62 protein-coding genes and 2 pseudogenes (1 of these 64 only partly in view) are annotated in these 55,081 nt (G+C 72.4%); 26 read left to right on the top strand and 38 right to left on the bottom strand.

Annotated features, from left to right (window positions below):
• Together TOK_RS30430 and TOK_RS30435 are read right to left on the bottom strand one after the other, a co-directional pair.
• Positions 1-365: hypothetical protein (locus TOK_RS30430; RefSeq protein WP_098961591.1), on the bottom strand; the 365-nt coding region annotated here is incomplete at its 3' end.
• 496 nt (positions 366-861) lie between these two features.
• Entirely contained in the window at positions 862-1,503 is a 642-nt protein-coding gene (locus tag TOK_RS30435; RefSeq protein WP_098961440.1) for a TetR/AcrR family transcriptional regulator, read from the bottom strand.
• Positions 1,504-1,714: 211 nt separating this feature from the next.
• Between TOK_RS30435 and TOK_RS30440 the strand changes: the two genes are divergently transcribed.
• Positions 1,715-2,350: an NADPH-dependent F420 reductase gene (locus tag TOK_RS30440; RefSeq protein WP_098961441.1), complete on the top strand. Its 636-nt coding sequence runs from the start codon at positions 1,715-1,717 to the stop codon at positions 2,348-2,350.
• Positions 2,351-2,375: 25 nt separating this feature from the next.
• Here TOK_RS30440 and TOK_RS30445 read toward each other — a convergent pair whose 3' ends face one another.
• Positions 2,376-2,744: a VOC family protein gene (locus tag TOK_RS30445; protein ID WP_098961442.1), complete on the bottom strand. Its 369-nt coding sequence runs from the start codon at positions 2,742-2,744 to the stop codon at positions 2,376-2,378.
• A gap of 69 nt (positions 2,745-2,813) precedes the next feature.
• Between TOK_RS30445 and TOK_RS30450 the strand changes: the two genes are divergently transcribed.
• Positions 2,814-3,302 carry a MarR family winged helix-turn-helix transcriptional regulator gene (locus TOK_RS30450; protein ID WP_098961443.1) on the top strand — a complete coding sequence of 163 codons (489 nt, stop codon included), beginning with the start codon at positions 2,814-2,816 and terminating at the stop codon, positions 3,300-3,302.
• Position 3,303: 1 nt separating this feature from the next.
• Here TOK_RS30450 and TOK_RS30455 read toward each other — a convergent pair whose 3' ends face one another.
• From TOK_RS30455 to TOK_RS30470, 4 genes are all read right to left on the bottom strand, one after another.
• Positions 3,304-3,942: a maleylpyruvate isomerase family mycothiol-dependent enzyme gene (locus TOK_RS30455; RefSeq protein ID WP_253258757.1), complete on the bottom strand. Its 639-nt coding sequence runs from the start codon at positions 3,940-3,942 to the stop codon at positions 3,304-3,306.
• The gene (locus tag TOK_RS30460; protein WP_098961444.1) at positions 3,939-4,415 is read right to left on the bottom strand and encodes an SRPBCC family protein; all 477 of its coding nucleotides are present in this window, start codon (positions 4,413-4,415) and stop codon (positions 3,939-3,941) included. Before TOK_RS30460 ends, TOK_RS30455 begins: the two co-directional genes overlap by 4 nt.
• Positions 4,412-4,753, bottom strand: coding sequence for a helix-turn-helix transcriptional regulator (locus tag TOK_RS30465; RefSeq protein WP_098961593.1), 342 nt, complete (start codon positions 4,751-4,753; stop codon positions 4,412-4,414). The genes TOK_RS30460 and TOK_RS30465 overlap by 4 nt, the downstream gene beginning before the upstream one ends.
• 109 nt (positions 4,754-4,862) lie before the next feature.
• On the bottom strand, positions 4,863-5,111 hold the full coding sequence (locus TOK_RS30470; protein ID WP_098961445.1) for a hypothetical protein: 249 nt from the start codon (positions 5,109-5,111) through the stop codon (positions 4,863-4,865).
• 328 nt (positions 5,112-5,439) lie between these two features.
• On the opposite strand from TOK_RS30470, the gene TOK_RS35625 reads away from it, so the two are divergent.
• Positions 5,440-5,598, top strand: coding sequence for a DUF1905 domain-containing protein (locus tag TOK_RS35625; RefSeq protein WP_374754951.1), 159 nt, complete (start codon positions 5,440-5,442; stop codon positions 5,596-5,598).
• Positions 5,599-5,627: 29 nt separating this feature from the next.
• On the opposite strand, the gene TOK_RS30480 is transcribed toward TOK_RS35625, so the two are convergent.
• From TOK_RS30480 to TOK_RS35630, 3 genes and pseudogenes are all read right to left on the bottom strand, one after another.
• A complete protein-coding gene (locus TOK_RS30480; RefSeq protein ID WP_141566632.1) occupies positions 5,628-6,326 on the bottom strand; it encodes a hypothetical protein in 699 nt (232 codons plus the stop codon).
• Positions 6,327-6,572: 246 nt separating this feature from the next.
• Positions 6,573-6,731, bottom strand: coding sequence for a hypothetical protein (locus TOK_RS33665; protein WP_216362162.1), 159 nt, complete (start codon positions 6,729-6,731; stop codon positions 6,573-6,575).
• Between the two features lie 295 nt (positions 6,732-7,026).
• Positions 7,027-7,368, bottom strand: a pseudogene (locus tag TOK_RS35630) (ArsR/SmtB family transcription factor).
• On the opposite strand from TOK_RS35630, the pseudogene TOK_RS30495 reads away from it, so the two are divergent.
• Positions 7,325-7,793 (top strand): annotated as a pseudogene (locus tag TOK_RS30495) (ArsI/CadI family heavy metal resistance metalloenzyme). The pseudogenes TOK_RS35630 and TOK_RS30495 overlap by 44 nt on opposite strands.
• A gap of 22 nt (positions 7,794-7,815) precedes the next feature.
• On the opposite strand, the gene TOK_RS30500 reads toward TOK_RS30495, so the two are convergent.
• The 7 genes from TOK_RS30500 to TOK_RS34630 all read right to left on the bottom strand — a co-directional run bounded on the left by TOK_RS30500 (position 7,816) and on the right by TOK_RS34630 (position 13,485).
• The gene (locus TOK_RS30500; protein ID WP_098961447.1) at positions 7,816-8,358 is read right to left on the bottom strand and encodes a dihydrofolate reductase family protein; all 543 of its coding nucleotides are present in this window, start codon (positions 8,356-8,358) and stop codon (positions 7,816-7,818) included.
• 424 nt (positions 8,359-8,782) lie between these two features.
• Positions 8,783-9,460, bottom strand: coding sequence for a class I SAM-dependent methyltransferase (locus tag TOK_RS30505; RefSeq protein ID WP_253258758.1), 678 nt, complete (start codon positions 9,458-9,460; stop codon positions 8,783-8,785).
• A 79-nt stretch (positions 9,461-9,539) separates the two neighbouring features.
• Entirely contained in the window at positions 9,540-10,556 is a 1,017-nt protein-coding gene (locus TOK_RS30510; protein ID WP_098961595.1) for an alpha/beta fold hydrolase, read from the bottom strand.
• A gap of 96 nt (positions 10,557-10,652) precedes the next feature.
• On the bottom strand, positions 10,653-11,642 hold the full coding sequence (locus tag TOK_RS30515; protein WP_098961448.1) for an LLM class flavin-dependent oxidoreductase: 990 nt from the start codon (positions 11,640-11,642) through the stop codon (positions 10,653-10,655).
• 329 nt (positions 11,643-11,971) lie between these two features.
• A complete protein-coding gene (locus TOK_RS30520) occupies positions 11,972-12,166 on the bottom strand; it encodes a hypothetical protein (RefSeq protein WP_098961449.1) in 195 nt (64 codons plus the stop codon).
• Between the two features lie 229 nt (positions 12,167-12,395).
• Positions 12,396-13,148 (bottom strand): alpha/beta hydrolase, encoded by a 753-nt coding sequence (locus TOK_RS30525; RefSeq protein WP_098961450.1) that lies wholly within the window; start codon positions 13,146-13,148, stop codon positions 12,396-12,398.
• 178 nt (positions 13,149-13,326) lie between these two features.
• Positions 13,327-13,485 (bottom strand): hypothetical protein, encoded by a 159-nt coding sequence (locus tag TOK_RS34630; RefSeq protein ID WP_253258759.1) that lies wholly within the window; start codon positions 13,483-13,485, stop codon positions 13,327-13,329.
• Between the two features lie 367 nt (positions 13,486-13,852).
• On the opposite strand from TOK_RS34630, the gene TOK_RS30535 reads away from it, so the two are divergent.
• Positions 13,853-14,203 (top strand): MmcQ/YjbR family DNA-binding protein, encoded by a 351-nt coding sequence (locus tag TOK_RS30535; RefSeq protein WP_098961451.1) that lies wholly within the window; start codon positions 13,853-13,855, stop codon positions 14,201-14,203.
• A gap of 283 nt (positions 14,204-14,486) precedes the next feature.
• Here TOK_RS30535 and TOK_RS30540 read toward each other — a convergent pair whose 3' ends face one another.
• From TOK_RS30540 to TOK_RS30555, 4 genes are all read right to left on the bottom strand, one after another.
• Positions 14,487-15,095, bottom strand: a complete 609-nt coding sequence (locus tag TOK_RS30540) for a GNAT family N-acetyltransferase (RefSeq protein ID WP_172457880.1) — start codon at positions 15,093-15,095, stop codon at positions 14,487-14,489.
• A 72-nt stretch (positions 15,096-15,167) separates the two neighbouring features.
• Positions 15,168-16,220, bottom strand: a complete 1,053-nt coding sequence (locus tag TOK_RS30545; protein ID WP_098961453.1) for a helix-turn-helix domain-containing protein — start codon at positions 16,218-16,220, stop codon at positions 15,168-15,170.
• A gap of 40 nt (positions 16,221-16,260) precedes the next feature.
• Positions 16,261-17,220, bottom strand: a complete 960-nt coding sequence (locus TOK_RS30550) for an alpha/beta hydrolase (RefSeq protein WP_172457881.1) — start codon at positions 17,218-17,220, stop codon at positions 16,261-16,263.
• An 11-nt stretch (positions 17,221-17,231) separates the two neighbouring features.
• The gene (locus TOK_RS30555) at positions 17,232-18,407 is read right to left on the bottom strand and encodes a serine hydrolase (RefSeq protein ID WP_098961454.1); all 1,176 of its coding nucleotides are present in this window, start codon (positions 18,405-18,407) and stop codon (positions 17,232-17,234) included.
• Positions 18,408-18,603: 196 nt separating this feature from the next.
• Between TOK_RS30555 and TOK_RS30560 the strand changes: the two genes are divergently transcribed.
• The gene (locus TOK_RS30560; RefSeq protein WP_216362163.1) at positions 18,604-19,098 is read left to right on the top strand and encodes a GNAT family N-acetyltransferase; all 495 of its coding nucleotides are present in this window, start codon (positions 18,604-18,606) and stop codon (positions 19,096-19,098) included.
• A gap of 75 nt (positions 19,099-19,173) precedes the next feature.
• Here the strand turns inward: TOK_RS30560 and TOK_RS30565 are convergent, their stop codons facing one another.
• The gene (locus tag TOK_RS30565) at positions 19,174-20,184 is read right to left on the bottom strand and encodes an NAD(P)-dependent alcohol dehydrogenase (protein WP_253258760.1); all 1,011 of its coding nucleotides are present in this window, start codon (positions 20,182-20,184) and stop codon (positions 19,174-19,176) included.
• 87 nt (positions 20,185-20,271) lie between these two features.
• Between TOK_RS30565 and TOK_RS30570 the strand changes: the two genes are divergently transcribed.
• The 6 genes from TOK_RS30570 to TOK_RS30595 all read left to right on the top strand — a co-directional run bounded on the left by TOK_RS30570 (position 20,272) and on the right by TOK_RS30595 (position 25,285).
• On the top strand, positions 20,272-20,922 hold the full coding sequence (locus tag TOK_RS30570) for a TetR/AcrR family transcriptional regulator C-terminal domain-containing protein (protein ID WP_098961456.1): 651 nt from the start codon (positions 20,272-20,274) through the stop codon (positions 20,920-20,922).
• A 217-nt stretch (positions 20,923-21,139) separates the two neighbouring features.
• Positions 21,140-21,769, top strand: coding sequence for a TetR/AcrR family transcriptional regulator (locus tag TOK_RS30575; protein ID WP_098961457.1), 630 nt, complete (start codon positions 21,140-21,142; stop codon positions 21,767-21,769).
• 53 nt (positions 21,770-21,822) lie between these two features.
• Positions 21,823-22,647 carry an SDR family oxidoreductase gene (locus TOK_RS30580; protein WP_098961458.1) on the top strand — a complete coding sequence of 275 codons (825 nt, stop codon included), beginning with the start codon at positions 21,823-21,825 and terminating at the stop codon, positions 22,645-22,647.
• A 17-nt stretch (positions 22,648-22,664) separates the two neighbouring features.
• Entirely contained in the window at positions 22,665-23,888 is a 1,224-nt protein-coding gene (locus tag TOK_RS30585) for an acyl-CoA dehydrogenase family protein (protein ID WP_216362170.1), read from the top strand.
• A gap of 55 nt (positions 23,889-23,943) precedes the next feature.
• On the top strand, positions 23,944-24,363 hold the full coding sequence (locus TOK_RS30590; protein WP_141566633.1) for a hypothetical protein: 420 nt from the start codon (positions 23,944-23,946) through the stop codon (positions 24,361-24,363).
• Between the two features lie 109 nt (positions 24,364-24,472).
• A complete protein-coding gene (locus TOK_RS30595; RefSeq protein ID WP_098961461.1) occupies positions 24,473-25,285 on the top strand; it encodes a Bax inhibitor-1/YccA family protein in 813 nt (270 codons plus the stop codon).
• 154 nt (positions 25,286-25,439) lie between these two features.
• Here TOK_RS30595 and TOK_RS30600 read toward each other — a convergent pair whose 3' ends face one another.
• Positions 25,440-26,669: an acetyl-CoA C-acetyltransferase gene (locus tag TOK_RS30600; protein WP_098961462.1), complete on the bottom strand. Its 1,230-nt coding sequence runs from the start codon at positions 26,667-26,669 to the stop codon at positions 25,440-25,442.
• A gap of 135 nt (positions 26,670-26,804) precedes the next feature.
• On the opposite strand from TOK_RS30600, the gene TOK_RS30605 reads away from it, so the two are divergent.
• The 3 genes from TOK_RS30605 to TOK_RS30615 all read left to right on the top strand — a co-directional run bounded on the left by TOK_RS30605 (position 26,805) and on the right by TOK_RS30615 (position 28,972).
• A complete protein-coding gene (locus TOK_RS30605; RefSeq protein ID WP_098961463.1) occupies positions 26,805-27,260 on the top strand; it encodes a pyridoxamine 5'-phosphate oxidase family protein in 456 nt (151 codons plus the stop codon).
• Positions 27,261-27,348: 88 nt separating this feature from the next.
• A complete protein-coding gene (locus TOK_RS30610; protein WP_253258761.1) occupies positions 27,349-27,708 on the top strand; it encodes a YciI family protein in 360 nt (119 codons plus the stop codon).
• Positions 27,709-27,712: 4 nt separating this feature from the next.
• The gene (locus TOK_RS30615) at positions 27,713-28,972 is read left to right on the top strand and encodes an RNA polymerase sigma factor (RefSeq protein ID WP_098961464.1); all 1,260 of its coding nucleotides are present in this window, start codon (positions 27,713-27,715) and stop codon (positions 28,970-28,972) included.
• Between the two features lie 87 nt (positions 28,973-29,059).
• Here the strand turns inward: TOK_RS30615 and shbA are convergent, their stop codons facing one another.
• Entirely contained in the window at positions 29,060-29,911 is an 852-nt protein-coding gene (shbA, locus tag TOK_RS30620; RefSeq protein WP_253258762.1) for an RNA polymerase sigma factor ShbA, read from the bottom strand.
• Positions 29,912-30,612: 701 nt separating this feature from the next.
• Between shbA and TOK_RS30625 the strand changes: the two genes are divergently transcribed.
• Both TOK_RS30625 and TOK_RS30630 read left to right on the top strand, forming a co-directional pair.
• Positions 30,613-31,983: a cystathionine beta-synthase gene (locus TOK_RS30625; protein WP_098961466.1), complete on the top strand. Its 1,371-nt coding sequence runs from the start codon at positions 30,613-30,615 to the stop codon at positions 31,981-31,983.
• Positions 31,984-32,050: 67 nt separating this feature from the next.
• Positions 32,051-33,193 carry a cystathionine gamma-synthase gene (locus TOK_RS30630; RefSeq protein ID WP_098961467.1) on the top strand — a complete coding sequence of 381 codons (1,143 nt, stop codon included), beginning with the start codon at positions 32,051-32,053 and terminating at the stop codon, positions 33,191-33,193.
• 34 nt (positions 33,194-33,227) lie between these two features.
• Here the strand turns inward: TOK_RS30630 and TOK_RS30635 are convergent, their stop codons facing one another.
• A complete protein-coding gene (locus tag TOK_RS30635) occupies positions 33,228-33,449 on the bottom strand; it encodes a hypothetical protein (protein WP_098961468.1) in 222 nt (73 codons plus the stop codon).
• An 89-nt stretch (positions 33,450-33,538) separates the two neighbouring features.
• Here TOK_RS30635 and ilvA point away from each other — a divergent pair, with 89 nt between their 5' ends.
• The gene (ilvA, locus tag TOK_RS30640; RefSeq protein ID WP_098961469.1) at positions 33,539-34,798 is read left to right on the top strand and encodes a threonine ammonia-lyase; all 1,260 of its coding nucleotides are present in this window, start codon (positions 33,539-33,541) and stop codon (positions 34,796-34,798) included.
• Between the two features lie 57 nt (positions 34,799-34,855).
• Here ilvA and greA read toward each other — a convergent pair whose 3' ends face one another.
• Positions 34,856-35,341: a transcription elongation factor GreA gene (gene greA / locus TOK_RS30645; protein WP_172457882.1), complete on the bottom strand. Its 486-nt coding sequence runs from the start codon at positions 35,339-35,341 to the stop codon at positions 34,856-34,858.
• A gap of 482 nt (positions 35,342-35,823) precedes the next feature.
• On the opposite strand from greA, the gene mca reads away from it, so the two are divergent.
• Positions 35,824-36,750, top strand: a complete 927-nt coding sequence (gene mca, locus TOK_RS30650; protein ID WP_172457883.1) for a mycothiol conjugate amidase Mca — start codon at positions 35,824-35,826, stop codon at positions 36,748-36,750.
• Positions 36,751-36,760: 10 nt separating this feature from the next.
• On the opposite strand, the gene TOK_RS30655 is transcribed toward mca, so the two are convergent.
• Positions 36,761-37,384 (bottom strand): hypothetical protein, encoded by a 624-nt coding sequence (locus TOK_RS30655; protein ID WP_098961471.1) that lies wholly within the window; start codon positions 37,382-37,384, stop codon positions 36,761-36,763.
• Between the two features lie 191 nt (positions 37,385-37,575).
• On the opposite strand from TOK_RS30655, the gene TOK_RS30660 reads away from it, so the two are divergent.
• Positions 37,576-37,863, top strand: a complete 288-nt coding sequence (locus TOK_RS30660) for a hypothetical protein (protein ID WP_216362164.1) — start codon at positions 37,576-37,578, stop codon at positions 37,861-37,863.
• A 6-nt stretch (positions 37,864-37,869) separates the two neighbouring features.
• Here TOK_RS30660 and TOK_RS30665 read toward each other — a convergent pair whose 3' ends face one another.
• A complete protein-coding gene (locus TOK_RS30665) occupies positions 37,870-38,094 on the bottom strand; it encodes a hypothetical protein (RefSeq protein WP_098961472.1) in 225 nt (74 codons plus the stop codon).
• A 71-nt stretch (positions 38,095-38,165) separates the two neighbouring features.
• Between TOK_RS30665 and TOK_RS30670 the strand changes: the two genes are divergently transcribed.
• Both TOK_RS30670 and TOK_RS30675 read left to right on the top strand, forming a co-directional pair.
• Entirely contained in the window at positions 38,166-40,187 is a 2,022-nt protein-coding gene (locus TOK_RS30670) for a thioredoxin domain-containing protein (RefSeq protein ID WP_098961473.1), read from the top strand.
• Positions 40,188-40,307: 120 nt separating this feature from the next.
• Complete coding sequence (locus TOK_RS30675; protein ID WP_374754952.1) at positions 40,308-40,913, top strand: hypothetical protein; 606 nt, start codon at positions 40,308-40,310, stop codon at positions 40,911-40,913.
• Positions 40,914-40,947: 34 nt separating this feature from the next.
• On the opposite strand, the gene TOK_RS30680 is transcribed toward TOK_RS30675, so the two are convergent.
• The gene (locus TOK_RS30680) at positions 40,948-41,616 is read right to left on the bottom strand and encodes a hemolysin III family protein (protein WP_098961474.1); all 669 of its coding nucleotides are present in this window, start codon (positions 41,614-41,616) and stop codon (positions 40,948-40,950) included.
• 125 nt (positions 41,617-41,741) lie between these two features.
• Here TOK_RS30680 and TOK_RS30685 point away from each other — a divergent pair, with 125 nt between their 5' ends.
• The gene (locus TOK_RS30685; RefSeq protein ID WP_172457890.1) at positions 41,742-42,503 is read left to right on the top strand and encodes an isoprenyl transferase; all 762 of its coding nucleotides are present in this window, start codon (positions 41,742-41,744) and stop codon (positions 42,501-42,503) included.
• 139 nt (positions 42,504-42,642) lie between these two features.
• On the opposite strand, the gene TOK_RS30690 is transcribed toward TOK_RS30685, so the two are convergent.
• From TOK_RS30690 to TOK_RS30700, 3 genes are all read right to left on the bottom strand, one after another.
• Complete coding sequence (locus tag TOK_RS30690) at positions 42,643-42,984, bottom strand: hypothetical protein (RefSeq protein WP_098961476.1); 342 nt, start codon at positions 42,982-42,984, stop codon at positions 42,643-42,645.
• Positions 42,985-43,293: 309 nt separating this feature from the next.
• Positions 43,294-43,665 (bottom strand): hypothetical protein, encoded by a 372-nt coding sequence (locus TOK_RS30695; RefSeq protein WP_098961477.1) that lies wholly within the window; start codon positions 43,663-43,665, stop codon positions 43,294-43,296.
• Positions 43,666-43,949: 284 nt separating this feature from the next.
• Positions 43,950-44,336 carry a hypothetical protein gene (locus tag TOK_RS30700; RefSeq protein WP_098961478.1) on the bottom strand — a complete coding sequence of 129 codons (387 nt, stop codon included), beginning with the start codon at positions 44,334-44,336 and terminating at the stop codon, positions 43,950-43,952.
• Between the two features lie 343 nt (positions 44,337-44,679).
• On the opposite strand from TOK_RS30700, the gene TOK_RS30705 reads away from it, so the two are divergent.
• Together TOK_RS30705 and TOK_RS30710 are read left to right on the top strand one after the other, a co-directional pair.
• Positions 44,680-46,014 (top strand): DUF885 domain-containing protein, encoded by a 1,335-nt coding sequence (locus TOK_RS30705; RefSeq protein ID WP_141566634.1) that lies wholly within the window; start codon positions 44,680-44,682, stop codon positions 46,012-46,014.
• 295 nt (positions 46,015-46,309) lie between these two features.
• The gene (locus TOK_RS30710; RefSeq protein WP_216362171.1) at positions 46,310-47,629 is read left to right on the top strand and encodes a PhoH family protein; all 1,320 of its coding nucleotides are present in this window, start codon (positions 46,310-46,312) and stop codon (positions 47,627-47,629) included.
• Positions 47,630-47,770: 141 nt separating this feature from the next.
• On the opposite strand, the gene TOK_RS30715 is transcribed toward TOK_RS30710, so the two are convergent.
• Positions 47,771-49,222, bottom strand: coding sequence for a GuaB1 family IMP dehydrogenase-related protein (locus tag TOK_RS30715; RefSeq protein ID WP_098961480.1), 1,452 nt, complete (start codon positions 49,220-49,222; stop codon positions 47,771-47,773).
• Positions 49,223-49,414: 192 nt separating this feature from the next.
• Between TOK_RS30715 and TOK_RS30720 the strand changes: the two genes are divergently transcribed.
• Positions 49,415-50,446, top strand: a complete 1,032-nt coding sequence (locus tag TOK_RS30720; protein ID WP_098961481.1) for a ketopantoate reductase family protein — start codon at positions 49,415-49,417, stop codon at positions 50,444-50,446.
• 24 nt (positions 50,447-50,470) lie between these two features.
• On the opposite strand, the gene TOK_RS30725 is transcribed toward TOK_RS30720, so the two are convergent.
• The 5 genes in view from TOK_RS30725 to TOK_RS30745 are tightly spaced (at most 53 nt apart) and all read right to left on the bottom strand, a layout consistent with a single transcriptional unit that may run on beyond the window.
• Positions 50,471-52,000 (bottom strand): ATP-dependent DNA ligase, encoded by a 1,530-nt coding sequence (locus tag TOK_RS30725; RefSeq protein ID WP_098961482.1) that lies wholly within the window; start codon positions 51,998-52,000, stop codon positions 50,471-50,473.
• Between the two features lie 53 nt (positions 52,001-52,053).
• Complete coding sequence (locus TOK_RS33670; RefSeq protein ID WP_098961483.1) at positions 52,054-53,127, bottom strand: ABC transporter ATP-binding protein; 1,074 nt, start codon at positions 53,125-53,127, stop codon at positions 52,054-52,056.
• The gene (locus TOK_RS33675) at positions 53,124-53,912 is read right to left on the bottom strand and encodes an ABC transporter permease (protein WP_098961602.1); all 789 of its coding nucleotides are present in this window, start codon (positions 53,910-53,912) and stop codon (positions 53,124-53,126) included. Before TOK_RS33675 ends, TOK_RS33670 begins: the two co-directional genes overlap by 4 nt.
• Before the next feature lie 10 nt (positions 53,913-53,922).
• Positions 53,923-54,786: an ABC transporter permease subunit gene (locus TOK_RS30740; protein WP_253258763.1), complete on the bottom strand. Its 864-nt coding sequence runs from the start codon at positions 54,784-54,786 to the stop codon at positions 53,923-53,925.
• A 47-nt stretch (positions 54,787-54,833) separates the two neighbouring features.
• A protein-coding gene (locus TOK_RS30745; RefSeq protein WP_098961484.1) for an ABC transporter substrate-binding protein crosses the window boundary here: on the bottom strand, positions 54,834-55,081 show its 3' end. Its footprint extends 901 nt past the window's final position; 248 of the gene's 1,149 nt are visible here — the last part of the coding sequence; its start codon lies beyond the right edge, outside the window; the stop codon is at positions 54,834-54,836.

Here is a 55,081-nt window from a genome sequence, read left to right on the forward strand (position 1 = left end):
GGCACGACCACAACCTGGTGCTCGTCCTCATAGACGACGCGACCGGGATCGTCAGACCAGCGCTCCACGCAGGCGACTGAATGCCGCGCCAGCAGCGCGAGATACCCCGGGACCGGCGCCAGGAACTCAGCCGCGGACGCCTTGAACCACGACGCAGCCAGAGGATTCGTCGCCCGGTCGTAGACAGCTGCCGGCGGGTACGTCAGCGACTTGTCGAACCATGTGTTGTTGGCCTCCCAGAAGGCCTGATCCGTCTCCGACAGGACGCCAGCCCGAGCCAAGCCATTCGCTAGCCCAAAGATGCCGGTGTGCCGCCCGTGCTCGTTGACTAGCGGACTCTCATATCGAACGAAGCGGGACCGCACGACGACAGAGTAGGACCCGGGCTCCGCCCGAACCCGGCACCGCTCAGAGATCAGGGTAGGTGCGGCGGGGGTGCTGACCTCCCCACGGCGCGCCGAGACGGCTACCGGCCCGCCGGCCGGGGCACAAGGCGGGACAGCATGCCTTGCACCCCGGCCGGCGGGCCGGAAGGGTGGAACCCGCGCCGCGAGGAGATCACCACCAGGAACCAGCGTTGGAAGGGCGACGAGTGGTCCGGTCGGGTGGTCCGCGCCGAATACGTGCCAATGTTCGGGCGGTGAGCGCGGAGGGAACGACTCAGCCGCAGGTCAGAGACGCTTTCGCACGTTGATCATGGTTCCCCTTAAAAGGGTCACAGTGTGGGTTCGAATCCCACCGGGGGCACCTGCGTCCCGCGCCAGGAGATCAGGCTCTGACCAGCGGTCTCATGCCCGACTCGTGATCGTCCCGGGTCCGGCCGGCCTGCTTTCGCCCCGCCCTTGAGGCCCGCCCGGGCTGTCATCGGTCTCCGGCTGGAACCGGAGCCGGCCCGGTGGTCACGCGGTCGCCGCCGGGCTGCGGTGGAGCCGGTGAGGGGATCGCGTTGTCGATGAGGGCGGCGGCGATGGCGGCGGCGGTGGAGAAGCACTCGCTCCCGAGGACCCGGGTGCGGGCCGAGGCGCCGTCGATGAGCAGCGCCAGCTGCTCACCGAGCTGTTCGGGATCGGTGGCGCCGGCTTCGCGGGCGGTGACGGTGAGCCGCGCGGCGATGGCGATCTTGTACTCGCGTGCGTACTCGGCGGCGGGATGCCGGGGGTCGTGGAGCTCGACCGCCGCCGCGATGTAGGGGCACAGGGGCGTGGACGCCGGCATCTCGAAGGCGGCGAGGAGCCGTTCGCGGGGCGTGAGGTCGGTGCGGTCGAACACCCCGGACATGACGTCGGGATCGAACCGGCGCAGGTATTCGGCGACGAGCTCGTCCTTGTTGGCGAAGTGCTGGTAGGCCGTCCGCTTGGACACCTGGGCCACCGCGCAGAGCTGGTCCATGCCGGTGCGGTTGATGCCTTGGTCGCGGAACAGCTGCTGGGACGCGCCGAGGATGCGCTCGCGTGCACCCCTGCCGCGACGCTGGCCCTGGGGGCCTTTCTCCAACTCCGGCATGGCGCCAGTCTAGCCCGGCGGGTACTTATCGGTGTACATAGCTTGCGCGCTGGCCGGACAGGTCGCTACGTTGTGGAAACAGCTCGGTGTACATAACGTCGCCCCTGCTGCTCGCCTTCGACGACTCCAGCTGCGTCAACGGTCTGGAACTGGTCGCCGACGGCGGCACCACTGCGATCTGACTTACCCCTCGCGCACACGAGGAGACCTCATGAGCAGCATCACCATCATCGGCACGGGCAACATGGCCCGGGCCATCGGCACGCTGGCGATAGCGGGCGGCAACGCGGTCGAGGTCATGGGTCGCGATCAGGCCAAGGCCGACGGCCTGGCCGAGGCTCTCGGCGCCACGGCGGGGGAGTGGGGTGCCGTCCCGGCCGGGGACATCGTGATCACGGCCCTGCTGCACGACGCTGTCGTCCCGGCCGTCATCGCCTACGGCGACGCGCTCGCGGGCAAGGTCGTCGTCGACATCAGCAACCCCTTCAACGCCACGTTCGACGGCCTGGCCCACAGTGAGGAGACCTCCGTCGCGCAGAAGGTGGCCGAGGTGGCGCCGGGCGGCGCCGACGTCGTGAAGGCGTTCAACACGATCTTCCGAAACGTCCTGGAGAACGGCCGACCCGATGTGTTCATCGCCGCCGACAGTGCGCAGGCGAAGGCGAGCGTGAAGGAGTTCGTCGAGGGCATCGGGCTGCGCCCACTGGACGTCGGCGGCCTGGCGATGGCGCACTGGCTGGAGGGAATGGGCCTGGTCACGGTCGGACTCGCTGGTAACGGGGTGGGCCACTGGGACTTCGCCCTCGGCGTCGACGAGTTCGAGCGGTCCGGAGGGGAGCAGGTGTGACCGTCGACGGAGACGGCCGAGGGTGTCAGGCGCGGTCGTGGAGGGTGATCCGGTAGCCGTCGGGGTCGGCGAAGGTGAACGTCCGGCCGAAGGGGCCGTCGATCGGTGCGGCGACGATGACGTGCCCGTCGGTGACGAGTGCGTCGTGGATGGCCTGGACGTCGGTGGCGTGGAGCCAGATCGCCGCACCGATGCCGGGATGGGCGGCGGATGCGAGATCGGTGCCGGGGACGACGTCGCGGAGCGCGAACGCGATCGGCTTCGTCTCGAAGACGACGGCGTGCGGAGGTCCGGCCGGTGAGCGGACGAGGCCGAGGTACTGCTCGTAGAAGGCCTGTGAGGCAGCGAGGTCGCTCGCCTGGAGCGAGATGAAGTCGGGGCCGGTGACGGGCATGGGTGATGCTCCTTCGTGTTCGTCTCGTGTCAGCTTTCTGACATGGGCAATGTATGTCAGAATCCTGACATGCGTCAAGACGGTGTCGACCTGGAGACGTCGCTGGGTTACCTGCTGAAGGAGGCCTCGAGCGCGCTGCGCGCAGCGATGGAGGACGTGCTTCGGCCGCTCGGGATGAACGTGACGCGCTACTCCTGCCTCGAGCTGCTGGCCCAGCGCCCGGGCCTGTCGAACTCGGAGCTGGCGCGGGGCGCGTTCGTGACGCGGCAGTCGATGAACGTCCTGCTCCAGGCCCTGGAGCAGGAGGGCTGGGTGACCAGGCCCGCGGAGGCGGCCGTCGGGAAGGTTCTTCCCGCACGGCTCACGCCTCGCGGTCGGCGGAACCTGGAGAAGGCGACCGTGGCGGTCCGGTCCGTCGAGGTCGGAATGCTGCGAGGAATGACGGAGACCGAGCAGTCGGACGCGCTCCGGATCCTGCGGAGCATGATCCGGTCCCTGCGCGACGACCGTGCGCAGCCGGATCCCGGGCACCCGGTTCAGAGGCGCCCGGGCGGCTGACTCAGACGATGCGCTGCACGAGGATCGGCAGTCCGGGGCCGGAGAGCTCGTCGGTGATGCCGTGTCGTCCGGCGAGGGCCATGAGGAGTGACTCGGCCGGTCCCTCGACGAGCGGCCCGTCCCCGGTTCGCCAGTCCAGGTCGGTGGCGGCCACCGTCAGCCCCGCGATGCGCTTCTTGGAGTGGATCAACGGCGCCGTCTTGGCGAACTCCAGGACGGCGTGCATCCGGTTGCCGGGGATGTCCCGCGGGAGCCCGAGGGGACGGCGGATGTCCTGGTGGTGGATGGTCCCGTCGCACAGGGCGATCCGGCCGCCGAACCCCGCCGTGAGCCCGCGCGGGCGGAGGTGGTCCTTGACCAGGGCGACGAGCTGGTCCGGGGTCCGGTCGGCGTAGGCGGCTGTGCCCAGCGCGTTCGGACCGCCGGACACCATCCGGCCCTTGACCATCCGTCCGACCGTCCCCAGCGGGGACAGCACGTCGTAGCTGAACATGTGCGCGACCACGTCGCGGACCCGCCAGTCCGCGCAGAGGGTCGGTGCGTCCCACTGATCGGTGGTGAGGGAGATGAGGAGGTCGGCGAGCTCGGCGCGTTCCGCGGTCGCCATCGCCATGTAGTCGGGCCGACCGGCCGGGCTCATTGTTCGGCCACCGCCTTGGCGTAGCCGTCGAGCAGCAGCGCCCATCCGCCGCCACCGTTGATCGCGTCGTTGATGGCCTGGCCGCCGGCGAGGCGCTCGAAGAGCCGGTGCTCGACCTCGACGACGGTCCCGGAGCCGTCCGGGCGGAACGACGCCTCGATCTCACTGGCGTGGTCGGGATCGGGGTCGAACTGCCAGGACCCGTTGATCTGCCAGGTGAACAGCAGCCGGTGCGGGGGCTCCCAGGCCAGGACCCGACCCCAGTCGCATTCGCTGCCGTCGACACCGCGCTCGTACCAGCGCCCGCCGACCCGGGACTCCAGTACGACCTCGTCGACATCGGCGGTGCCGATGTGGAACTGGTGCGGCCACCACGAGTTGATCGACTGCGTGAAGACCTCGAACGCACGCTCGACCGGGATCGTGAGCGAGACGGTGCCGGTGATGGGTGGGATCGGAGCGACGTCGGTCATGAGTTCCCCTCCAGCGGTTCGTCCGAGACGTCCGGGGGCGTCTCGGCGAGCTTGTGAAAGCCGGTCAGGGCATCACTCCACACCCCGTCCAGCCACGCCCGCAGCGCGGTCACGCCATCGGGATCGAGACGATGGATGCGTCGAGTGCCGTCGGCTTCGCTGACGACCAGGCCTCCCTCACGCAGCACTCGAAGGTGTTGGGACACGGCGGGCCGACTGATCGGGAGCGCGTCGGCGAGTTCCTGAACCGAGCACGGCCGGCGCGCGAGCAGCTCGAAGATCGCACGGCGACTCGGGTCCCCGAGCAGGCCCAGCGTCGATTCTCCGTAAGCCGCCACGAACGGTAAGTGTAGACGCACCAAGTTGCAGGCGCCACCCGCGACGCGTTCGGACGTCGTCGTGCTGCCGAGTGCCGGCTGCCCACGGCGCGCCGCGAGGGCCACCGGCTCAGCCGCTGACGTCGCCGCCCGGACGGAGCAGCGGCGTCGGCGTGAACTCAACCGGGACAGCTGTGAGGGGCTCGTCTAGCACAGTGTCGGTGGGGCGCCGTCCGACTGCCCGGACATGACCCAGGTGGCGGCCGGCGTCGGTCCCGGCCGCGTCGATCTCCGGGGTGCTGTGCGGGGCGACGACGTGTTGCCGGTCCAGCCAGCGGCGCCGGCCGTCGGGCATCGTGTCGTCGAGCGCAGAGGTCATGTCGGGATCCTTGGGGCCGTCGGCCCGACCACGTCTGCAGTGGAAACGGAGCATCGTCACTGCTCCGGACTGCCGGCCGATCGCTGGTTCCGGCGGATGAGGGCCGTGTTCGTCGCGCATCCGCCCACGAACGGCGATCACGGGGCGGTCTCATCGGTGGCAGTGCAACATTCGACGGAGGAGACCACTGTGAGCGACAGCGACACCCGCGCCCTCGACCACACGTTCACCGGGACCCTGGAGAAGAGCGACGCCCCGGGCGGCTGGATCCACCTGTGCACCGGCTGGTCGGTGGAGTTCTTCGGCACTCACGGGCTGGTCAAGGTGCGTGGCACCATCGACGGGCACCCGTTCCGGGAGCTCGTTCACGGCCCTCGGCGACGGTACGCACGAACTGCCGGTGTCGGCCGCGATCCGGAAGGCGATCGGCAAGGGTGTCGGCGACACCGTCACGGTCCACCTCGACGAGTGGCTCGCCGGCCGCTGACGCCGGGCCCACGCTGCCGACGACCCGGGTCAGGACTGCGCGGCGTCGACGATCCTGCCGTCGTGGACGAGCAGCGTGATGCGGCGGGGGTCGAGCTTCGTCTCGAGCCCGAACGGATCCTCGAGGTGGACGATGACCACGTCGAAGCCCTCGCTGCGGTAGAGCGTGGCCACCTCCTCGGCCGGCCGGCCGGCCGCGTCGTCGGGGTCGAGCGTCGGCACCGGCCAGCCGTCGCGGGAGCCGCTGAAGCGTCGTAGCCGCGTCGACAGGTCGGCAGGGCCGTTCCCGACGACGGTCAGCGCCGCGCCGTGCTGGGCGAACCGGCGCCGGATCGTCTCCACGGCCGAGTCGGCCACCCGGACGTACACGGTCTCCTCTGATGGGTCGATCCACAGCTCGAGCCCGCGGAGGCCGCTCTCCTGCAACGGGTTCTGGTGAACGACGTCGTCACGGATCGCGGTCAGTTCTCGGAGCGACCGGCGGCTGTCGACGAACGTGACCTCGACGTCGACGTGCGGGGCACGGGCGACCAGCCCCGCGACGCGCTCGTCGTAGCGCACCGTCGGATCGACGGCGTGGACCGTGATGCGCATCGTCTCCCCGGAGCCGTCGCCGACCAGACCGGTGAAGCGGTCGGGCTCGCCCTCGACGATCCGCAGCAGCTCGTTGTACACCTCTAGCTGCGCGTGCTGACGTCGCCAGTACTCGGGCCCGGGGTCGGCGGTCATGCCGACACCATCCCAGCCGGGTAGCGGGAAGGGCGAGACCTCGCCGGTGGACGGCCCGGTCTGCCGGATCGGCGTCCGGGGCGCCCTCCACGAGGACGACCGGGTCGCAGCAGTCCGTCGATCGCAGGTCAGGGTGCGGGCTGTCGGCTGCTCACGGCACCGCGCGCCGCGTGTGCGACGGTGAGCCAAGTGCCGGAGTCGATGCGGGCGGCGTAGTCGGTGTGGCCGGGGGAGCCGGGCGGCCAGTCACTCCTGGCGGGCGGCGGACAGGTTCGAGGGCGGGACGGAGCGCGAGGGGTAGAGGGCGGCGACCAGGCCGGCGCCGACGAGGGCGCCGTCGAGCTGTGCGACGACGAAGCCGAGGACCGAGGTCGGGGCGATCTCGGCGAAGGTGTTGCTGAACATCCGTCCGACCGTGACGGCGGGTTGGCGAAGGAGGCCGAGGAGGCGAACCGGTAGGCCGCCCCGATGTAGGCGTCGACCGCGCCGGCGGACAGCAAGGCGCCTCCTGAACGGGTGAGGGCGAACACGGGCGCGACGAGGCCGGTGGTGGCGACGAGCTCGCCGAGCCGGACGCCCGGACTGGGCACGTTCCCGGGGGACGGCCGCGTCGCGGCGATTCCGGGGCCGACGACGACGGGAACGCGCAGGGCTGTCCCGACGGCCTCGGCGAGGTGCCGGCGCGGCAGCGGAACCGTCGTCACGACACCGGGTCCCTGTCGAGCAGGGCGGACACCTGCTGCAGGCGCTCGCGCCGCACGCGGTAATGGACCCGCGTCCCGCGGCGGTCGCGGCTGAAGCCCCGCCTCGCGCAGCACCGTCAGGCGGTGGAGATCGTCGGGCCGCTGAGGTCGAAGACGCCGGTCAGCTCGCAGACACACGCCTCCCCGCCCTTGTGGGACGCGATCGTCGACAGCAGGCGCAGCCGGACCGGGTCGCCCAGCGCCTTGAACACCGACGCCAGCTCGGCCGCGCGGTCGGCGCCGAGCGGCTCGCCCGTGAGCGGGGTGCAGCAGCGGGTCGCCGACCTCGAGGGCTCGATCGAGTTCTACCGGTCGCTGTTCGGTGTGGAGCCGGCCAAGCGACGGCCGGGGGTACGCGAACTTCGCCGTCGCCGAGCCGCCGTTGAAGCTCGCCCTCATCGAGGGCCGGCCCGGCGAGCCGACGGCCATGGACCACCGCGGCGTCGAGGTCGGGACCACGGAGGAGGTGCACGCCGCGACCGGCCGCCTGTCCGGCCTGGGGTTGATCACCCCGGTCGAGGGCGACACCACGTGCTGCTATTCGCTGCAGGACAAGGTCTGGGTCCACGGTCCGGGACGTGAGCCGTGGGAGGTCTACACGGTGAAGTCCGACGCACCCGACGCGACCTCCATGCACCCGGTCGGCGCGTCGCCGGACGCGTCGTGCAAGTGCGGGGCGCCCGCCGGGCTGCCCGAGAACCCGGCGGGAGCGTGCTGCGGCTGAGTGGAGCTCGCGGCGGCGATGGTCATGTCTTCACGCGGAAGCGGAGCAACGTGACGGGCCCCGACTGCTTGTTCTCGAGCGGCTCCAGCTCGATCCGGCCGATGTCCGACGTCGAGAAGCGGACGCCGTCACCGAGCAGGATCGGCAGCACGTAGACCAGGACCTCGTCGACGAGCCCCTGCCGCAGGCACTGGCTCGCCACGTCGGCCCCGAGGATCTCCAGGTTCTTCCCGCCCGCGGCGGCGCGCGCCGTGGCGACAGCCTCCGCGAGGTCGCCGCTGAGGTACGTGACGCCCTCCTCCGGTTCGGCCGGCGGCCGATGGGTCAGGACGAACAGCGGCCCGCCGTCGTAGTCGGCGTGCTCGCCCGACATCTGCTTGCCGACCTCGTGGGTGACCCGGCCGGCGAGCATCGCGCCGGTGGCCGCCATGACCTCGGAGAACTCGTACTCCGTCGCGTAGGTCATGACCCAGTCCATCGCGTTGCCGGGACCGGCGATGAAGCCGTCCAACGACATCGACCTGTTCACGACGACCTTGCCCGTGCCGGCATCCATGTTGCTCATACCAACGAAGACCAGGCGGGGGTCAGGAACTCATCGGTGCCGGCGACAACCGATGGGTCGTGCCGCCGTCGCCGGCGTTCCGCGTGGTGCCCCAGAAGGTCGTCGCGTTCGGGGAGGGCACGTTCACGCACCGGCCGTCGGTCCGCGCGGTCCCCTCGATCGAGGGTCCTGTTCAGCGAGTTGAAGATCTTCTCCGTCGTGTTCGGGCCGGCTGCTCGCAGAGCGGCGGTCCGGCAGCCTGTGCGGAGGGGACGCCGCAGCCGCGGGGGGCGTCACGGCCGGAGACGGGACCAGCGGTGGGCGCCGGTGCTGGTCGAGGGGCAACTCCGTGGTCGCTCCGGTGGGCGTGAACGGTTCGCCCCTCGCGTCGGAATCGTCCCGGCGGGCGGAAGCTACCCGGAGCGGTCGCCTCCGGACGAACCGGTCAGGCGTGGGCGACCCCCGCGATCTGGGTGTTGAACGAGACGAACGGGCTGTGCAGCCGGTACGGCTGGATGTCGACGCGGCAGAACCCCGCGGCACGCAGCGGGACGGCCAGGTCCCGCTCGCAGGAGCAGCCTTCGAAGGTCCATGCCCATGGCCGGCGCAGTGCCCGCTGGAGTATGCGGGTGGGGGTGCCGGCAGGGGCGGCGATGTGTTCGACGAACCGGTAGGTGCCTCCGGGCCGCAGGATGCGACGCACCTCGGCGAGCACGGCGGCCGGGTCGGCGACGGTGCACAGCACCAGCGAGGAGATCACGCAGTCGACACTCCGGTTCGGCAGCCCGGTGTGCTCGGCGACCCGTTCGCGCAGGTCCAGGTTCACGCCGTGGCGAGCGGCGGCGGCCCGCAGCCGCCGGTGCATGGGGACGTTGGGTTCGACGGCGACGAGCGTCGAGCCCGGCGTCATCCACCGCAGGTTGGGGCCGATCCCGGAGCCGAGCTCGACGACGGTCGGGGGCAGGTCGGCGAAGACACGCCGCTTGTGTGCGCGCACGTTCCACTCGATGTACGGGCCCATCACACCGAAGAACGCGGCGTTGAAGGCCCCGCGCCCCTTGTGCACCGCGAAGCCGGTCGTCGAGGCCGGCGTCATTGCCAGGGCCGGTTCGTCGTCGATCACAGGTGTCTCCTCGCTACTGGTCGGTAGCTCCACCCTGCGCCCGGCCGCGGTCCCCGTCAGGCGTGGAAACACCCCACCTTCAGACGACGTCGCGCCGCGCGCTGAACCAGGCGGCGATCTGCGCGCGGGAGCGGAACCCCAGGCGCAGGAGGATGCGTTCGACGTGCCCTTCGGCGGACCGTTCGTCGATGCCGAGGCGGGCGGCGATCTCGCGGTTGGTGCAGCCCTGGCTGAGCAGGCCGGCGACCTCGCGCTGGCGCGGCGTCAGCCCGTCGGCACTGCGCCGGGGGACGGACAGACCGAGGAACCGGCGGACGACGCGGACCAGACCGTCGCGGTCACCGGCGTAGGGCAGGTGCGACCGGCCTGGCAGCACGACGAGCCCGGCTCCGTCGATGCCCGCGGCGAGGGCTTCGGCCTGCGCGACGGGTGCGGCGCGATCGTCCGCGCGGTGCACGACGAGCGTCGGTGCCTGGACGTGGGGGAGCCGGTCGGTGACGTCGAGGTCGTAGCTGAGCGCGAGCAACGCCCGCGCGGTCGCGGCCGAGGAGCAGGCGCGCTGGTAGCGGGCGACGCCTGCGCGGGTGGGGCCGTCGGCGTCGGGGGCGAAGATGTCGGTCATCAGGTCGGAGCCGAGCCCCCAGTGCGACGCGACCAGTCCCAGGACGTGCGCCTGCACCGCGGGCGGGGACACCTCGGCACCGCGGGCCCAGCCGCCGTAGAGGACGAGACGCCGGACGGTGTCGGGGTGCGTCGCGGCCCACGCCACGGCGACGGGAGCACCCATGGAGCTGCCCATCAGGTCGAAGGGCCCGTCCAGCGTCGCGGTGACCGCGGCCAGCTGTTCGAGCTCGAACTCCAGCGACGGTGGACGGTCGGTGGCCGGGGACAGCCCGCAGCCGGCGCGGTCGTAGCGCACCAACCGGCACCCCTGCGCGAGCGACTCGTAGAGCGCGCGCTCGGCGGGCAGCTCCCAGCCCAGCTGCAGGTGCGTGAGCCAGCCCGACACGTAGACCAACGGCCGCCCGGTGCCGACGGACGCGTACGACACGCCGGTGCCGTCGCCGGTCTGCACGAGCCCGAGCCGCTGCTCCACCCCGTGATTGTCACCGCCCCGCGCGCCGAGCTCGACGTGAGCGTGGTCCGGGCCATGATCGAACCAGTCCCACGTCGAGCTCGGCGGATGCAGCACTCAGGCGTTGACCTTCGGGAGGATCTCCTCCTGCAGACGCTTGAGGTCGTCCATCGTCTTCGCCACCGGCACGTCGGCGAACGGCGGCCAGATGAACGGCATGGTCAGCCCGGCCTCGTTGTAGGCCTTGAGGCGGTCGGTGATCTGGCCGGCGGTGCCCACCATCAGGTTGGTGACACGGCCCTGGTCGGACTGGTCGACCTCCTGGTCGGTGATGACCGTCCAGAGCATGCTGCAGACCTCGAGGTCGTCGACCGAACGCTTGGTGTCGAGCTCGTCGAGCTCGCGCTGGATGGCGCTGCGCCAGTTCTTGATGTCCTCGGGCGAGTCCTGGATGCCGATCCAGCCCGACAGGTTGTACTTCGCGATACGGGCCGCCGAGCGCTTCGGGTCCTTCAGGCCGGAGAAGAAGATCGGCGGGTGCGGCTTCTGCACCGGCTTGGCGCCGAAGCCGCAGGGCTCGAAGTCGGCGAACTCGCCGTGGTACTCGAAGATGTCGTTGGTCCAGACACCCTGCATGACCTCGATCGTCTCGCGGACGTGCTTGTGGCGCTTCGGGAAGATGTGCGCCGCGCTCGCGGCCGCGAACTCCTCGGGCATCCAGCCGGAGCCGACGCCGACGTTGAGCCGGCCGTTGCAGAGGTGGTCGATCGTCGCCAGCTCTGCGGCAAGGACGCCGGGGGCGCGGAACGGGGTGTCGATGATGCTCATGCCGATCCGGACCTTGGTGGTCTTCGCGGCGAGCCAGGGGATCAGCGGGAAGCCCTGGAGGAACGTGCCGCGCGCGGCGACCGGGAGCTGGTTGGGCAGGCCCTCCATCATGCCGAACGGGTAGGTGAGCTCCCCGCGGTCCGAGGACTCGGGGACGACGATGCGGTCGAGCGTCCAGACGGAGTCGAGGTCGAGGTCCTCGGCGAGGGCGGTGAGGTCCTCGAGTTCCTTGACGGTGACCTCGGTGCGGAAGTTCGGCAGGTACAGAGCGAGCTTCATGGGAGAACGGCCTCCTTGCCGTGCACAACGGTTCGCGGCTGCCACGCCGAGGTCGACCGGCGCGCAGCCGTGCCTGGTGACCTGGGCCACAGGGTTTCGAAGTCTAGCCCCGAACGGCGCCTCGTCGGGGGAACGAGCCTGGGCGAACGGATCTCCGCCGACGCCGTGATCATGCTCGTGAGCTGCGAAGATGCGGGACGTGTCCCGTGAAGGCGGGGATACCGACCTGCCCGATCCGGTAGGGCGATGTCGATCGTGCGGGTGATCGCCGCGGGTGTCCGGAAGGCCCGTCGGTGTGCCGGCGGGGGAGCTTCCCGGGGCTGGCGGCGTCAGCGGCGGTCGCGCACCGCGCAGTACTGCCAGCGGCCGTGTACGAGCGGCCTGCCCTCGACGAGCCGGTAGACCGCGCGCCAACGGTCGTCCTCGTCCGCCAGGTACAGGCTGGGCAGGGGTCGTGTCAGGTGCGTGTACTCGTGGTCGAGCCCGTCCGCCGGACCGTTGACGAAGTGCACGGGCAACGACATTCCGTCAGGGTGCAACACCCCCGGCGGTCGCCGCCAGCCCCTGTGATCCTCTGATCGGGAACTGGTGCGTCATCTTCCGTCCATGTAGACGTCATCGTTCGTTCGTCGGGCAGGCGGCGTGCCCGGTCAGCCCGGCGGGTCGGGGACCGTGTCGGCCGTCGCGGCGGCCTCCCGCAGCCGGACCGCGTCGGGCCGAGCAGAGGACGGCCGTGGCCGAAGCAGACCGTGGTCAGGCGGCCCGGTGCAGGTGCCGGGCCAGGAACCGGGTCGCGCTGTCGGCCTCGAACCGCGGCAGCTCCTTGTGCCGGCCGGCGTTGACGTGCAACGACTTCTCCGTCGACGCGAAGGCGTCGAACAGTGCGAGACCGGCCTCCCGGGGGATGTGCTCGTCGTCCCACTGCAGGTCGAACTCGATCGGCACGGTGATCCGCCGGGCAAAGTGGGCGACCGTCTCCGGCCAGAACTGTCCGAGGACGGCCGCGGTGATCCGCGGCTCGGTCGCCACCAGCGGGATGCCGATGGCGGTGCCCATGTTCAGACCGGAATAGCCGACGGGTCCGTCGGCGCCGATCCCGGGCAGCTGCTGCAGCGCGTCGAGGACGGCCCGCCACTCGGGAACGGCGCGGGCGGCGATGTCGGCGTTGTAGGGGCCGACGAGCGGCCCGACGGGCTCACCCGCCGCCATCGCCGCCTGCATGGCGGCGACCTCGCGGTCGTCGGTCGCGGTGCGCGGGCGGTCACCGTGGCCGGGGGCGTCGAGGGTGACGACGGTGAACCCGCCGACCTTCACGAGCAGGTCCGCGCGCCCCGACATCGCGGGTGCGCGCTTGTGGGTGCCGCCGCCGTGGCCCAGCAGGACCAGCGGGGCGCGGCCGGGGCCGTCGGGCCCGGACCAGAGGACGCCCGGGATGTCGCCCAGGACGAAGTCGCGGGAGAGGACGCCGTCCGACGTCGTGTCCGCGGTGAACTCGAGAGTGTGCATGGCGGTGCCTTTCGGGAAGCCGTGTCGGCGCTCCCGGCGACGCCCTGCGTCAACCGCCCCGTGACGACGAGGGGGAGCACCCGGTTCGGTACTGGTTCACGGGTCTCACCCCCTCGGGACGGGTCACGGACGGCGGCACCGTATCCGGGTGCGCATCGTCGCCGCCACGGCATTTCCGTCAGGCCGTACGTTCCGCGCCGAGCTCGACCTGGGACCGGATCCTGGCGGTGTCGCTTCGAGGCGTCGTCAGGCGGGGGACGACGCGGTAGTGCGTCGTGAGCCGGTGGCCGTCGACGACGTGGAACGCCAGCGCGGGCACCACGTCGGGGTCGAGCACCGGACCGCCCTCCCAGGGCAGCCGCAGGCCCGAGACGACCCCCGGCGCGACGAGTGGTTGCCGGGCAGCACCAGCAGCGGCGCGCGGCCGGCGAACAGGTCGCGGAACTCGTGGTACTCGGTGTCGGTGCCGTGGTCGGTGCCGTGGTCGGTGCCGTGGTCGGTGAGGTCGCCGGTGACCAGCAGCCCGTCGACCAGGCCGGGGAGCCGGTCCAGCTAGGACAGGACGCGGGCGGCGCGGTCGTGGGCGCGGTCGCCGCCGTCGAGGTGCAGGTCGCTCAGGTGGACGAGGACGGTCACCGATCCAGTGCAGCGCACCGCGCCGACGCGGGGTCCGGAATGTCGGGCCTGCCAGGAATACTGAGGGGGTGAGCGACGAGCACGACGTCCGCCGGCTGGCGCTGTCGCTCGAGGGCGTCCAGGAGAACCCGAGCGACGGGTTCGACTTCCGTGTCGACGGCAAGGGCTTCGTCTGGTCCTATCCGGAGCGGGAGCCGGGGAAGCGGCGGGTGATCCGCACCGACATCGCCGTGCTCTACGTCGGCGACGAGGCCGAGAAGCAGGCCCTCCTGCTCGGCGAGCCCGAGCTGTTCTTCAGTACACCGGGCTACGACGGGTTCCCGCTGGTCATGGTGCGTCTCGACCTGGTCGACGAGGCCCGCCTGGCCGAGCTCGTCGTCGACGCCTGGGACATGCGCCGCGACCCCGCCGCGCGCTGACCGGCTGGCCGCACCCCGGGGGTCCGCTCGATCCACATCCTGGCGGCAGACCGGCACAGTTCTTCTCAGTGGAGCAACGACACAAACCGAGAAGGAGCCCCCTGGCACGACAGACCACGATGCGCGTTCGGGCATGGGCCGCCCGGACGCGCATCGTCGTGTCCGGAGGCCCATGCGTACCCGGAGTTGACGTGGCAGGGCCTGTTCCGTGCGTGGCGCGACGGATCCGTCGCTGTCGGCACCGGATCAGGCTCTCGGCGGGTCAGGATCGCCGAGGTCCGGCTCACTGAACCGGAGCGGGTGAGGGCGCGCCGGCGGTCGACGCGGGAGGCGTTGCGCACCGTGCCTCCGGGTCGGACGGCAGCCGCGAGTACATGACCATGTCGCGACGCTCCGCGCCGATCGTCTCCCAGGCCCGCAGCAGGCCCTCCCACCGGAACCCGGCGCCGGTCGCGACCCGCTGCGACGCGACGTTGTGCGGCTCGACGTACAGCTCCAGCCGCTCGACGCCGGCGACCTCGAACGCCCACGGCACCAGCCTGCGCAGCGCCCGCCCCGCGAGACCCCGGCCGCGGTGCGCGGCCGGCACCCAGTAGCCCACGCGCGCCCGCCCGGCCCCGACACCGCTGAACCAGAGCCCGACCTGGCCCAGCGGCTCGTCGGTCACCGCGTCGGCGATGGCGAAGGGGAACCCGGCGCGGTCGGCGACCCGCGCCTGCTGCATCCGGATCCAGGTACGGGCCCGGTACTCGTCGGCGCACTGTGGGACCGTCGTGACCCGGGTGATCGCCCCGTCGCGCGCGGCCTCCAGGACCAGCGGGAGGTCGTCACCGCGGAACGCACGCAGGACACAGCCGTCGGCGTCGAGCCGCGGCACGTCCCGGAGATCCACAATCGGACATTCTATGACCAACCAGACGACTGTTTCGACGACCGTTCGGCCCCTGACCGGCGCAGACGCCGATCAGGGCCGCGACCGGCCCGGCGCCGGCAGGTCGAGCACCCGGGAGGTCCGCAACCGCCACGCCAGATACGCGATACCCAGCCGGGTGCGGCTGATGCCGTCGTCGAACGGGTCGAATCCGAGGGTGTCGCCGATGCCGTCGAGGCGCTGCTGCAGCGTGCTGTGGTGCACCCCCGCGAGCCGCGCGGCCTGGCGGACCGACCCCGCCCGGACGAGGGCGTCGACCGTCGGCGGACCCCACGGCGCGACCATGACCTCGGCGAGGGCGTCGACGTCGGGCTGGTCGGCGTCGGGCGGGAGGTCGGCGAGCAGCCCGATCAGCCCGCCGTAGTGGTCGGCGTCGACCGCCGGCGTCTCCGGCGGCGCACACAACCGCAACGCGACCACCGCGGTCCGGAACGAGCGGGGCAGGTGCTCGACGGTCGTGGCGACCCCCACCCCGATCGGGCCTGCCGCGATCGGCGGATGGTCGTGCGGGACGACGAGTGCGTGGATCGGCCCGTACGGGGTGGGCACCACGTCCTCGGCCGCCGTCGGATGCTCGTCCCACACGGCGAACAGCGGCGCCGCGACGACCCGGTGCCGGGTGCCCGGGGCCAGCCCGAGGCGGGTCGCGGCCGTGCGGCGGTCCTCCACCGGCACGGCCCGGTCGAGGACGAGCCCGAGCGCGCGACGGCTGTCGAGGTCGCGACGTCCGCGCCCGTGGCGGATGCGCATCGACAGCGCCAGCCGTTCGAGGATGATCGCGTCGTTGGCGTGGGCCGGCCCGGACCGCTCGATCCAGACGGTCAGCCCGTCGGCCGTGGCCGACGACCCGGCCGGCGGCGCCACGGGCGGCTCGTCGACGAGCTCGCCCCGCGGGGTCACCCGCATCGTCCGCGACGGCAGGTCCTGGCAGTAGCCGGCGTTGCAGCCCGCGAGCGACGCGGCCGCGCTGAGCAGCGCGCGGGAGTTCACGTTGCCGACGACCAGCTCGTCGAAGCACGCGATCACGCGCAGCCCGAGACTCGCCCCCGGGTCGAGGGCGGAGAGCCTGCCGAGCAGCTCCTGCACGGCGTCATCCTAGTGGTCCGGGTCACGTCTCTCCGGCGGATCAATCGGCGAGAACCTTCTCCACCCAGGCGTCGCGGGCCCGGACCATGCCGCGGGCCAGGCCCGTGTGCGGGGCGAAGATGTCGAACGCGTGGAACCCGCCCGACCAGACGTGCAGCTCGGCGTCGCCACCCGCCGCCCAGATGCGGCCCGCGTAGGCGATGGCCTCGTCGCGGAAGATCTCGGCGGCGCCGACGTCGATGAACGCGGGCGGCAGCCCGCCCAGGTCGAGCGCACGGGCCGGCGCCGCGTAGGGGGAGACGTCCGGGCCGCCGCGGGTGTCGCCGAGCAGCGCCGTCCAGCCGGTCTCGTTGCTCACCCGGTCCCAGACGCCGACCCCGTCGAACTGGCCCGTCGACGCCGTGACGCCGCGGTCGTCGAGCATCGGGTAGTCGAGCACCTGCCCGCACAGGGCGGGCCCGCCGCGGTCGCGCGCCGCCAGCGCCATCCCTGCGGCGAGCCCGCCACCCGAGCTGGCCCCGGCGACGAGGAGCCGGTCGCGGCGCACCCCGAGCCGTTGCGCGTTCGCCGCGACCCACTCCAGCGCGGCGTAGCAGTCCTCCCGCGGGTACGGGTCGGGGTGCTCGGGCGCCAGCCGGTACTCGACCGTCACCAGCACCGCGCCGAGGGTCTCCACCCAGGCCAGTACGAGATCGGCCCCGCTGAACCGGTCGCCGAACATCAGCCCGCCCGAGTGCACGAACAGCACACCCGGCCGGGCGTCGGACAGCCCGGCCGGGCGCAGCACCGACACCGCGACCGCGTCGCCGCCGTGCCCCGCGATGGTGTGGTCGGACCGCTCGATCGCCTTGGCGCGCAGCGTCTCCTCGATAGGTGGCGATGCGTAGGACCGGCGCATGAACCCGATCAGGTCGGGCGTGATCGTCGGCGGGAAGACGCCGCCGACGACGGCCAGCCCGGCTTTGAGCTCCGGGTCGAACCCGGGCCGGGTGACCGACACCTGCGCTCCCCTCAGAGCGCCGCGTACAGCGCCTGCTCGAAGTCCACGTACATCTTCCACGCCTCGTCCTCGACGATGAACGGCAGCGAGTTCGTGTAGATCGACGCGCAGATGCCCGTCGTCCGGTCGACGAAGAAGTGCGTGTTGAACAGCCCCGCCCACGCGCCCGTCCCCGCCCGCCGTCCGCCGGGGAGGTCGTTCGTGTTGAGCAGCAGGCCGTAACCCCACTTCCAGCCCGGCCCGACGCGCAGGGTGTCGGTGATCGGCGGGTCGGCCGTCGCGATCTCGGCGGGGAAGTCGAGGTCACCGATCTGGTTGGTGAACGCTGCGTCGACGGTGTCCTCGCGCAGGATGCGCTCGCCGTCGAGCTCACCACCGCGCAGCAGGGCCCGCTCGAAACGGACGTAGTCGCGCGGCGTCGAGTACAGGCCGTGGCCGCCCGCCCAGTACTCGGGCTCCTGGTTGAGGATCTCCCCGGCCGAGGTCCAGTTGCCGTTCTCGTCCTTCACGTGCAGCGCGACGCAGTTGCCGTACCGCTGCGGGTCCAGCCGGAACATGGTGTCGTCCATGCCCAGCGGGCCGGTGATGCCCTCCTTGACGACGACGTCGAGCGTCTGCCCTGCCACCGCCTCCACGACCCGGCCCAGCCAGTCGGTGTTGATGCCGTACTCGAACCTCGACCCGGGCTCGGCCACCAACGGCGCCGTCAACGCCTCCGCCGACCCCGGCACCACGTTCGGGACGCCCGTGACCTTCTCGTACTCCACCATGTCGGCGTTCCAGAACCAGTAGGTCAGTCCCGACGTGTGCGTCATCAGCTGGCGGACCGTCGCCCGCGTGGCCGGCTGCCGCAGCTTCGGGGTGTCTCCGTCGAACCCGACCAGCAGCTGCACGTCGGCGAACTCGGGGCGGTACTCCTCGACGGGGGCGTCCAGGTCGAGCGCGCCGCGTTCGACCTGCTGCAGCGCCGCGGCCGTCGCCACCATCTTCGTCATCGACATGATCCGGAACTGCGTCGAGGTGTCGACGGGAGCCTCGTCTGCCCCGACGCTGCGCACCCCCGCGCCGCCCTCGTAGAAGACACCGTCACGGTCGGCGGCGATCGCCGCCACGTGCGGCACGTGCCCCGCCTCGACCGCCGCGCTCAGCACCCGGTCGATGCTGCTGCCGTCGATGGATTGACTCATCCTGACCTCCGTCGGTCCGTGACCTCGTCGTCGGACGGATCGTCGCCGAGCGGGGGGCCGTGCGGTACCGACGTTCGTGCGCGGCCTCGCGTCACCGACCCGCCAAGTGGCGGGCACCCCGCCCCGGGCGCGCACCGCCGACCGCTCGACGACTGTCGCGCCCCTCGCAGGCTGCCCACCAGGCAGGATGCCGCGCATGCAGATCGAGGTGCGGACCGCCCGCGCGGACGACGAGGTCGCCCTCGCCCGCATCGACCGGCTGACCTGGAGCTCCGGTGGATCGCCCGCGCCGCCGCCACCGCCGGGCGCCCCGTTCTTCGGTGACCGTGTCGGCCCGGGGGCGGTGCTCGTCGCCGAGGCCGACGGCGTCGTCGCCGGGTACGTCGCCGTCGGCAACTCGCTGCCCGTGCCCGCGCACCGCCATGTCCGCGAGATCCGTGGCCTCGCGGTCGACCCCGACCACGTGGGCCACGGGATCGGCCGTGCCCTCGTCACCGCCGCCGTCGACCGCGAGGCCCGCGCCGGGACGGTCAAGGTGACGCTGCGCGTGCTCGGCCCCAACGCCGCCGCGCGGCGCGTCTACGAGGCCTGCGGGTTCGAGGTCGAGGGGGTGTTGCGCGGCGAGTTCCGCATCGACGGCCACCTCGTCGACGACGTCCTCATGGCGACGTTCCCGGGTTCACGCCGGTAGCGCCGGCCCCGGTGTCCGCCTGCCCGCGGGGGTCAGGTCGGCGGGGCAGGTCGGCGGGGGCAGGTCGGCGGTGGGTCAGGCAGGTTCGGCGACCTTCACGACGACCTTGCCGCGGACCCGGCCCGCCGCGAGGTCGTCGATCGCCTCGGGCACGGACTCCAGCGGGTAGGTGCGATCGATGATCGGCGCCACCGTCCCCGCCTCGGCCATCCCCGCGAGGACCCGCAGACCGGCGGCCGTCTCCGAGGACACGAACATCGTCAGCCGCTGGGACACGAAGGGCGACAGGGCGATCGCCCGCAACTGCCGGTCCACGCCGCCGGCGACCTTGCCGCCGGTCTCACCACCGATGATCACCAGCGTGCCACGGGCTGTCAGCAACCGGCGCAGCGTCCGCAGGGTGCGGTTGCCGCCGATGTCGAGGATGACGTCGAAGCGGCCGGTGATCTCGTCGCGGGTGTGGTCGAGCACGTGCATGGCGCCCGCCGCCCGCGCGACGCCGGCCTTGCCCGGCCCGCACACCCCGGTCACGACGCCGCCGTCGGCCCGCGCGATCTGCGTCGCGAACACCCCGACCCCGCCGGATGCACCCAGGACCAGCACAGACTGCCCGGCGGCGACGCGCGCGTGGTCGCGCACCGCCTGCAGCGCGGTCAGCCCCGAGATCGGCAACGATGCGGCGGCCTCGAACGACAGCGAGCCCGGCATCGCCGCGAGCTTCGCCGGGGAGGCGAGGGCGAACTCCGCGTACGCGCCCCTGCCGACGCCGAACACCGCGTCGCCGGGAGCGAACTCCGACACGCCCGGGCCGACCTCCTCGACGGTCCCGGCCAGGTCGGCGCCCCGGACCGGCGTCCTCGGCGCGCGGACCCCGTACCCGGCGAGGCGGGCGGGCCAGGGCAGCCCGGTCGTGAGGTGCCAGACGCTGCGGTCGACCCCCGCCGCGTGCACCCGGACCAGTACCTCCCCGGGGCCCGGCGCCGGCCGGGGGACCCGGGCCGGGCGCATGACCACGCCCGCCTCGCCGTAGCGCTCCTGGACGACCGCGCGCATCGTCGTCGCGACCCCTGTCCCCATGTCCTGCATGACCGCCCCCTCGACACTTACGTCGTAAGTTTCTGCGACCGGTTCTACACTTACGGCGTAAGTACGTCAACGAACCGGGGGACGCTGATGGGCGACCACGGGCGCCGTGCCGGGCTGACGCGCGACAAGGTCGTCGCGGAGGCCGTCGCCGTCGCCGACGTCGAGGGCATCGCCGCGCTGAGCATGCGTCGGCTCGGCAGGGCCGTCGGCGTCGAGGCGATGTCGCTCTACAACCACGTCTCCGGCAAGGACGACCTGCTCGACGGCATGATCGACGCCGTCTTCGCCGAGATCGACATGCCCGAGGGCGCCGACTGGCGCGAGGCGATGAGCAGGCGCGCCCACTCCGCCCGCGAGGTCCTGGGCCGGCACCGCTGGGCCGTCGGGCTGATGGAGTCGCGCACCACCCCCGGTGCCGCGACCCTGCGCCACCACGACGCCGTCCTCGGTGCCCTGCGTGCAGGCGGCTTCCCCGTCGCGCTCGCCGCCCACGCCTTCTCCGCGATCGACAGCTACCTCTACGGCTTCGTGCTGCAGGAGACGAGCCTGCCGTTCGACGACGGCGAGCAGGCCGCCGAGCTCACGCAGCAGATGCTGGGCGACCGCGCCGCGCAGTACCCGCACCTCGCGGAGCTCACCGTCGAGCACGTGCGGCAGGAGGGCTACGCGTTCGGCTCGGAGTTCACCTACGGCCTCGACCTGATCCTCGACGCCCTCGCCCGCCGCCTCGCGGGGTAGCTCCCTCGATCGGGCGCAACCCGACGGTCGGGTCCCGGCGCCCGGACGGCACCGAGGTCGCGTCCGGTCGGTCGCGCGCAACCTCACGGTCGGGGATCGGCGCCGGGACGGCAGTGAGGTTGCGCGGGTCGGACGGCGGCGCGGTGTCCCCGCCTCCTGCCGGGGTCGGGAACCGGTGCACCCGGACATGAATCCGAATTCAGGATAGGATTCCCGGATGGTCGGTGGACGGGAGGCGCGCGAGCTGCCGCGCACGGCGCGGGGGCTGCGCACCCGGGCGGCGCTGGTCGCCGCCGCGCGACGGGTGTTCGAGCGGCAGGGCTACCTCGACGCCAAGCTCACCGACATCACGCGTGAGGCGCAGTGCGCGGTCGGGTCGTTCTACACGTACTTCACCAACAAGGAGGAGATCTTCGCCGCGGTCCTCGAGGAGGCCAAGGAGGAGATGCTCCACCCGAACGTCCGGGAGATGACCGGTACCGACGACCCGGTGGCCGTGATCGAAGCCGCCAACCGCGCCTACCTGCAGGCATATGCGCGCAACGCCAAGCTCATGCGCCTGCTCGACCAGGTCGCCGACATCGACGACGACGTCCGCGCGCTGCGGCGCCGGCGCAGCGAGGCGTTCACCACGCGCAACGCGCGCGCGATCCGCGACCTTCAGGTGCGTGGCGTCGCCGACCCGGAGCTCGACCCGCTGCTGGCCGCGACGGCGCTGTCGTCGATGGTCAGCCGGATGGCGCAGCTGACGTTCGTGCAGGGCGAGCCGTGGCAGCTCGACGAGCTCGTCGTGACACTGACGCGGCTGTGGGTCAACGCGCTGCGCATCACGCCGCAGCGGCATTGAACATGAATCGTGTTTCATCTTAGGCTGACCGGGTCGACGACGAGGAGGTCGCTGTGCGGGTCGCGGGGAAGGTCGCCGTCGTCACCGGCGGGGGAGGCGGCATCGGGGCCGCGCTGGCCGCCGCGCTCGCCGGGGCGGGGGCACGCGTCGTCGTCTCCGACATCGACGGGGCCGCCGCCGAGCGGGTCGCCGCCGCCGCCGACGCGGCCGCGGGCACACACGTCGCCGTCGGCGCCGCCGCGGACGCCGCCGACCCCGACGCGATCGCCGGGCTGATCGCGCTCGCCGAGCGGGAGTTCGGGCCCGTCGACCTCTACTGCGCCAACGCGGGCATCGGGCCCAGGGGCGGCCTCGACGCCGACGAGGCCGAATGGGACCGCGCGATCGACGTCAACGTCCGCGCCCACGTCCGCGCCGCGAAGCAGCTCGTCCCCGGCTGGGTGGAGCGCGGGGAGGGCTACTTCGTCTCGACGGCGTCGGCCGCCGGGCTGCTCACCCAGATCGGGTCCGCGGCCTACGCGGTGACCAAGCACGCCGTCGTCGGCTTCGCCGAGTGGCTCGCCATCACCTACGGCGACCGCGGGGTCCGGGTCAGCTGCCTGTGCCCGATGGGCGTCGACACCGACATGCTGCGCGCCGCCACCGGCTCCGCCGACCCGATGGGCGCGGCCGCGGGCCGGTCCGTCGTCGAGGCGGGGTCGGTGCTGCAGCCCGCCGAGGTTGCCGAGGTCGTCCTCGCCGCGATCGACGACGAGCGCTTCCTCGTGCTGCCCCATCCCGAGGTACTGGAGATGTACCGCCGCAAGGGATCCGACTACGACCGGTGGCTGCGCGGCATGCGTCGCTACCAGGCGTCGTTGCTCGGGCCCGGAACCTGAGGAGTACACGCGTGTCGATGTTCGAGATCTCCGACCGTGCCAAGGCGATCGAGGGCGAACTGCGGGAGTTCATGGACTCCCACGTCTACCCCGCCGAGGCCGTCTACGAGCAGCAGATGCTCGACGCCGGCGACCCGCACCACCACCCGCAGATCCTCGAGGACCTCAAGGACCTGGCGAAGCAGCGCGGGCTGTGGAACCTCTTCCACCCGCACCCCGACTGGGGTCCCGGTCTGACCAACCTCGAGTACGCGCCGCTGTGCGAGATCATGGGCCGCAGCGCGTTCATCGCGCCGGAGGTCTTCAACTGCAGCGCCCCGGACACCGGCAACATGGAGGTGTTCACGCTCTTCGGCAGCGAGGAGCACAAGGAGCGGTGGCTGCGCCCGCTGCTCGACGGCACGATCCGCTCGGCCTTCGCGATGACCGAGCCCGCCGTCGCCAGCTCGGACGCGACGAACGTCCAGCTGAGCATGGTCCGCGACGGCGACGAGTACGTCCTCAACGGGCGCAAGTGGTTCGCCTCCAACGCCCTGCACCGCAACTGCAAGGTGCTCATCGTCATGGGCAAGACCGATCCCGACGCGTTGTCGCACCGTCAGCAGTCGATGATGGTCGTCCCGATCGACGCGCCCGGCGTCGAGATCGTCCGCAACCTGACGGTCTTCGGCTACGCCGACCGTGAGGGACACGCCGAGATCACGTTCACCGACGTCCGGGTGCCGGAGCGTGACGTCCTCAAGGGCGAGGGCGAGGGCTTCGCCATCGCGCAGGCCCGCCTCGGCCCCGGTCGCATCCACCACTGCATGCGCACCATCGGCGTCGCGGAGCGGGCGCTGGAGCTCATGTGCCGCCGTGCCGACGAGCGCGTCACCTGGGGGCAGCCGGTGTCCGAGCGCGCCAACATCCAGGACTGGATCGCCGAGGCCCGCATCGACATCGAGATGATCCGGCTGCTGACGTTCAAGGCGGCGCACCTGATGGACACCGTCGGCAACAAGGCGGCCCGGACCGAGATCGCCGCGATCAAGGTCGCCGCCCCGACGATCGCGCTGACGATCCTCGACCGCGCCATCCAGGTTCACGGCGCGGGCGGCGTCACCGGCGACTTCCCGCTGGCCGCCGCGTACGCCCACGTCCGCACGCTGCGTCTCGCCGACGGCCCGGACGAGGTGCACAAGCGGGCCATCGCCCGGCAGGAGCTGCGCCGCCACCGCGACACGGCTGCGGCCAACGGCTGAGAAGCGCCGGTCGGAGGGGGTTTCCGGCGGCGCCGGGAACGGTAGTCTCGGCGGCGTGGCGGGTACCAGTCCGCTGTGGGTGGGACTGACGGTATACGCGCTGGTCACGCTCGCGCCGACGCTGATCTTCTGGGCGGCCCTGCGGGTGCCGGCCGCCCTCGCCGCGCGCAGCCGCAGGCTCTCCCCGCCGCCGAGTCGTCCGCCCATCGAGGCGCTGGTCGCCGACCTGCGGCGGCTGCGGCGCAACCTGCGCTCCGGGGCCGCCCGCAGCCGGGTGCGCCGGGTCGCGCTGCAGTCGGCCTACGACGACGTGCTGCTCGAGGTGTGTGCGGCCGTCGGCGTCGACACCACGCGGCTGGCCGCGACACCGGAACAGGGATCGGAGCGCGCCTTCGTCCGGCTCCTCACCGAGGCCGACCTGGAGTCCGCGGGCATCGTGCTCGATCCGGCGGACGGAGGCCGCGCGGCGGCGTGAGGGACGTCGCCCGACGTCGGTAAAGTGAGCTTTACGAACCGGGAACCGATCACGGTGACCGTGCGTTGAACTGCACGTAAGGCCCGACCCGTTCTGTAGGAGGACCAGGGTGCGCACCACCAGCAACCCGGCGTTCCGCAACCTGCCCCAGCAGGGCGGATACGCCAACTTCGACCGCAACGCGGGCGCCATGGGCGCCGGCGCTGCAGCGGCCGACGCACGCGCCTCGCAGGGCGGCTTCGGACCCGCGGCCGCCGGCGAGCGCCGGCTGACCATCGACGACGTCGTCATCAAGACGGCGATCACGGGCGGCGTCGCCCTCGCCGCCGGCATCGCGACGGCCCTGTCCCAGCAGTTCTGGCTGACGCTGCCCGCGTTCATCGTCGGTTTCGTCGTCTCGCTGATCGTGATCTTCAAGCAGAGCAGCAACCCGGCGCTCGTGCTGATCTACTCGGCCTCGATGGGTGTCGCACTGGGCGGCATCACCGGCGCGCTCGAGCTGGCCGGGACGCAGTTCCAGGGCATCGGCCTGCAGGCCGTCGTCGGTACCGCCGGTGTGTTCGTCGGGATGCTGGTCGTCTACAAGACCGGTGCGGTCCGCGTGACACCGCGGTTCACCAAATGGCTCATGGGCGCGCTCATCGGCGTCGTCGGCCTGATGCTGCTGAACCTGGTCGTCGGCCTGTTCAACGGCACCGGTTTCGGACTGCGCGAACCCACGTCGCCGCTGGCCTGGGTGTTCAGCATCGTCTGCATCGGTATCGCGGCCTTCAGCCTGCTCATGGACTTCGACCAGGCCGACCGCGCGGTCCGCGGCGGCGCCCCGGCGAAGTTCGCCTGGTACATCGCCTTCGGCCTGATGACGACGCTCGTGTGGCTCTACATCGAGATCCTGCGGCTGCTGTCGTACTTCCGGAACTGACCGGAGCAACAGCACCGGTCACGGCCCCGACCCGAGGCCGGCCGGGAGAATCCCCCCTTTCCGGCCGACGGCGCCGCGGACCCGCTCACCCGAGCAGGTCCGCGGCGCTCGCCGTTCCCGGGTCTTCCCCGGAGGTCAGCGGCCACTCAGAGGGTCAGCTGAGGCGCTCGAACAGGATCGCCATGCCCTGCCCGCCGCCGACGCACATCGTCTCCAGGCCGATGGTCCTGTCGCGGGAACGCAGACCGTTGAGCAGCGTGTTCGTGATGCGCGCACCGGTCATGCCGAACGGGTGGCCGACCGCGATGGCGCCGCCGTGCACGTTGAGCTTGTCGTTGTCGAGCGGGTCGATGCCGAGGTGGCGGGCCGAGGGGATGACCTGCGCGGCGAAGGCCTCGTTGATCTCGACGAGGTCGACGTCGTCGATCGTCATGCCCGCGCGGGCGAGCGCCTGCCGGCTGGCCTCGATCGGGCCCAGCCCCATGATCTCAGGGGACAGGCCGGTGACGCCGGTGGCGAGCACCCGGGCGAGCGGCGTGATGCCCAGGTCGCGGGCGCGGGTGTCGGACATGACGACCAGGGCGGCTGCGCCGTCGTTGAGCGGGCAGCAGTTGCCGGCGGTGACGCGGCCGTCGGGCCGGAAGACGGGCTTGAGACCGGCGACGCCCTCGTAGGTGACACCGGCGCGGGGGCCGTCGTCGGTGGACACGACGGTGCCGTCGGGCAGCGTGACCGGGGTGATCTCCCGGGCGTAGAAGCCGTCGGCGATGGCCGCCTCGGCGAGGTTCTGCGAGCGGACGCCGAAGCGGTCCATGTCCTCGCGGCTCACGTTCTCGAGCCGGGCGACGTTCTCGGCGGTCTGGCCCATCGCGATGTAGACGTCGGGCAGCAGGCCGTCGGCGCGCGGGTCGGTCCAGGTGTCGGCGCCGGTGGCCGCAACCTCGGCCGTACGGGCCTGGGCCTGGGCGAACAGCGGGTTCTCGGTGTCGGGCAGGCCGTCGGAGCTGCCCTTGGTGAACCGGGAGACGGTCTCGACGCCCGCGGAGACGAACACGTCGCCCTCACCCGCGCGGATGGCGTGCAGGGCCATCCGGGTCGTCTGCACCGACGACGAACAGTAGCGGGTGACGGTGGTGCCCGGGACGGTGTCGAGGCCGAGCTCGACGGCCACCGCGCGCGCCATGTTGAAGCCCTGCTCGCCGCCGGGGAGGCCGCAGCCGAGCATGAGGTCGTCGATCGTCGTGGGGTCGAGCTGCGGGACCTGCGCGAGCGCGGCGGTGATGATCTGTGTGGTGAGGTCGTCGGGGCGGATCGAGGCCAGCGAGCCCTTGTGGGCGCGGCCGATCGGGGACCGGGCGGCGGCAACGATGACGGCGTCGGGCATGGTGCTCCTTCTGGTCGTCCGAGCTGTGACGTCGGACATGAACGAACGGTCGGACGGCTGCGTCGACCTTACGTCTCGGAATCGGTTCGGTGATCCCTGACGGGGACTGTCAGTGATGAACGAGACGATCCACCCATGACCTCGTGGAACGACATCGAGCAGGCCGAGCCGGAGTTCGCCACCCGCGCGCGCGGCATCCTCGCCGCGCGCAAGCACCTCACCCTGGCCACCCTGCGGGCCGACGGGTCGCCGCGGATCAGCGGCATCGAGATCACCTTCACCGACGACGACCTGACCTTCGGCTCGATGCCGCACGCCCGCAAGGGCGCCGACCTGCTCCGCGACCCCAGGTTCGCCCTGCACAGCGCGACCGTCGACCCCCCGGAGGACGCGCCCGCGACCTGGCCGGGGGAGGTCAAGGTGGCGGGGCGGGCCCGCTGCACCGGCGGCCTGGAGGGCCCGGTCGAGGGACTGGCGTTCGTCGCCGACCTCGACGAGGTCGTGCACACCCACCTCAACGAGGCGGGCGACCGGCTGGTGATCGAGTTCTGGCACCCCGGGAAGGGGCTGCGCCGCGTCGAACGGGAATGACCGGCCCGTCCTGTCGATTCCGGGCCGGCCCGATCGTCGTCATGATGTGCGGCACCCCGCCGCGGCACGGACGAACCGGAGGCATCCCGTGAAGTACATGCTGCTCATCTACGTGACCGAGCCCGCCACGGCCCCCGACCCGGCGGCGATGGCGCCGATGATGGAGGCGTACGAGAACTTCAACAAGGCGGTCGCCGAGGCCGGCGTCTGGATCTCGGGCGACGCGTTGCAGGGCCGCGCCACCGCCACCACGGTCCGCGTCGACGACGACGGCGCCCGCCTGGTCACCGACGGCCCGTTCGCCGAGACCCGCGAGATCCTGGGCGGCTACTACGTCCTCGACGTGCCCGACCTCGACTCGGCGCTCGACTGGGCGGCCCGCTGCCCCGGCTCGCAGAACGGCGGGACCATCGAGGTCCGGCCGCTCCACGAGTTCCCTGCGGGCTGAGGACGTGCCCGACGACGTCGCGGGGGTGGAGGCCGTGTTCCGCGAGGAGCACGGCCGCCTCCTCGCGACGCTCGTCCGGGGGTTCGGCGACCTCGACCTCGCCGAGGAGGTCGCGGCCGACGCCATCGAGGCCGCCCTCGTGCACTGGCCCTGTGACGGCGTCCCCCGCAGGCCCGGTGCCTGGCTCGTGACGACGGCGCGGCGCAAGGCCGTCGACAGGCTGCGGCGGGACCAGGCCTACGCGGCCCGCCTCGCGCTGCTGTGCGCCGACGCCGAACGTGCCGACCCCGCGCCCGCGACCGCCCTCGACGACGAGGACGTCCCGGACGAACGCCTGCGGCTGTTCTTCGCCTGCTGCCACCCGGCGCTCCCGATGGAGGCCAGGACCGCGCTGACGCTGCGTTGCCTCGGTGGCATGGACACCCCGGAGGTCGCGCGGCTGTTCCTGGTGCCGACCGCGACGATGGCCCAACGCATCGTCCGGGCCAAACGCAAGATCCGCGACGTCCGCATACCCTTCCGCGTCCCCGCCGCCGACGAGCTGGCGGACCGGCTGCCCGGCGTGCTGCGGGTGCTCTACCTGGTGTTCACCGAGGGCTACGCCGCCGGGTCGGGCCCCGGGCTGCAACGGCTCGACCTCGTCGACGAGGCGGTGCGGCTCACCCGCATCCTCCTGCGTCTGCTCCCCGAACAACGCGAGGTCGCCGGCCTGCTCGCGCTCATGCTGCTCGTCGACGCCCGGCGCGCTGCGCGGGTCGACGACGGCGGCCGGCTGGTGCTGCTCGCCGACCAGGACCGCGCCCGGTGGGACCGCGACCGCATCGAGGAGGGCCGGGCGCTGGTCGTGCGTGCCCTGACCGGCGGCGACCCCGGCCCGTACGGGGTGCAGGCGGCCATCGCGGCGCTGCACGTCGAGGCCGCGGACGTCGAGACCACCGACTGGCCGCAGATCGTCGCGCTCTACGACGTGCTGGGGCGGATCGCGCCGTCGCCGTCGGTGGCGCTCAACCGGGCGGTGGCAGTCGCCATGCGCGACGGTCCCGCCGCGGGGCTCACGCTGCTCGACGACCTGCGCGACGAGCCGCGGCTGCAGGGCGCGCACCTGCTGCCGGCGGCGCGGGCGGACCTGCTGCGCCGGCTCGGCAGGGCGGAGGAGGCGGCTGCGGAGTACCGGGCGGCGCTGGAGCTCGTCGGCAACGACGCGGAGCGCGACTACCTGCGCGGCAGGCTCGACGAGGTGACGGGGGCGGGCCGGACCCCCTGAGCGCCTGAACCGAGCGCAGGACCTGCGCTCGGCGTGAGGGTGGGGCGCCGGGGTCGGGAGGGTGTGCGGGGTCGGGCGGGTCGCGGGTCAGAAGTCGCCGCGGGTGATCCACTCGCGCAGCTTCTGCAGCGCGCGGTGCTGGGCGACGCGGACGGCGCCTGGGGTCATGCCGACCAGCGCCGCCGTCTCCTCGGCCGAGTAGTTCAGCGCGAGCCGGTGGACGAGGATCGTGCGGGCGGACCCGGGGAGGCGGGCGAGCAGCGCCCCGACCCGGCGGGCGGCGTCGTCACGCAGCGCCTCGGCCTCCGGGCCGCCCGCGAGGTCGACGCCCTCGGGGAGCTCGTCGGTGCTCACGGACCGGTCGCGGGCCGCGGCCCGGAACGCGTCGGCGATCTTGTTGCCGGCGATGCCGTAGACGAACGCCATGAAGACGCTGCGGGACCGGTCGAACCCGGGCAGCGCCTTGCAGACGGCGACCATGACCTCCTGGGCGACGTCCTCGGGCCCGGCGAGACCGATCCGGTTGCTGCCGAGGTGCGCGCGGCAGTAGCGGAAGACCAGCGGGTCGACGAGGCGCAGCAGCTCGTGCAGCGCGTTGCGCTCCCCGGCGGCGGCGCGGTGGGCGAGGTCGTCGATGCGGGCGTCGTCGCGGGGGCCGGCGGCGCGCCGGCCCGGCGCTGCGGGCCGGGCCCCGGCGGCGACGGGGTCGGTTCCGGGGCTCTTCGGGGCGTCGGTGTCCGGGGCGTCGTGCGCCCGGTCGGTGGCCCCGAGCGGGCCGTCGAGGAGACCGCCCGCGAGCAGTCCCGCAGAGAGCGCGTCGGCCGGGACGTCGGGCTCGGCGGGTGTGGCCCCGTCGTGCGGGGGACCGTCCTGCCCGCGGACCGGGCCGGTCCGGCGGCCTCGCCGCGGGCCCGTCCCCGGTGCTCCGGCGGGGCTCACACGAGGACCGTACGGACGCGCGTCCGTGCCCGGGGAGCGTGCGCCGCCTCGTGGTGGCCCGGCGTGCTCGGGGGAGTCCTCGTCGTTCGTGCCGCCGATCGGGTACACCGGCGGGCCACCTGCCCTTCGTCGTTCTGTGGCACGCGGGGAGCGCCGCCCAGGTCCTGTGCCCGAGGTCCCGCGGCGCCCGGCGGTGGACGGGCGTCGCGGGGTCGCGGACCGTCCGGCGCCGGCCATGGCGTTCGAACGGTCACGTCAGCGGTGTTCCCCCTCGGCGTGCCCTCCGCGGACACCGCCACCGTGAAGAGGCAGAGCGTAGCTGCTGCGGCACCCTTCCGGGGTCGATCCACCCGTCGGTGGTGCGGATCCGTACAGACTCGTACACCCGGTGGATATCGTTCGGAGCCACATCACCCAGGCTGGTCCGCATCGTGGAAGCCCTCGGTGCCGACGGCCCCACGGGTGGCGCCGCCCTGACGGAACGGTCAGTGGCACCGTGTCCCTACAGCGGCCTCGCGGCCCACCGGACCGAGGACGCGGCGTACTTCCACGGCCGGGAGCGGCCGCTACCTCGCCGCCGCGGTGTGCGCGGGCGCGGGCGATCCGGTCACCCCGGACGAGTGGACCCGCTTCCTGCCGGACACCGGGCACCCGGAATCCCTGTCTCCGAGCGTCGGACACGGGGGTGCGACGATGACGCCATGCGTTTCGTCGAACACGTGTCAGAGCTGGTCGGGAACACCCCGTTGGTCAAGCTCGGGCAGGTGAGCACGGGTATCGACGTGCCCGTGCTGGCCAAGGTGGAGTACCTCAACCCCGGCGGCAGCGTGAAGGACCGGATCGCGGTCCGGATGATCGACGCCGCGGAGAAGTCGGGCGAGCTGCGCCCGGGCGGCACGATCGTCGAGCCCACCTCGGGCAACACCGGCGTCGGGCTGGCCATGATCGCCCAGCGCCGCGGCTACAAGTGCGTGTTCGTCTGCCCCGACAAGGTCGGCGAGGACAAGCGCAACGTGCTCAAGGCATACGGCGCCGAGGTCGTCGTGTGCCCGACGGCCGTCGAGCCCGAGCACCCCGACTCGTACTACAACGTGTCCGACCGGCTCGTCTCCGAGATCGACGGCGCCTGGAAGCCCAACCAGTACGCGAACCCGCAGAACCCGGAGTCGCACTACCGGGCCACGGGCCCGGAGATCTGGGAGCAGACCGAGGGCACCATCACGCACTTCGTCGCGGGGATCGGCACCGGCGGCACCATCAGCGGCACCGGCCGCTACCTCAAGGAGGTGTCCGACGGTCGTGTGCAGATCATCGGCGCCGACCCGGTCGGCTCTGTCTACAGCGGCGGCACCGGACGTCCGTACCTGGTGGAGGGCGTCGGAGAGGACTTCTGGCCGACGACCTACGACAAGGACATCTGCGACGAGATCCTGGCCGTGTCCGACGGCGACTCGTTCGCCATGACGCGCCGGCTCGCCCGCGAGGAGGCGCTGCTCGTCGGCGGCTCGTGCGGCATGGCCGTGGTCGCTGCGCTGCGGGTCGCCGAGACGGCGCCGGAGGGCTCGGTCGTCGTCGTGCTGCTGCCCGACGGCGGCCGCGGCTACCTCGGCAAGGTGTTCAACGACAGCTGGATGTCGGGCTACGGCTTCCTGCCCCCGACGGAGGGCGCCACCGTCGGCGACGTGCTGCGCCGCAAGGACGGCTCCATCCCCGACCTCGTGCACGCCCACCCCAACGAGACCGTTGCCGACGCCGTGCACTACCTGCGGGAGTTCCACGTCTCGCAGATGCCGGTCGTGAAGGCCGAGCCGCCGGTGATGGCTGCCGAGGTCGCCGGTGCGGTCGTCGAGCGCGACCTGCTCGACGCCCTGTTCACCGGCCGCGCCCAGCTGACCGACCGGCTCGACAAGCACATGTCGCCCGCGCTGCCGACACTCGGCTCCGGGGAGTCGCTGGAGAGCGCGATGAGCGCGTTCGTCTCCGCCGACGCGGCGCTGGTGATCGTCGACGGCATGCCCGCGGGTGTCGTGACCCGGTCGGACGTGCTCGCGTTCCTGGGGTCGCTGCACTGACCCGCTGACCGGCCCGCGCGGGTCGGCCGGTCGGAGGGGGCCGTGCGGGCCCGCGTAGCGTGCCCCCATGCGCGGCTTCTCCACCAACGCCATCCACGCGGGCCAGGAGCCCGACCCGACGACCGGCGCCGTCATCGTGCCGATCCATCCGTCGTCGACGTTCATCCAGGACGAGGTGAACAGCCCCCGCGGCGGCTACGAGTACTCCCGGGCCGCCAACCCGACGCGGAGCGCGCTGCAGGAGTGTCTGGCCGCGCTCGAGGGGGCCCGGCACGCGTTCGCGTTCGGGTCCGGCATGGGCGCCGCCGACGTCGCGCTGCGGGTCCAGCTGCGCCCCGGTGACCACGTCGTCATCCCGCACGACGCCTACGGCGGCACGTTCCGGATCATCGACAAGGTCCTCACGCAGTGGGGCGTCGAGTACTCCACCGTCGACCTCGGCGACGTCGCCGCACTGCGCGACGCGCTGCGGCCGACGACGAAGCTCGTCTGGTGCGAGACGCCGACCAACCCGCTGCTGGGCATCGCCGACGTCACCGCCGTCGCCGAGGTCGCCCACGCGGGCGGGGCCCGGCTCGTCGTCGACAACACGTTCGCCTCGCCGTACCTGCAGAACCCGCTGGCGCTGGGCGCCGACGTGGTCCTGCACTCGACGACGAAGTACGTCGGCGGGCACTCCGACGTCGTCGGTGGCGCGCTCGTACTCGACGACGACGAGCTCGCCGAGCAGATCAGGTTCACGCAGAACTCGGTCGGTTCCGTGCCCGGCCCGTTCGACGCGTGGCTCACCCTGCGCGGGGTGAAGACCCTCGCGGTGCGCATGGAGCGCCACAGCGACAACGCCGAGCGGGTCGCCGAGATGCTCGCCGCGCACCCCGCGGTGTCGCAGGTGCTCTACCCGGGGCTGCCCACGCACCCCGGCCACGAGACCGCGGCCAAGCAGATGCGCCGCTTCGGCGGGATGGTGTCGTTCCGGGTCGCGGCGGGCAAGGAGGCCGCACTGGCCGTCTGTGCCGGGACGGAGCTGTTCACCCTCGCCGAGTCGCTCGGTGGCGTCGAGTCGCTGATCGAGCACCCCGGCGAGATGACGCACGCGTCGGTCGCCGGCTCGGTGCTGGAGGTGCCGGACGACCTCATCCGGCTCTCGGTCGGCATCGAGGACATCGACGACCTGCTGGAGGACCTGCGCGGGGCGCTGGGCCGTGTGTGAGCTCGGCCGTGTCTGAGCCGGGGCGCCTGTCCGACTAGCTCTTCGCGGGGGCGTCGGCGTCCGGAGGCAGCATCGGCGTCGGCTGCGGGACGAGCACGTCGCCCGGCGCGATGCAGCCGCCGACCAGCTCGTAGGTGCCGCCGCGCAGCTCGTAGCGGCCCGGGTCGTCGCAGCCCGCGCTGCGCACCGTGAGGACCGCCAGCACCGCCAGCACACCGGCGGCCAGCAGCGGGACCACTGCCCGCAGCCGAGTCATGCGACCTCCCCTGTGACGCCGGCGACCCCCGTGGCGTACGGGGCCGAGGCTACCCGGGCAGGTCCGGGCACGCCTGAGAGGATGCCGCGGTGACCGCCGACCGCCAGCCCGCCCCGCCCCCGGTCACGGTCGCCGATGTCGAAGCGGCCCGTGACCTGCTCGTCGGCGTCGTCCGGCGTACCCCGACGCTGCCGGCGCGGGCGCTGAGCGAGATCGCCGGCGGCCCGGTGTGGCTCAAGTGCGAGAACCAGCAGCGGACGGGGTCGTTCAAGATCCGGGGCGCCTACACCCGGCTCTCCCGTCTCGACGACGAGGAACGCGCCCGCGGCGTGGTCGCCGCCAGCGCCGGCAACCACGCCCAGGGCGTCGCGCTCGCCGCGCGGCTGCTCGGCGTCGAGGCCACCGTGTTCATGCCCGAGCGCGCCGCGCTGCCCAAGGTCGACGCCACCCGCGGCTACGGGGCCCGGGTCCGGCTCGTCGGGGACACGATCGACGGCAGCCTCGCCGCCGCCGTCGAGTTCGCCTCCGAGACCGGCGCGGTGCTCGTGCACCCCTTCGACCACACCGACGTCATCGCCGGCCAGGGCACGGTCGGGCTGGAGATCCTCGACGACGTGCCCGACGTCGCGACCGTCCTCGTGCCGACCGGCGGCGGCGGGCTGCTCGGCGGGGTCGCCGCCGCGGTCCGCGCCCGCCGCCCGGACGCTCGGGTCGTCGGGGTGCAGGCCGCAGCGGCCGCCGCATGGCCCGCGTCGCTGCGCCACGGCGGCCCCGTCGCGCTGGACCGGATGCGCACGATCGCCGACGGAATCGCGGTCGGCGTCCCCGGCAGCGTGACCTACCCGCAGGTCGCGGCACTGGTCGACGAGTTCGTCGTCGTCGGCGAGGACGCGCTGGCGCGGGCCCTGCTGCACTGTCTGGAGCGCGCGAAGGTGCTCGTCGAGCCCGCGGGCGCGGCCGCAGTTGCCGCGCTGCTGGAGCACCCGGACCGGTTCCCGACCCCCGCCGTCGCCGTGCTGTCCGGCGGCAACATCGACCCGCTGGTGCTGCTGCACGTCATCGAGCACGGCATGGCCGCGGCGCGGCGCTACCTGTCGATGCGTGTGCGTGTCGACGACCGGCCCGGCGCACTGGCCGAGCTGCTCACGCAGGTCGGTGGCCTGGGCGCCAACGTCGTCGACGTCGAGCACACCCGGATCTCGGCCGCGATCCCGCTGGGCGACGTGGACGTCGAGATCAGCCTGGAGACGCGTGGCTCCGAGCACTGCGCCGCGATCGTGGGCGCGCTGCGGAACTCCGGCCACGCCGTGTTCGACGTGGCCGGAGCGCCGTGGGGTACGGGGTCCTGAGGCGGACGTCCTGACGCGGACTTCCGGCGCGGCCGGGGGTCTGCCGGACCGCCCGGATCAGCCGGTGAAGGGCGCCACGCCCGCGAGCGTGACCTTCATCGTGCCGCCGTCGGGCAGGGAGTACTCGCGGGTCTCGCCGACCTTGGCACCGAGCAGGGCCGCACCCAGCGGCGAGTTCGGCGAGATGACCTGCAGGTCGCCGTGCGAGCCCTCCTCGCGGGAGCCGAGCAGGACCTTCTCGGTGTCGTCGTCGTCGTACTTGACGGTGAGGACGGTGCCGGGGGAGGCGACGTCGGTGCTGCTGGGCGCGGTGCCGACCTGGGCGGTGCGGAGCAGCTCCTGGAGCTGGCGGATGCGCGCCTCCTGCTGGCCCTGCTCCTCACGCGCGGCGTGGTAGCCGCCGTTCTCCTTGAGGTCGCCCTCCTCACGACGGGCGTTGATCTCGGCGGCGATGACGGGGCGGTTCGCGATCAGCTGGTCGAGCTCGCTCTTGAGCCGATCGAAAGCGTCCTGGGTCAACCAGGTCACCTGGGTGTCCGTCACGGTCATCACTCCTCCAGCCGTCCGGGTCCCGTGCATGGCAAGGACCGGTTGCCGCGGCACAGTCGGGCATGCCGCGGTTGTGGCATAGCCCCGAGTAAGGAAAAACACGGTCCGCCTTGGCGGGCCGTGTGTCGCTCACAGTAACACGGGGTATGCCGTTCGTCGTCTTCTTTCGACGAACGGTTGGGGCTCCACCGAAGTTCCCAGCACCGTGTATTCGCAGGTAGAGGACTGGTGTCGGACGATAGTCGGGGTGCTCCGGGGCCCCTCCGCGACATCGTGCGGTGGCGAACGGCGCGGCGGACGGTTGTGCCGCGCGGAGCCGTCACGCAGGCGCCACGCGGGGGCCGGGAAGAGGTAGGGCCCGACGTGCGTTGGGCACCGCAGAGGCTGCCGGTGGGTTCTGCAACCATCGGCACCGGCGAACGGGCGACACGTCCCGCCGCCGCACCGACGTGACCGGAAGGACCGACGTCCCACCCATGAGCCATCCCGAGATGCGAGCTGCCGAGGCGGACGGTCCGCGCTTCCGGCTGATGACCGTGCACGCCCACCCGGACGACGAGTCGAGCAAGGGCGCGGCCACCGCGGCGCGCTACGTCGCCGAGGGGCACGAGGTCATCGTCGTGACCTGCACCGGTGGGGAGCGTGGCAGCATCCTCAACCCGGCCATGGATCGTCCGGAGGTCGTGGCCGACCTGACAGGTGTGCGCAAGGCCGAGATGGCCCGCGCCGCCGAGATCCTCGGCGTCCGCCACCACTGGCTCGGCTTCGTGGACTCCGGGCTCCCCGAGGGCGACCCGAAGCCGCCGCTGCCCGAGGGCTGCTTCGCCCTGGTCGACCTCGAGGAGGCCACCGAGCGCCTGGTCCGGCTGATCCGCGCCGAGCGCCCGCACGTCCTGGTCACCTACGACGAGAACGGCGGCTATCCGCACCCGGACCACATCCGCACCCACGAGGTGTCGATGGCGGCGTTCGACGCGGCGGGCGACCCCGATCGGTTCCCCGACGTGGGCGAGCCGTGGCAGCCGCTGAAGCTCTACTACTCCCACGGCTTCTCCAGGGCCCGCATGGTGGCCTTCCACGAGGCACTGCTCGCCCGCGGCCTCGAGTCGCCCTACGCGGAGTGGCTCGAGCGCTGGCAGGACGACCGCAAGGACCCGGGCCTGCGCGTCACCAGCCGGGTGCGGTGCGACCAGTGGTTCCCCGTCCGTGACGAGGCGCTCAAGGCGCACGCCACCCAGATCGACCCGACGAGCCGCTGGTTCTTCGTCCCGCCGGAGATCCAGAGCGAGGTGTGGCCGACCGAGGACTACGAGCTCGTCCGCTCGCTGGTCGACTCGCCGACTCCCGAGGACGACCTGTTCGCGGGCCTGGTGCCCTCGGCCGACACCGTCAAGGTCGGCTGAGACCCGCAGGTCAGGCGCGGGCCGCGGCCTGGCCGGTCCGGAAGAAGTCCGCGAGCGCCTCGACGTCGGGGAGCTCCACGGCCGTGCGGAACGCCCCGAACGGCGCGTTCCAGAACTCGCTCTCGCGGCGGTCCCACGGGCCGACGTAGGCATAGGGCTCGGGCAGCGACGCGTCGCCGGGGGAGACGCCGTAGTTGACCCGGTCGACCGTCACGGCCAGGTCGAAGTGCTCGGGCCACAGCACCGGCTCACCGACGTCCGCCGCATCGCCGAGGACGCGCAGGGCGGCGTCGCCGAGGGCGAACCAGCCCTGCAGCACGTCGGCCTCCGAGGGATCGACGCCGAGGGTCTCGTCGAGGTCGACGTCCGAGCCGTCGGAGTAGAGGCCGTCGGGCGCGCCGGGCTCGACCCCGGCCCACACCGCGAGGTCGCGGATCGTGCCGGCCAGCGGATGGTGGTCGTCCTCCCACACCAGATCGGCGCCCTGCACCCGCAGCGGGCCGGCGACCTGGCCGAACCCACCCGACGTCACCTGCAGCCGGACGGTCCCCGACGATCGGTACTGCGGACCCGCGAGCAGCAGCTCGGCGATGCCGTGCAGGGAGCGGCGGGTCGTCGTCAACGGTGAGCCCACGGTCGGGGACCTCCTGTGTCGGTCCGGTCGCGACCGGCGGAGCGTGCCACAGCGGCCCCCGCGGCCCGGCGCAGGGCCGCCACGCGCGGGCCCGGCGGGGGTGCGTAGGTTGTGGGGGGTCTGCCGCCGGTCAGGGGCAGGCCGATCGGCGCCCCCGGCGTCGCGTCGGGACGGCTCGACGGAGGTGTGCGGTGCTGCTGGTCGATCTCGGGGTGGTGCCCGTGGACGCCCAGGTGGCCGCGGTCGTCGTCCCCGCGCAGGACCCGGAGCCCCCGCCCGGAAAGGGCGAGGAGTTCGGCAAGGCATCGCCGATCGCGCTCGTCGTCATCATCCTGCTGGGGATCTCGACGGTCCTGCTGATCGTCTCGATGAGCCGGCGGCTCAAGCGGCTGCCGAAGTCGTTCGACGAGGAGCCCGCCGAGTCCTCCGACGGCACGGAGCCGGTCGCCGACGGGGACACGAGCACCCGCAAGGACTGATCGCCGCTACCGGCGTCGTCCCAGCACGAACCAGGCCAGCGGCAGGAGACCCGCCGAGCTGACCACGGACAGCGCGGTCGCCCACACCCACTTCGGGCCACGGACCCGGTCGGCCGGTCGGCGGCGCACGTCGACGAGCGCCACCGCCCGCAGCACCGCGTCCACCGACCCCGCGGCGACGAGCAGACGACGTACCTGCGGGCTGAGCTCGTCCCATCTCCTGACGGCCATGGGCGCCACTCTCGTCGGTACCGGCGGTCCCCGACAAGCCCAACCCCGGGTGTGTTTGACAGGCTCGGCACATGCCGAACCGCCTGGCTGCGGCGACCAGCCCGTACCTGCTCCAGCACGCCGACAACCCCATCGACTGGTGGGAATGGTCCGACGAGGCGTTCGCCGAGGCGCAGCGCCGCGACGTCCCGATCCTGCTCTCCGTCGGCTACGCCGCCTGCCACTGGTGTCACGTCATGGCGCACGAGTCGTTCGAGGACGCGGCGACGGCGGCGCAGGTCAACACCGGCTACGTCGCGATCAAGGTCGACCGCGAGGAGCGGCCCGACATCGACGCCGTCTACATGGGTGCCACCCAGGCCATGACCGGTCAGGGCGGCTGGCCCATGACGTGCTTCCTGACCCCGGTCGGTGAGCCGTTCCACTGCGGCACCTACTACCCGGCGACGCCCGGGCGCGGCACGCCGTCGTTCCGGCAGCTGCTCGACGCCGTCACCGCCGCCTGGACCGACGACCGCGACCGGGTGCGCGGCGCCGCCGGCGAGATGGCGGCCCGGCTCGCGGAGTCGGCGGTCACCGCGCTGCCGCCCGCGGCCGTGGGGGAGGGCACGCTCGACGCCGCCGTCGCCACGCTCGCCCAGGGTTTCGACGAGCAGGCCGGGGGGTTCGGCGGCGCGCCCAAGTTCCCGCCGTCGATGGTGCTGGAGTTCCTGCTGCGCCACCACGAGCGCACCGGGTCCGCGCCTGCGCTGTCGTTCGTGGCGACGACAGCCCGGCGGATGGCCCGTGGTGGGCTCTTCGACCAGCTCGCGGGCGGGTTCGCGCGATACAGCGTCGACGCCGGCTGGGTGGTCCCGCACTTCGAGAAGATGCTCTACGACAACGCCCTGCTGCTGCGCGTCTACGCCCACCTCGCGCGGACCACCGGCTCGGCGTTCGCGCTGCGGGTCGCCGACGAGACCGCCGCGTTCCTGCTGCGCGACCTGCGCACGGCCGAGGGCGGGTTCGCGTCCGCACTCGACGCCGACACCGACGGCGTCGAGGGACTCACCTACGCGTGGACGCCTTCCCAGCTGCGGGACGTCCTCGGCGACGCCGATGCCGGCTGGGCCGCCGAGCTGCTCTGCGTCACCGACGAGGGCACCTTCGAGCACGGCATGTCGACGTTGCAGCTGCCGGCCGACCCGTCCGACGCCGCGCGCTGGTCCTCGGTCAGGAACCGCCTGCTCGCTGCCCGGGACCGGCGTCCCCAGCCCGCGTGCGACGACAAGATCGTGACGTCGTGGAACGGGATGGCGATTCTCGCCCTCGCCGAGGGTGGCGCCGCGCTCGACCGGCCCGGCTGGGTGGTCGCGGCCGGTGAGGCGGCCGACCTGCTGCTGCGGCTGCACGTCGTCGACGGGCGGCTGCGCCGGTCGTCGCGAGGCGGGGTCGTCGGCGCCGCGGCGGCCGTGCTGGAGGACCACGCCCTGCTCGCGGACGGCCTGCTCGCCCTGCACCAGGCCACCGGCGACCCCGCGCGGCTCGGCCAGGCCACCGGGTTGCTGGACGTCGCGCTGACGCACTTCTCCGACCCGTCGACGCACGGTGGCTGGTACGACACCGCCGACGACGCCGAGCAGCTGTTGCATCGCCCGCGCGAGCTGACCGACAACGCCTCGCCCTGCGGGGCGTCCGCGCTGGCCGGTGCACTGGTGACGGCGTCCGTGCTGGCCGCTCCGGCCGACTCCGCCCGCTACCGGGACGCCGCGGAGGCCACGGTGGCGACGGTCGGCACACTCGCCGAGCGCCATCCCCGGTTCGCCGGGCACTGGCTGACCGTCGCGGAGGCGATGGTGGCCGGGCCGGTGCAGGTGGCGATCGTCGGATCGTCGGCCGCGGAGCGTTCGTCGCTCGTGGCGGTGGCGCGGAGCGCGTCGGTCGGGGGGACGGTGGTCGTCGCCGGGCCACCCGACGCCGAGGGCGTGCCCCTGCTGGCCGAGCGACCGCTGGTCGACGGTGCCGCCGCGGCGTACGTGTGCCGGGGGTTCGTCTGCGACCGGCCCGTCACGGGCGTCGACGAGCTGACGGCAGCCCTCGGCGAAACCCTGTGAGTGTCCGGGGGCGTCCGCCGTCGGCGAACACCGCGGGATCTGCAAGCCGTTACAGGTGTAGCTGTGTAATCTCGTAATCGAGCCGCTGGAACGAGTGGCTCGACACACGAGGAGGACCCCATGTCGGGACGCATGCACCGCGGATGGCACGGCGGCGGACGGGGCCGGGGCCCCGGCCGCGGCGGCTGGCAGCAGTCCGACCTGCCCGGCGCCGATGACGCCGCGGCCTGGCTCTCCGGACGCCTGCCCGACGGCTGGTTCGTCGGGACACCGGAGGTCACCGTCGACCGCGAGGAGATCGTCGTCGTCGGCGAGCTCACCGCACCCGAGGGCGACTTCGCCGACACCGAGGCCGGCCACGCCGAACGCCTCGCCGCCGCGTCCGGGCGCATCTCGCGCTTCCGCGAGGACACCCGCGACGAACGCATCGACATCGCCCTGCAGGCCGAGCACCGCTACCAGCGCAAGGTCGCCTGGGGTGCGCGCATCGGCGACGTTACCGAGCTGTTCACCACGGCCTCGGTGCCTGTCATGACGCGGCTGCGCCAGCCCGAGCGCATCGTGCTCGACACCCTGGTCGACTCCGGTGTCGCCCGCTCCCGTTCCGACGCGCTGGCGTGGGCGGTCCGGCTCGTCGGCGAGCACGCCGAGGAGTGGCTGGGTGAGCTGCGCGATGCGATGGCGAAGGTCGACGAGCTGCGGACCAAGGGCCCGACGGGGGAGTGACCTGCCCCGGCTCCAGCCGGCCCGCTCGACCCGGTCAGCCCGCGAACAGGACCAGCCAGATCGCGATGTAGTGGCAGGCGGCGGCCAGCACCGTCGCCGCGTGGAAGAACTCGTGGTACCCGAACGTCGCGGGCCACGGGTTCGGCCACTTCGTCGCGTAGAAGACGGCACCGAGGGTGTAGAGCGCGCCACCTGCGACGACCAGGACGAATGCCGCGACTCCGCCGGTGCGCAGCATCTCCGGGAAGACGAAGACCGCAACCCAGCCCAGTGCCACGTAGATGGGCACCGCGAACCACGACGGCGCGCTCGGCCAGGCCATCTTGAGCACGACGCCGGCCAGCGCGCCGCCCCACACGGTGAACAGCACCCAACGGGCAGTCGACGGCTGCATCGCCAGGGCCGCCACCGGCGTGTACGTCCCCGCGATGAACAGGAAAATCATGGAGTGGTCGAGCCGCTTCATGACCATCCGCGACCGGGTCGTCGTCCACGTGCGGCGGTGGTAGAGCGCGCTGACGCCGAACAACCCGAGGATCGTGCCGCTGTAGACGGCCGTCGCCAGCGCGGCACCCGCACCCACCAGGGACGCGGCGACCGAGATCAACGCCGCGGCCGCCAGGATCGACACCGCGAACGACCAGAAATGCAGCCAGCCCCGCATTCGCGGCTTGACGAACGCGGGCGACGGCGGCTGAGCCATGGTCCCGACTGTCACCCTGTCGAGATTACGGCACCAGCCATGTCCCCGACGTGCCGCGGACGTGAACTCGCGGCTCCGGATCTCTACGCCCGACCCGCGCGCGCGTAGGCTCTCGGGCCGTGGGCGTGCGCGACCTCCTGTACTCGGTCTACGAACGCCGCCTGGCGCGACGGCTCGGGGCAGCGGAACGACCCCGGCACGTCGCACTCATGCTCGACGGCAACCGGCGGTGGGCTCGTGACGCCGGGCTCGTCGACGTGAACGACGGCCATCGCGTGGGCGCGGCCAAGATCGGCGACCTGCTCGAATGGTGTCGCGAGGCCGATGTCGAGGTCGCCACCCTGTTCCTGCTCTCGACCGACAACCTCACCCGCGCCGCCGACGAGCTCGAGCCGCTTCTCGAGATCATCGCCGACGTAGTCGACGACCTCGCCGGCCCGGGACGGCCGTGGCAGCTGCGTGTCGTCGGCGCCCTCGAGCTCCTGCCGTCCGAGATCGGCGCCCGGCTCGCCGCGGCCACCTCGCGCACCGTCGGCCGGACCGGCCTGCAGGTCAACGTCGCCATCGGCTACGGCGGCCGTCAGGAGATCGCCGACGCCGTGCGCAAGCTCCTGCTCCAGCACGCCGAGTCGGGGACGACGATCGAGGAGCTGGCCGACGTCCTCGACGTCGACCACATCGCCGCGCACCTCTACACCTCCGGCCAGCCCGACCCGGACCTCATCATCAGGACCTCGGGGGAGCAACGGCTCTCCGGTTTCCTGCTGTGGCAGTCGGCGCACTCGGAGTTCTGGTTCTGCGAGGCGTACTGGCCGGAGTTCCGGCGGGTCGACTTCCTCCGTGCACTTCGCGACTATGCCGCACGACACCGGCGCTTCGGGTCCTGACTCTTCGCGGACTCCGCGCCCGGAAATGTGCATCGGCAATTTGTTCTGGGCGCACGAAAATGGCGCCGGACCGAAGTCCGGCGCCACTTCCGCGTACGCGCTGAATGAAGCAGTCGCGTCAGGCGCTGAGCGAAAGAGCTCAGCCGTTGCTCTGCGAGTCGGTGTCGCCGGCGGCGGCAGCCACGCCACAGGAGCGGTCCTCGGACTGGTCGGCGTCGCTGGCCGCGGAGCCGTTGGCGGCACCGGTCAGGTCGGCGACGACGTCCGAGACCTGGACGGCCAGGAGACCGTTGATCGGGAGGTTGTTGCCACACGCCGTGACCGGCACGTTGACGTTGTTGTCCGAGACGTTGATGAGGCCCTGGTGCAGCTCCTTGTTGGAGTTGACCTGGTCGCCACCCTCGTGGGCGAAGGCGAGCGGGGCGACCGCGAGCAGGCCCGCGGTGGCGGTGGCCGCGACGATTCCGACCTTCTTCAGCACGTTTATCTCCTGTTGGTCTTCGGATCGGCGTGAGCCGATTCCTCACACGTGCCAGCACCTGACGGGGGAGCCGTGCTGGCTGAGAAAAACTTATCCGGAATGCCGTTCCTGATCCAAACCACGTAACTCGATCGTGTAGTTGACGTGCCTTTCCACGGGTTACGCACCCGATCGGGTGTAATTCGTGGAAGGGGCGCCCCCTGCCGCGTGCGGTGTTCGCGCAGATCCGGCCTCCGCAGAGGTCCACCGCACAGACGAAGGGCCCAGGACGAGAAGTCCTGGGCCCTTCGTTCTGCTCTGGAGCAGAGATCAGCTGTTGTCCTGCGACGAGGTGTCGCCGGCGGCAGCCGCGACGTCGCAGCCACGGTCCTGCGACTGGTCGGCCGCGCTGGCCGCGTCAGCCGTGCCACCCAGGAGGCCGAGGGCGCCGGTCAGGTCGGCGGTGATGTCGGAGACCTGAACGCCCAGGACGTTGATCGGCAGGTTGTTGCCGCACGCGGTGACGGGGACGTTGACGTTGTTGTCCGAGACGTTGACGAGGCCCTGGTGCAGCTCCTCGTTGGAGTTGACCTGGTCGCCGCCGCCGTGCCCGTGGTGGCCCTCGGTCGCGAAGGCGAGCGGGGACAGCGCGAGCAGGCCCATGGTGGCGGTGGCCGCGACGATTCCAGCCTTCTTCAGCACGTTTATCTCCTGTTGGTCATCTGGAATCGGAACCCGACTCCGAAACGTTGCCAGCACCTGACGGGGGAGCCGTGCTGACTGGGGAAAATGTATCGGCCCGGCGAGCACGAACCAAACCCAGTAACCCGATCGTGTAATTGACGTGTTGTGTTCCGGGTTACGTCCCACGTTCGAGTGAACTCGAATTCCGGCGGATGTGAGGGTCGTGACCGGGTGAATCTGCTGCACAAAGACGTAGGGCCCCGGACGGATCGTCCGGGGCCCTACGTGCTGAGCTAGAAAGCTCAGTCGTTCGCCTGCGAGGAGCTGTCGCCCGCGGCGGCCGCAACGTCGCAGGAGCGGTCCTGCGACTGGTCGGCCGCGCTGCTCGCGTCCGCCCCGCCCAGCAGGCCCAGGGCGCCGGTCAGGTTGGCGGTGACGTCCGAGACCTGGACGCCGAGCACGTTGATCGGCAGGTTGTTGCCGCACGCCGTGACCGGGACGTTGATGTTGTTGTCCGAGACGTTGACGAGGCCCTGGTGGATCTCCTTGTTGGAGTTCACCTGGTCGCTGTCGTGGCCGTGACCGTGGCCACCGTGGCCGTGGCCGGCCTCGCCGGCGAAGGCGAGGGGGCTGACCGCGAGCAGGCCCGCAGTGGCGGTGGCCGCGATGATTCCAGCCTTCTTCAGCACGTTTATCTCCTGTTGGTCTTCTGGTGTCGGCCGGAGCCGACGCCGTCCGTGTCAACGCCCGACCGGGGAGCCCGCGTTGACTGAGGAAAAGCTATCGGCCGCCTTCCCGTACACCAACTCTCGTACCACTATCGTGTGATGCCAGTACTTTACGTTTAGTTACGCACTCGATCGAGTGCAGTTGTGGGGGTTGCGAGCCGCACCGAAGCCCAATTCTCTCTACGCAGAGTAATTGCATTACACACGAACGGACCAGTATCCTTTCATAGGTGCACGCTCTGTAGTTCAGGCTCGATCACGCGACGGCGCCACGTCACCCGTCGGTTGCGCGTACGGTGCGGCGATGCCGCCGAGCCTGGTCCCTCGTGACTACGCGTTGCTCGCGCTCAGGCTCGACCGGCTCGTCCCGGGGATCGTCGACACCTGGACCGGTGACCAGGCGCTACGCCGACACGCCGCCGACGGACCCACGCCCGACCCCGCCGAGCTCGCCCGCACCGCCGTTCGGTTGCGTCGTCGGCTGCCCGCCGCCGAGCTCGGCATCACCCGAACGGGGTTCCTCGACGCCCAGCTGCGCGCCCTGCACTGTCACGCGCGGCGAGCCGCAGGTGAACACGTCGGGTTCGTCGACCAGGTCAGCGCGACCCTCGACGTCGACCTCGACGGTGTCGCGCCCGACCAGGACCGCTACCGCGCCGCCCACGCCCGGCTCGACACCCTGCTGCCCGGCCACGGCACCCTCGCCGACCGCCTCGGCGCCTTCCGTCGCCGCGAGACCGTCCGGCCCGACCGGATCGCCGCCGCCGTGGACGCCCTCACCGCGGCGCTGCGCGACCGCACCCACCAGCTGTTCGGCCTCCCCGACGACGAACACGTCGACATCGAGCTCGTGAGCGACCGGCCGTGGACCGGCCTCACCCGGCACCTGTGCGGCCTGCGCTCCCACGTCCGCATCACCACCGACGCCGGCCTGCGCGCCACCCAGCTCGCCGCGCTCGTCGCCCACGAGATCTACCCCGGCCACCACACCGAGCACTGCCTCGTCCGCGGCGTCCGCCGCTGCGGCGAACCGGAACGCGACGTCGTCGTCACCCCGTCGCCGCACAGCCTCGTCACCGAAGGTGCCGCCGACACGGGACTCGACGTCGTCGGAGGGCTGGACTGGGGCCCGTGGGTCGCCGACGTCCTCACCGAGGCCGGTGTCCACTGCGACGGTGAGCTCTCCCAGGCCGTCGAGACCGCGCTGCGAGACCTCGCCCCTGTCCGTCAGGATGCCGCACTCATGCTCCACGACCGCGGCGCCACCCTCGACGACGCCGTGCGCCACCTCCGTCGATGGCTGCTCGTCGACGACGCGCGCGCCCACGTCCTGCTGCGGTTCGTCGTCGATCCCCGGTGGCGCGGCTACACGACGGCCTACGTCGAGGGGGAGGCGCTCGTCCGCGCCTGGCTCGCCGCGGGACCCGATCCCGTCGCCCGCTACCGCCGGCTCCTCGACGCCCCGCACGTCCCCGCGCAGCTGCGCGGGGACGTGCGGGGCGCGGTCGCAGGTCCACACAGCTCAGTCGCCGCTGAGCCGTCCGGGTGGCCACCATCCGGGGCCAACGGCCCGGGCCTACCAGAAATCGGGCCGGTCAGCGGTGAGCGGAGAGCGACGAGCGGTAGTCCGAACCGTTAAATCTGGTGACGCGCGTTCTTCGCCACGCGGTGTTGCTGTTGACCGCACCCGGGTGACCGCTAGTAGCGTTCACGGTGGCGGGACGCACCCGATGCGGACCGCCCGGGGAGGCCCTGGTCGTGGTGTGTTGCACCCGAGGGGGCCGGCACCCGGCCCTCACGGGCGCTGGGCGACGAGCAGCGAGTCGTCGAGTGTCCCGTCAGGGGCCGGCCGGCCCACCAGAGAGTTGGGCGTGGTGTCGCGTCCACAAGGAGCACCCGTGACCGACCGTCGCACCGCCTTCGTCCCGGAGAGCATCGACGCCCCGTCTGGCACTCCGGCCCGCTGCTACGTGCTCGACACCTCCGTGCTGTTGTCCGACCCGTGGTCCCTGACCCGGTTCGACGAGCACGAGGTCGTCCTGCCCCTGGTGGTCATCTCTGAACTCGAAGGCAAGCGCAACCACCCGGAACTCGGCTGGTTCGCGCGTACGGCGTTGCGTCAGCTCGACGAGCTGCGCATCAAGCACGGCCGCCTCGACGCACCGATTCCGATCGGCGAGTCCGGCGGCACCCTGCACGTCGAGCTGAACCACACCGACCCCAGCGTGCTTCCGGCGGGATTCCGCACCGACAGCAACGACAGCCGGATCCTCGCCTGCGCGCTCAACCTGCAGGCAGAGGCCGCCGGCACCCGGGAGATCGTGCTCGTCACCAAGGACATGCCGCTGCGCGTCAAGGCCGCCGCAGTCGGGTTGCCCGCCGACGAGTACCACGCCCAGGACGTCGTCAGCACCGGGTTCACCGGCATGGCCGACCTCGACGTCACTGCCGAGGAGGTCGACGTCCTCTTCCGCGACGGTCTCCTCGACCACGAGGCGGCCCGTGAACTCCCCTGCAACACGGGGGTCCGGCTGCTCGGAGGATCGAGCGCCGCGCTGGGCCGGATCACCGCCGACAAGCAGGTGAAACTGGTCCGCGGGGACCGCGAGGCGTTCGGGCTGCACGGACGCTCCGCCGAACAACGCATCGCCCTCGACCTGCTGCTCGACCCCGACGTCGGCATCGTCTCGCTCGGCGGCCGGGCCGGCACCGGCAAGTCGGCGCTCGCGCTGTGCGCCGGACTCGAAGCCGTGCTGGAACGCCAGCAGCACCGCAAGGTCGTCGTCTTCCGGCCGCTCTACGCCGTCGGCGGCCAGGAGCTCGGCTACCTGCCGGGCAGCGAGAGCGAGAAGATGGCGCCCTGGGCGCAGGCCGTCTTCGACACCCTCGGCGCGCTGGTCAGCCAGGACACGATGGACGAGATCCTCGCGCGGGGGATGCTCGAGGTGCTGCCCTTGACCCACATCCGCGGCCGCTCGCTGCACGACAGCTTCGTGATCGTCGACGAGGCCCAGTCGTTGGAACGCAACGTCCTGCTCACGGTGCTGTCCCGGCTGGGCACCGCGTCCCGGGTGGTGCTGACCCACGACGTCGCCCAGCGTGACAACCTGATGGTCGGCAGGCACGACGGTGTCGCGGCGGTGATCGAGAAGCTGAAGGGTCACCCCCTCTTCGCCCACGTCACACTCACCCGCAGCGAACGCAGCCCCATCGCGGCCCTGGTGACGGAGATGCTGGAGGGCCCGAACGCCTGACCCCCCGGATCGGGGCGTCCCCGCTCGTCGACGGCCCGACCTTTGTGCAGGAACGGCACTTTCCCGCAACCGGACTGCGGGGAAGTGCCGTTCCTGGAGAAGGAGGGGCACCCCTTCGGAGCCCGGAACCCGGCGGGGCACTCACAGGCCGTGCGGGGTGCCTTCCGCGAAGCCGGAGGGGGTCTGGACGCCGAGGACGGCGCGGTCGTGGAACTCCGCGAGGCTGCGGGCGCCGGCGTAGGTGCAGGCGCTGCGGACGCCCGAGCAGATCGCGTCCAGCAGGTCCTCGACCCCCGGCCGCGACGGGTCGAGGTGCTGGCGGGAGCTGGAGATCCCTTCCTCGAACAGGGATTTCCGGGCGCGGTCGAAGTCGCCGTCGCTGCGGGTGCGGGCGCTGACGGCGCGCTTGGACGCCATCCCGAACGACTCCTTGTAGGGACGGCCGGCCTCGTCGCGCAGGAGGTCGCCGGGGGACTCGTAGGTGCCGGCGAGCCAGGAGCCGATCATCGCGGCGGAGGCGCCGGCGGCGAGGGCGAGGGCGACGTCGCGGGGATGGCGGATGCCGCCGTCGGCCCAGATGCGGACGCCGTGGTCGCGGCCCGCGGCGGCGCACTCGGCGACGGCGGAGAACTGGGGGCGGCCGACGCCCGTCATCATCCGGGTGGTGCACATGGCGCCGGGCCCGACGCCGACCTTGACGATATCGGCCCCGGCGTCGGCGAGGTCGGCGACGCCGAGTGCGGTGACGACGTTGCCCGCGACGATCGGGACCGGTGCGCCGGACTCGGTGACGGCGCGGCGGACGGCACGCAGAGCGTCGAGCATCTTGTCCTGGTGCCCGTGGGCGGTGTCGACGACGAGGACATCGACACCGCCTTCGAGCAGCGCCTTGGCCTTGGTGCCGACGTCGCCGTTGATGCCGATGGCGGCGGCGGTGCGCAGCCGGCCGAGGTCGTCGAGGGTGGGGTCGTAGATGCCGGCGCGGACGGCGCCGATGGCGGTGAGCAGTCCGGCGAGGCGGCCGTCGGAGTCGAGGCCGAGGGCGACGCCGTGGCCGCCGAGGGTCTCGAAGACCTCGCGGGGGGTGGTGTCGATCGGCAGGGTGACGGGCGCGGCGGCGAGGACGTCGGAGAGCCGGGTGAAGCGGTCGACGCCGAGGCATGCGGCTTCGTCGACGGTGCCGACGGGCCGGTGACCGTCGTCGACGATCACGACGGTTCCGTGTGCGCGCTTGGGCAGGAGGTTGAGGGCGTCGGCGACGGCGTCGTCGGTGTGCAGGGTGAGCGGGGTGTCCCAGACGGGGTGGCGGGCCTTGATCCAGGAGACGATCCCGGCTACGGCCTGCGGGTCGACGTCTTGGGGGAGGACGGTGAGGGCGCCGCGGCGGGCGAGGGTCTCGGCCATGCGCCGGCCCGCGACGGCGGTCATGTTGGCGGCGACGACGGGCAGGGTGGCGCCGGAGCCGTCGGTCGTGGCGAGATCGACGTCGAACCGGGACGTCACCGAGGAGCGGCCCGGGACGAGGTAGACGTCGTCGTAGGTCAGGTCGGTGGTCACGGCCGGGGCGGGGCCGCCGCTGTCGAGGAATCGCACGGGGTCCGAAACTACGCGTGCGAGGCCGGTTCGTCAGCGCCGCGGTGGGTGGCCATGTTCATCCCGCTGAGCACCGAAAAGATCAAAATGGTCACTCCAGGCAGCAAGATCGATCAGGTTACAACGTGTGGGTGATGTAGTTCTGAGGACCCCGGCGGGCGCATGAGTACGCTCCGCAGCCACGATAGAGAGATGGCCGGACGGTATGTCGTCGTCGGCGCGGGCGCTGTGGGCGCCACCGTCGCGGCGCAGCTCCACCTCGCGGAGATCGACGTGGTTCTCGTCGCCCGCGGGCAGAACCTCGAGGTGCTGCGCGCGAAAGGGCTGCGCTACCTGCGGCCCGACGGTGCGCGGACGGTCCCGGTGCCGGTCGTGGGCGGACCCGCGGAGCTGACGCTGCGTCCTGGCGACGTGCTCGTCCTCGCGGTGAAGTCCCAGGACTCGGAGGCGGCGCTCACGGAGTGGGCGTGGCAGCCGGTCGTCGTCGACGGTGAGATCCGGACAGCTGCCACCACCGTTCCGGTGGTACTGCTGCAGAACGGGCTGGACAGCGTCCGGCCGGCGTTGCGCCGGTTCGCCCAGGTTCTCGACACGGTGGTGCTCAGCGGGGCCTCGCACGTGCGTCCGGGCGAGGTCGCGTCACCGGGCAGCCCGCTGGCGGGTGGCTTCTACATCGGTGACGCGCCCTCGGGCGCCGGTGCCGCCGCCGAGCGCGTCGCCGCCGACCTGCGGGCCGCCCGGTTCGCGGTGCAGGTCGTGCCGGACATCTCGCACTGGAAGGCCGGCAAGCTGCTCAACAACCTCTTCTGGAACCTCGACGCGCTGTACCGGCGCAGCCGGCTGCGCACCAAGCTCGGCGACCGGCTGTGCGAGGAGGCGGAGGCGGTGCTGGAGGCGGCGGGCTACGAGTCGGGCTCGTCGACGCGCGACGAGCTGGACCGGTCGACGTTCGAACTGGTCGAGGTCCCCGGGGCCCGTCGCGGCGGGTCGTCGACGTGGCAGAGCCTGGCCCGTGGCGGCAGCGTCGAGGGCGACTTCCTCTACGGCGAGATCGTGCTGCTGGCGAGGCTGCACGGGGTGCCGGCGCCGTTGAACGAGGCAGTGCAGGCCCGGTTGGCGATGATGGCCGCGCAGCGCGGGAAGCCGCGGTCGCTGCCCATGTCGGACATCGCCGACCTGCTCGGCTACAAGGGTGTGGCCCGGCCGCTGGCCGCGTTCCTCTGATCCCGGCTCGGACGACAGCGCAGATCAGGCCAACAGCGCCCGGACGGCGTCGATCGTGTCGGCGTCGGCCGCCGACTTGTCGGGGCGGTAGCGCAGCACGCGGGCGAAACGCAGGGCCACCCCGCCGGGGTAGCGGACGCTGCGTTGCGCACCGTCGAGTGCGATCTCGACGACGAGCTCCGGGCGCAGCAGCACGGCGTGGCCGTCCTCCTCGCGGGCGTACCCGGGGAACGTCTCGGTCTGCCAGGCGAGCAGCTCGTCGGTCATCCCCTTGAAAGTCTTGCCGACCATGATCGGGTCGCCGCCGTCGGGGTCGCGCGCACCGAGGTGGATGTTCGACAGGCTGCCGGTGCGCCGCCCGTAGCCCCACTCGGCGCCGAGGACGACGAGGTCGAGTGTGTGGACAGGCTTGACCTTCTGCCAGGCCTTGCCTCGCCGGCCCGCGGCATAGGACGCCGACAGCGCCTTGACGACGACGCCCTCGTGCCCGGCGGTCAGCGCGTCGTCGAGGACCTGCGCCGCCGCGTCGGGATCGGGCCTGCGCACACCGGGCATCCGCAGGTGGGCCTGCGCGGGCGCGGCGAGGAGCCCGGCGAGTGCGTCGAGGCGCTGTTCGAGCGGGGCATCGAGCAGGTCGGTGCCGTCGAGGTGCAGGAGGTCGAAGAAGAACGGGCTGAGCAGGGCGGTGTCCTCGCCACCGCCGGAACCGAAGCGCGACATGGTGTCCTGGAACGCGCGCGGGCGGCCGTCGTCGTCGACCGCGAGGGTCTCGCCGTCGAGCACCGCGGTACGGCACGGCAGCGCCCGGACCTGCTCGGCGAGCTCGGGGACCGCGGCGGTGATCTCCCGCAGGCTCCGCGTCCACACCCGGACCTCGTCGCCGTCGCGGTGCACCTGGATGCGCGCCCCGTCGAGCTTGAACTCGACGGTGACGTCGGCACCGAGGCTGCCCAGCGCGGCGTCGAGCGAGTCGCCAGGGGAGGCCAGCATTGGCCGGACCGGGACACCGACGGTGAGCGCCACCGCGTCGAGTGCCTCGGCGCCCCCGGTCAGCGCGGTCGCGGCCGTGTCCGGCAGCCTGCCCGACAGCATGAAGGAACGCCGGACCGTGGCGAGCGGGACCTCGGCGGCGACGGCGATCGCGTCGAGCATGACGCCTTCGAGCGCCCCGTGGCGCAGCTCGCCGCCGACGAGCCGGGCGAGGAACGCCTGCTCGGCCTCGGTGGCGGCGCCGAACAGGCCGCCGAGCAGCTCCTTGCGGCGCCGGGCCGAGCCGGCACCCGCGGTAGCGGCGAGCTCGGTGAACGTCGCGTCGACCTCCGCGACCGTCAACGACGGTGCGTCGGCCGGGTCGGTGGCCGCGGCCTGCAGCGTGCGCCAGCCGGTGCCGATGCGACCCTGCCGGGCCTCGCCTGACAGCCAGGACGCGGCCTGCTCGACGACGCCGGCGGCGTGCGCGGCGCGCAGCAGGGCGGCGATCGCGGCGGCCTTCTCCTTGCGGGAGCGGGTGGCGGCGACCGCGGCGGACGTGGTCACGACCTCGGCGAGCAGCACCGGACCAGTCTGGCAGCGCCCACCGACAACTTCCCGTCGCCACTCACAGTGGATCAGGCCGGCACCGGGCGCACCGTCTCCGCGTCGAGCCGGACGTGGGCCGGCTCGCCTGGGCGGGGCAGGGTGTCGCGGCTGACGGCGTCGACGGTGAGCTCACCGAGGTCCGTCGTCACCACGAGTCGCGTGACGGGGCCGAGGAACGTGGCGCTCAGGACCGTCCCGGCGACACCGCCCGAGTCGCCGACGGTGAGCGCCTCCGGCCGGACCGCGACCGTCAGTGGACCGGCCGCACCGCCGCCCTCGAGCGCGGCCCGGCTCCCGAGCACCTCGACCGAGCCGTCTCCGGACCCCTGCGCGGGCAACCGGTTCACGACGCCCACGAACTCGGAGACGAACGCGGTCGCGGGGGAGCCGTACACCTCCAGCGGGGTGCCGACCTGCTCCATCCGCCCGGCGTTGAGCACCGCGACGCGGTCGGCGACGGCCAGCGCCTCGGACTGGTCGTGGGTGACGAACAGCGTCGTGATGCCCTCGGCCAGCTGCAGCCGCCGGATCTCGTCGCGGAGCTGGACGCGGACGCGGGCGTCGAGGGCGGAGAGCGGCTCGTCGAGCAGCAGCACCGACGGCGACACGGCCAGGGCGCGGGCCAGCGCGACGCGCTGCTGCTGCCCCCCGGAGAGCTCGTGCGGGTAGGAGCCGCCGCGGTCGCCGAGCCCGACGAGCTCCAGCAGCTCCGCTGCCCGGCTGCGACGGGTGGTGGCGGCGACGCGGCGCATCCGCAGCCCGAAGGCCACGTTGTCGGCGGCGGTCATCGTCGGGAAGAGGCTGTAGGCCTGGAAGACCATGCCGGTGTCGCGCTTGCTCGCCGGTACCCCGGTGACGTCGCGGCCGTCGATCAGGATCTGGCCCGACGACGGTGTGTCGAACCCGGCGAGCAGCCGCAGCGCGGTGGTCTTGCCGCAGCCCGACGGACCGAGCAGGGCGAGCAGCTCGCCGGGGCGCAGCGCGAGGTCGAGCCCGTCGAGGGCGCGGGCCTGCCCGAACACCCGGCTGACCCCGCGGAACTCGACCGCGGCCGCAGAACCTGCGGTCCTGGCGTCGGACACGCGAGGGGATGTGGCGGTCACGACGAGCTCCTCCCGGCGGCACGACGGCCGCCGACGAACGAGACCGCCAGCAGCAGTACCCACGTGAGTACCAGGCTGGCGAGGGACAGGGCCACCGAGACACCGGCCGCGCTGCGGCCGACCTCGACGACCGCGACGGGGAACGTGTCGGTGTAGAGCAGGATCCGGGCGATGACGATCTCGCCGAGGACGAGCGCGAGGGTCAGGAACGCGGCCCCGAGCACGGCGCTGCGGACCGCGGGCAGCACGACCCGCACGATCGCCCCGGCCATCCCGGCGCCGAGGTTGCGGGCGGCCTCGACGAGCGTGCGCAGCGGGATCGCGGCGAGCCCGTTGTCGACGGCGCGGTAGGCGAACGGCAGGGCCAGCACCACGTAGAACGGGGTGAGCGCGGCCGTCGACGACGAGAACATCGTCCGGAACAGCGGGGTGTCGAGGTTGGCCTGGACGAACGCGATGCCGGCCGCCATGACGACGGGCGGGATGACGATCGGCAGGATCGTCGCGCTCTCCAGGACGCCTGCGAGCGAGGGGAACCGCAGCCGCACCCACACGGCTGTCGGGACCACGAGGACGATGACGACCACCGCGGTGGACAGGGCGATCTGCAACGACGTGAGCAGGCCCGTGAGCAGGGCGTCGTTCGTCGTGATGGCCAGGTAGTTGCCGAACCAGTAGCCGCCACCGGGCTTGCGGAAGCTGAACTCCGCGGCCGCGAGCAGCGGGACCAGGAAGTAGATCGCCGCCAGTGCGAGGACGACGACCCGCCATCTTCTGCGTCTCATCACCGGGGCCTCATCGCTTGTTCCAGCGCGCGGCGCGACGTTGCAGCCACAGGTAGAGGATCATGACGATGCCGATGACGACGACCATGTCCAGCCCGAGCGCGAGGCCGACGTTGGCCTGACCGGCCAGGACGTTGCCCGACAATGCGGACGCGATCGCCGTCGGCACCAGGGGGATCGAGCCCGACGTCAGCGCGAGCGCGGTGGCGTAGGCGGCGAAGGCGTTGCCGAACAGGACGAGCGTGGCACCGGCGAAGGCAGGCGCGAGCACCGGCAGCGCGACGTGGCGCCAGTACGCCCACGACGACGCGCCGAGGTTCTCCGCGGCCTCCCGCCACTGCGGGAGAAGGCCTTCGAGCGCCGGGGAGATCAGGATGAGCATCAGCGGGACCTGGAAGTAGACGTAGGTCAGTCCGAGACCGGTGAGGGAGTCGATGCGGAAGCCGGACGCGTAGAGGTCGATCCCGATGCCGCGCAACCAGGCCGTCGCGACGCCGGTCTGGCCCAGCGCGGCGATGAACGCGAACGCCAGTGGCACCCCGCCGAAGTAGGCGAGCACGCCCGAGGCCGTGGACATGATGCGGCGCAACGGGCTGTCGGGCCGCCCGGTCAGGACGGCCTGGGCGAGGAACGTCCCGAACACGGCGCCGATCACCGCCGTGACCGCGGAGAGCAGCAGGCTCTGCCGGAACGCGGCGAGGTACTGCGGCTGGGTGATCGAGGCGATGATGTTGTCGAACGTGGGGCGGCCGTCGGGGTCCGACAGCGCGCCGCTGATCACGAAGTACAGCGGCCCACCGAGGAAGACGACGAGGTAGGCGAGGAAGGGCAGCAGACCGAGCGCGGCCCGCCACCGCCCCGCCGGACGGCTCACGGGCACGTCCGTCGGGGCGGCGGTGGGGGTGTCGAGCAGAGAGCTCACTACGAGGTCGCCGTCGCCCAGCCGGTGGCGACGACCTGCTTGGCCTTGTCGGTCTCGGCCTGCGTCGGGAACTGCGGCTCGCCGGCGACCTCGGGCAGCGCGGCCACGAGCGCGGGCGTCGCGGTGCCGGCGGTCTCCATCGTGTCGAGCCGGACCGGGCGGGCCTTGCCGGCGAGGAACAGGTTCTGGCCCTCGTCGGAGTACAGGTACTCCTGCCAGAGCCGCGCCGCGGCCGGGTGCGGGGCGT

It is taken from the genome of Pseudonocardia sp. N23 (assembly GCF_002583555.1).
GTDB lineage: Bacteria > Actinomycetota > Actinomycetes > Mycobacteriales > Pseudonocardiaceae > Pseudonocardia.

Bases quoted from the DNA above. Each gene is read 5' to 3' on its own strand.
- TOK_RS30435 (WP_098961440.1), bottom strand. From the start codon at position 1,503: ATGCCGGAGTTGGAGAAAGGCCCCCAGGGCCAGCGTCGCGGCAGGGGT.
- TOK_RS30440 (WP_098961441.1), top strand. From the start codon at position 1,715: ATGAGCAGCATCACCATCATCGGCACGGGCAACATGGCCCGGGCCATC.
- TOK_RS30445 (WP_098961442.1), bottom strand. From the start codon at position 2,744: ATGCCCGTCACCGGCCCCGACTTCATCTCGCTCCAGGCGAGCGACCTC.
- TOK_RS30450 (WP_098961443.1), top strand. From the start codon at position 2,814: ATGCGTCAAGACGGTGTCGACCTGGAGACGTCGCTGGGTTACCTGCTG.
- TOK_RS30455 (WP_253258757.1), bottom strand. From the start codon at position 3,942: ATGAGCCCGGCCGGTCGGCCCGACTACATGGCGATGGCGACCGCGGAA.
- TOK_RS30460 (WP_098961444.1), bottom strand. From the start codon at position 4,415: ATGACCGACGTCGCTCCGATCCCACCCATCACCGGCACCGTCTCGCTC.
- TOK_RS30470 (WP_098961445.1), bottom strand. From the start codon at position 5,111: ATGACCTCTGCGCTCGACGACACGATGCCCGACGGCCGGCGCCGCTGG.
- TOK_RS30480 (WP_141566632.1), bottom strand. From the start codon at position 6,326: ATGACCGCCGACCCCGGGCCCGAGTACTGGCGACGTCAGCACGCGCAG.
- TOK_RS33665 (WP_216362162.1), bottom strand. From the start codon at position 6,731: ATGTTCAGCAACACCTTCGCCGAGATCGCCCCGACCTCGGTCCTCGGC.
- TOK_RS30500 (WP_098961447.1), bottom strand. From the start codon at position 8,358: ATGAGCAACATGGATGCCGGCACGGGCAAGGTCGTCGTGAACAGGTCG.
- TOK_RS30515 (WP_098961448.1), bottom strand. From the start codon at position 11,642: ATGAAGCTCGCTCTGTACCTGCCGAACTTCCGCACCGAGGTCACCGTC.
- TOK_RS30520 (WP_098961449.1), bottom strand. From the start codon at position 12,166: ATGTCGTTGCCCGTGCACTTCGTCAACGGTCCGGCGGACGGGCTCGAC.
- TOK_RS30525 (WP_098961450.1), bottom strand. From the start codon at position 13,148: ATGCACACTCTCGAGTTCACCGCGGACACGACGTCGGACGGCGTCCTC.
- TOK_RS30555 (WP_098961454.1), bottom strand. From the start codon at position 18,407: ATGAGTCAATCCATCGACGGCAGCAGCATCGACCGGGTGCTGAGCGCG.
- TOK_RS30560 (WP_216362163.1), top strand. From the start codon at position 18,604: ATGCAGATCGAGGTGCGGACCGCCCGCGCGGACGACGAGGTCGCCCTC.
- TOK_RS30565 (WP_253258760.1), bottom strand. From the start codon at position 20,184: ATGCAGGACATGGGGACAGGGGTCGCGACGACGATGCGCGCGGTCGTC.
- TOK_RS30570 (WP_098961456.1), top strand. From the start codon at position 20,272: ATGGGCGACCACGGGCGCCGTGCCGGGCTGACGCGCGACAAGGTCGTC.
- TOK_RS30575 (WP_098961457.1), top strand. From the start codon at position 21,140: ATGGTCGGTGGACGGGAGGCGCGCGAGCTGCCGCGCACGGCGCGGGGG.
- TOK_RS30585 (WP_216362170.1), top strand. From the start codon at position 22,665: ATGTTCGAGATCTCCGACCGTGCCAAGGCGATCGAGGGCGAACTGCGG.
- TOK_RS30600 (WP_098961462.1), bottom strand. From the start codon at position 26,669: ATGCCCGACGCCGTCATCGTTGCCGCCGCCCGGTCCCCGATCGGCCGC.
- TOK_RS30605 (WP_098961463.1), top strand. From the start codon at position 26,805: ATGACCTCGTGGAACGACATCGAGCAGGCCGAGCCGGAGTTCGCCACC.
- TOK_RS30625 (WP_098961466.1), top strand. From the start codon at position 30,613: ATGCGTTTCGTCGAACACGTGTCAGAGCTGGTCGGGAACACCCCGTTG.
- TOK_RS30630 (WP_098961467.1), top strand. From the start codon at position 32,051: ATGCGCGGCTTCTCCACCAACGCCATCCACGCGGGCCAGGAGCCCGAC.
- TOK_RS30635 (WP_098961468.1), bottom strand. From the start codon at position 33,449: ATGACTCGGCTGCGGGCAGTGGTCCCGCTGCTGGCCGCCGGTGTGCTG.
- mca (WP_172457883.1), top strand. From the start codon at position 35,824: ATGAGCCATCCCGAGATGCGAGCTGCCGAGGCGGACGGTCCGCGCTTC.
- TOK_RS30665 (WP_098961472.1), bottom strand. From the start codon at position 38,094: ATGGCCGTCAGGAGATGGGACGAGCTCAGCCCGCAGGTACGTCGTCTG.
- TOK_RS30670 (WP_098961473.1), top strand. From the start codon at position 38,166: ATGCCGAACCGCCTGGCTGCGGCGACCAGCCCGTACCTGCTCCAGCAC.
- TOK_RS30675 (WP_374754952.1), top strand. From the start codon at position 40,308: ATGTCGGGACGCATGCACCGCGGATGGCACGGCGGCGGACGGGGCCGG.
- TOK_RS30680 (WP_098961474.1), bottom strand. From the start codon at position 41,616: ATGGCTCAGCCGCCGTCGCCCGCGTTCGTCAAGCCGCGAATGCGGGGC.
- TOK_RS30705 (WP_141566634.1), top strand. From the start codon at position 44,680: ATGCCGCCGAGCCTGGTCCCTCGTGACTACGCGTTGCTCGCGCTCAGG.
- TOK_RS30720 (WP_098961481.1), top strand. From the start codon at position 49,415: ATGGCCGGACGGTATGTCGTCGTCGGCGCGGGCGCTGTGGGCGCCACC.
- TOK_RS33675 (WP_098961602.1), bottom strand. From the start codon at position 53,912: ATGAGACGCAGAAGATGGCGGGTCGTCGTCCTCGCACTGGCGGCGATC.